The organism is Aquimarina algiphila, from assembly GCF_007489275.1.
Taxonomy (GTDB): domain Bacteria; phylum Bacteroidota; class Bacteroidia; order Flavobacteriales; family Flavobacteriaceae; genus Aquimarina; species Aquimarina algiphila.
The window spans coordinates 1-57,671 of the sequence record NZ_VLNR01000034.1 but is presented as its reverse complement, the minus strand read 5'-3'; the positions used below and the strand labels follow the sequence as shown (position 1 = coordinate 57,671).

Annotated in this window: 39 protein-coding genes and 1 pseudogene (1 of these 40 running past the window's edge); 7 read left to right on the top strand and 33 right to left on the bottom strand. The window is 32.2% G+C overall.

What is annotated here, in order from left to right; translation table 11 throughout:
* From FOF46_RS16240 to FOF46_RS16215, 6 genes are all read left to right on the top strand, one after another.
* On the top strand, positions 1 to 1,087 hold the 3' portion of the coding sequence (locus FOF46_RS16240) for an alkene reductase (protein WP_143917184.1). It extends 5 nt beyond the left edge of the window; 1,087 of the gene's 1,092 nt are visible here — the last part of the coding sequence; its start codon lies beyond the left edge, outside the window; it ends in the stop codon at positions 1,085 to 1,087.
* 755 nt (positions 1,088 to 1,842) lie between these two features.
* Positions 1,843 to 2,301 (top strand): DinB family protein, encoded by a 459-nt coding sequence (locus tag FOF46_RS16235; RefSeq protein ID WP_143917183.1) that lies wholly within the window; start codon positions 1,843 to 1,845, stop codon positions 2,299 to 2,301.
* A gap of 73 nt (positions 2,302 to 2,374) precedes the next feature.
* Positions 2,375 to 3,190: an AraC family transcriptional regulator gene (locus tag FOF46_RS16230; RefSeq protein WP_143917182.1), complete on the top strand. Its 816-nt coding sequence runs from the start codon at positions 2,375 to 2,377 to the stop codon at positions 3,188 to 3,190.
* Between the two features lie 63 nt (positions 3,191 to 3,253).
* Positions 3,254 to 3,715, top strand: a complete 462-nt coding sequence (locus FOF46_RS16225) for a carboxymuconolactone decarboxylase family protein (RefSeq protein WP_167571864.1) — start codon at positions 3,254 to 3,256, stop codon at positions 3,713 to 3,715.
* 154 nt (positions 3,716 to 3,869) lie between these two features.
* Positions 3,870 to 4,952, top strand: a complete 1,083-nt coding sequence (locus tag FOF46_RS16220) for an adenylate/guanylate cyclase domain-containing protein (RefSeq protein WP_143917181.1) — start codon at positions 3,870 to 3,872, stop codon at positions 4,950 to 4,952.
* Positions 4,953 to 4,991: 39 nt separating this feature from the next.
* Positions 4,992 to 6,377, top strand: a complete 1,386-nt coding sequence (locus tag FOF46_RS16215) for a hypothetical protein (RefSeq protein WP_143917180.1) — start codon at positions 4,992 to 4,994, stop codon at positions 6,375 to 6,377.
* 169 nt (positions 6,378 to 6,546) lie between these two features.
* Here FOF46_RS16215 and FOF46_RS32550 read toward each other — a convergent pair whose 3' ends face one another.
* Positions 6,547 to 6,834: a cyclic nucleotide-binding domain-containing protein gene (locus FOF46_RS32550; RefSeq protein WP_235010967.1), complete on the bottom strand. Its 288-nt coding sequence runs from the start codon at positions 6,832 to 6,834 to the stop codon at positions 6,547 to 6,549.
* A gap of 82 nt (positions 6,835 to 6,916) precedes the next feature.
* Complete coding sequence (locus FOF46_RS32545) at positions 6,917 to 7,102, bottom strand: hypothetical protein (RefSeq protein WP_235010968.1); 186 nt, start codon at positions 7,100 to 7,102, stop codon at positions 6,917 to 6,919.
* A gap of 681 nt (positions 7,103 to 7,783) precedes the next feature.
* On the opposite strand from FOF46_RS32545, the gene FOF46_RS16200 reads away from it, so the two are divergent.
* Positions 7,784 to 9,541, top strand: a complete 1,758-nt coding sequence (locus FOF46_RS16200) for a serine hydrolase (protein ID WP_143917179.1) — start codon at positions 7,784 to 7,786, stop codon at positions 9,539 to 9,541.
* Positions 9,542 to 10,178: 637 nt separating this feature from the next.
* Here FOF46_RS16200 and FOF46_RS16195 read toward each other — a convergent pair.
* From FOF46_RS16195 to FOF46_RS32540, 31 genes and pseudogenes are all read right to left on the bottom strand, one after another.
* Positions 10,179 to 11,024, bottom strand: a complete 846-nt coding sequence (locus FOF46_RS16195) for an NAD(P)H-binding protein (RefSeq protein ID WP_143917178.1) — start codon at positions 11,022 to 11,024, stop codon at positions 10,179 to 10,181.
* An 81-nt stretch (positions 11,025 to 11,105) separates the two neighbouring features.
* Positions 11,106 to 11,498 (bottom strand): DUF5367 family protein, encoded by a 393-nt coding sequence (locus FOF46_RS16190; RefSeq protein WP_109436724.1) that lies wholly within the window; start codon positions 11,496 to 11,498, stop codon positions 11,106 to 11,108.
* A gap of 45 nt (positions 11,499 to 11,543) precedes the next feature.
* On the bottom strand, positions 11,544 to 12,038 hold the full coding sequence (locus FOF46_RS16185) for an anthrone oxygenase family protein (RefSeq protein WP_109436725.1): 495 nt from the start codon (positions 12,036 to 12,038) through the stop codon (positions 11,544 to 11,546).
* Positions 12,028 to 12,390 carry a hypothetical protein gene (locus FOF46_RS16180; protein WP_143917177.1) on the bottom strand — a complete coding sequence of 121 codons (363 nt, stop codon included), beginning with the start codon at positions 12,388 to 12,390 and terminating at the stop codon, positions 12,028 to 12,030. Before FOF46_RS16180 ends, FOF46_RS16185 begins: the two co-directional genes overlap by 11 nt.
* Before the next feature lie 95 nt (positions 12,391 to 12,485).
* On the bottom strand, positions 12,486 to 13,340 hold the full coding sequence (locus FOF46_RS16175; RefSeq protein WP_143917176.1) for a helix-turn-helix transcriptional regulator: 855 nt from the start codon (positions 13,338 to 13,340) through the stop codon (positions 12,486 to 12,488).
* A gap of 181 nt (positions 13,341 to 13,521) precedes the next feature.
* A complete protein-coding gene (locus FOF46_RS16170) occupies positions 13,522 to 14,742 on the bottom strand; it encodes an efflux RND transporter periplasmic adaptor subunit (RefSeq protein WP_208746786.1) in 1,221 nt (406 codons plus the stop codon).
* A gap of 2 nt (positions 14,743 to 14,744) precedes the next feature.
* Entirely contained in the window at positions 14,745 to 19,082 is a 4,338-nt protein-coding gene (locus FOF46_RS16165; RefSeq protein WP_143917175.1) for a CusA/CzcA family heavy metal efflux RND transporter, read from the bottom strand.
* Between the two features lie 76 nt (positions 19,083 to 19,158).
* On the bottom strand, positions 19,159 to 19,470 hold the full coding sequence (locus tag FOF46_RS16160) for a DUF6660 family protein (RefSeq protein WP_143917174.1): 312 nt from the start codon (positions 19,468 to 19,470) through the stop codon (positions 19,159 to 19,161).
* A 172-nt stretch (positions 19,471 to 19,642) separates the two neighbouring features.
* The gene (locus FOF46_RS16155) at positions 19,643 to 20,035 is read right to left on the bottom strand and encodes a DUF983 domain-containing protein (RefSeq protein ID WP_109436731.1); all 393 of its coding nucleotides are present in this window, start codon (positions 20,033 to 20,035) and stop codon (positions 19,643 to 19,645) included.
* A 338-nt stretch (positions 20,036 to 20,373) separates the two neighbouring features.
* Positions 20,374 to 21,468, bottom strand: a complete 1,095-nt coding sequence (locus FOF46_RS16150; RefSeq protein ID WP_244299631.1) for a formylglycine-generating enzyme family protein — start codon at positions 21,466 to 21,468, stop codon at positions 20,374 to 20,376.
* A gap of 157 nt (positions 21,469 to 21,625) precedes the next feature.
* The gene (locus FOF46_RS16145) at positions 21,626 to 22,264 is read right to left on the bottom strand and encodes a copper homeostasis protein CutC (RefSeq protein WP_143917173.1); all 639 of its coding nucleotides are present in this window, start codon (positions 22,262 to 22,264) and stop codon (positions 21,626 to 21,628) included.
* 45 nt (positions 22,265 to 22,309) lie between these two features.
* Positions 22,310 to 24,244, bottom strand: a complete 1,935-nt coding sequence (gene nagB, locus FOF46_RS16140) for a glucosamine-6-phosphate deaminase (RefSeq protein WP_109436733.1) — start codon at positions 24,242 to 24,244, stop codon at positions 22,310 to 22,312.
* A gap of 233 nt (positions 24,245 to 24,477) precedes the next feature.
* A complete protein-coding gene (locus tag FOF46_RS16135; protein WP_109436734.1) occupies positions 24,478 to 25,377 on the bottom strand; it encodes an ROK family protein in 900 nt (299 codons plus the stop codon).
* A gap of 235 nt (positions 25,378 to 25,612) precedes the next feature.
* Positions 25,613 to 28,270, bottom strand: a complete 2,658-nt coding sequence (locus FOF46_RS16130) for a glycoside hydrolase family 3 N-terminal domain-containing protein (RefSeq protein WP_143917172.1) — start codon at positions 28,268 to 28,270, stop codon at positions 25,613 to 25,615.
* Positions 28,271 to 28,502: 232 nt separating this feature from the next.
* Positions 28,503 to 29,909: a sugar MFS transporter gene (locus FOF46_RS16125; RefSeq protein ID WP_143917171.1), complete on the bottom strand. Its 1,407-nt coding sequence runs from the start codon at positions 29,907 to 29,909 to the stop codon at positions 28,503 to 28,505.
* A gap of 42 nt (positions 29,910 to 29,951) precedes the next feature.
* Positions 29,952 to 33,269: a VCBS repeat-containing protein gene (locus FOF46_RS16120; RefSeq protein ID WP_143917170.1), complete on the bottom strand. Its 3,318-nt coding sequence runs from the start codon at positions 33,267 to 33,269 to the stop codon at positions 29,952 to 29,954.
* 169 nt (positions 33,270 to 33,438) lie between these two features.
* Positions 33,439 to 34,962, bottom strand: coding sequence for a SusD/RagB family nutrient-binding outer membrane lipoprotein (locus tag FOF46_RS16115; protein WP_143917169.1), 1,524 nt, complete (start codon positions 34,960 to 34,962; stop codon positions 33,439 to 33,441).
* 24 nt (positions 34,963 to 34,986) lie between these two features.
* On the bottom strand, positions 34,987 to 38,109 hold the full coding sequence (locus tag FOF46_RS16110) for a SusC/RagA family TonB-linked outer membrane protein (protein ID WP_143917168.1): 3,123 nt from the start codon (positions 38,107 to 38,109) through the stop codon (positions 34,987 to 34,989).
* A gap of 234 nt (positions 38,110 to 38,343) precedes the next feature.
* Positions 38,344 to 40,650 carry a GH92 family glycosyl hydrolase gene (locus tag FOF46_RS16105; protein ID WP_109436739.1) on the bottom strand — a complete coding sequence of 769 codons (2,307 nt, stop codon included), beginning with the start codon at positions 40,648 to 40,650 and terminating at the stop codon, positions 38,344 to 38,346.
* Between the two features lie 66 nt (positions 40,651 to 40,716).
* Positions 40,717 to 43,065, bottom strand: a complete 2,349-nt coding sequence (locus FOF46_RS16100; protein WP_143917167.1) for a GH92 family glycosyl hydrolase — start codon at positions 43,063 to 43,065, stop codon at positions 40,717 to 40,719.
* 10 nt (positions 43,066 to 43,075) lie between these two features.
* Positions 43,076 to 45,184, bottom strand: a complete 2,109-nt coding sequence (locus FOF46_RS16095; RefSeq protein WP_143917166.1) for an FN3 associated domain-containing protein — start codon at positions 45,182 to 45,184, stop codon at positions 43,076 to 43,078.
* Positions 45,184 to 46,014, bottom strand: a complete 831-nt coding sequence (locus tag FOF46_RS16090) for a chitobiase/beta-hexosaminidase C-terminal domain-containing protein (protein WP_167571863.1) — start codon at positions 46,012 to 46,014, stop codon at positions 45,184 to 45,186. The genes FOF46_RS16095 and FOF46_RS16090 overlap by 1 nt, the downstream gene beginning before the upstream one ends.
* A complete protein-coding gene (locus FOF46_RS16085; RefSeq protein ID WP_143917164.1) occupies positions 46,011 to 47,054 on the bottom strand; it encodes an NHL repeat-containing protein in 1,044 nt (347 codons plus the stop codon). Before FOF46_RS16085 ends, FOF46_RS16090 begins: the two co-directional genes overlap by 4 nt.
* A 15-nt stretch (positions 47,055 to 47,069) precedes the next feature.
* Positions 47,070 to 48,542, bottom strand: a complete 1,473-nt coding sequence (locus FOF46_RS16080) for a DUF1501 domain-containing protein (protein WP_109436744.1) — start codon at positions 48,540 to 48,542, stop codon at positions 47,070 to 47,072.
* 5 nt (positions 48,543 to 48,547) lie between these two features.
* Positions 48,548 to 50,926: a PSD1 and planctomycete cytochrome C domain-containing protein gene (locus tag FOF46_RS16075; protein ID WP_143917163.1), complete on the bottom strand. Its 2,379-nt coding sequence runs from the start codon at positions 50,924 to 50,926 to the stop codon at positions 48,548 to 48,550.
* Positions 50,927 to 50,975: 49 nt separating this feature from the next.
* Positions 50,976 to 51,983 carry an isoaspartyl peptidase/L-asparaginase family protein gene (locus tag FOF46_RS16070; RefSeq protein ID WP_407933700.1) on the bottom strand — a complete coding sequence of 336 codons (1,008 nt, stop codon included), beginning with the start codon at positions 51,981 to 51,983 and terminating at the stop codon, positions 50,976 to 50,978.
* A gap of 2 nt (positions 51,984 to 51,985) precedes the next feature.
* A complete protein-coding gene (locus FOF46_RS16065; RefSeq protein ID WP_244299633.1) occupies positions 51,986 to 54,235 on the bottom strand; it encodes a GH92 family glycosyl hydrolase in 2,250 nt (749 codons plus the stop codon).
* 47 nt (positions 54,236 to 54,282) lie between these two features.
* Entirely contained in the window at positions 54,283 to 55,389 is a 1,107-nt protein-coding gene (locus tag FOF46_RS16060) for a glycoside hydrolase family protein (RefSeq protein ID WP_143917161.1), read from the bottom strand.
* Position 55,390: 1 nt separating this feature from the next.
* Positions 55,391 to 56,488 (bottom strand): carbohydrate-binding family 9-like protein, encoded by a 1,098-nt coding sequence (locus tag FOF46_RS16055; RefSeq protein WP_244299630.1) that lies wholly within the window; start codon positions 56,486 to 56,488, stop codon positions 55,391 to 55,393.
* 1 nt (position 56,489) lies between these two features.
* Entirely contained in the window at positions 56,490 to 57,446 is a 957-nt protein-coding gene (locus FOF46_RS16050; protein ID WP_143917189.1) for a glycoside hydrolase family 130 protein, read from the bottom strand.
* Positions 57,447 to 57,559: 113 nt separating this feature from the next.
* A pseudogene (locus FOF46_RS32540) lies at positions 57,560 to 57,671 on the bottom strand (IS982 family transposase); the annotation flags it as partial.

Here is a 57,671-nt window from a genome sequence, read left to right as displayed (position 1 = left end):
ATTAGAGAGTATACTTTTTGAATCCACTGATTTAGGAGCATTAAAATTAAAAAACCGCATAGTGATGGCGCCCATGACAAGAAGTCGAGCTACCGCAGATGGAATTGCAACTCCTATAATGGCAACGTACTATGCACAGCGTGCAAGTGCAGGTTTAATAATATCAGAAGCATCTCAGGTATCATTGCAAGGAACAAGTTACCCAAATACACCAGGCATTTACACCAAAGAGCAAGTAATTGGTTGGAAAAAAGTAACAGACGCAGTACACGAAGCTGGAAGTAAAATTTTTATACAGTTGTTTCATGGGGGACGAATATCTCACCCCAATACCCAAGGAGGAGAAATACCTGTAGCCCCTTCATCTATAAAAGCAGAAGGATTAATACATACTTCTCCTCAAAATGAAATGAAGGCTTTTGTTTCTCCAAAAACATTAAAAGCTGTTGAAATTGAGGACATAATTAAACAGTTTGGTAATGCTGCAAAAAATGCACTTGATGCTGGTTTTGATGGCATTGAAATTCATGCAGCAAATGGATACTTGATTGACCAATTTTTAAGAGATAGCACCAATAAACGGATGGATGAATATGGTGACTCATTCCAGAACCGAACACGTTTATTAATCGAAATAATTAAAGAAGTCCGTAAAAATTTCAGCCTACAAAAAGTGGGAGTACGATTATCTCCACTAAGTACTTTTAATGATATAAGTGATAGTAATCCATTAGGTTTATATTCTTATTTATTACAAGAACTCAACGTTTATAATTTGGCTTATGTACATCTTATTGAAGATGCTACAGCGTATAAAAATTCTGATTTTTTAAATGGTGTAAGTGCAACCTTGGGTAAATATTATAAAGGAAAAATTGTAGGAAATGGAGGGTATACTTTAGAAAAAGCAGACTTTGAAATATTCAATAGTATTGTAGATGTTGTTGCTTTTGGTAAATTATTTATTTCCAATCCAGACTTGCCCAAACGGTTTATGTTAGAAGCAGATTTTAATGTACCGGATGAAAGTTCATACTATGTAGGAGGTGAAGAAGGATACATTGACTATGAAACATTAGAAGGATAGAACTTTTAATAGATGATAATGATTGTAATATATAATTTTGAAAACAATAAGAATTCTGAAATTTTACTGGGGATCTTTAACCAATCCATTGGAAAGTTATTATATCAAAATGATAAAATATTTTGCTATAAATGTGAATTGAAGCATATATACAATATATGCCTTAAAGTCTATGAGGTTTTCAACACTAATAAAACATTGAAAAAAGAAGATGGAATAAAAATACTACATCTAGATGAACTTGAAACTCATATGAAAGTCATTAGACTAAAAAAAGAAGGGAATAAAAGGGTAAACAAACTTTCCTTTGCACATCTGAATAATAATAAATAGGGTTAAAATTATTGAAAATGAAAATATAATGCATACCATATTAAAAGGGGAATGTTCGAGATGTCATAAAGGTAAAATGTATACAAACTCAAACCCTTTTGTTTTGTCTAAACTTTTTAGAATGCATGAAATATGTTTCCTATGTTCTACAAAATTAAAAAAACTTCATTTTTCTTTGGAGCATGGTATGTAGGTCATGGTTTAAGTGTTTTATTGGCTGTAATAACCTTTTTATTAAGTTTCTTAGTTTTTGACTTAATATTAATTAATTGCTTCAAAGTAATTGTATGCCTGCTGATGATTAGTTCCCCAATTATCGGTAGGCTATCAAGAAATATTTGGATTGTATTTTTTATTAAGTATGACCCTAAATTCAAAGCAAAGCAGTTAGGTTAGCTTAATAATTATAGATAATTATAAAAATGGAATCAATATTTAAAACTTGGAAAACAAGTAGAAATTTATTTTTAGAATACTTTGACAAGTATTCTTTGGAACAACTGAATAAAATTCCTGAAGGATTTAGTAATAATCTAATATGGAATATTGGACATATAATAGTTGCACAACAGGCCTTAATATATAAGTCATCTAATATCCAAGAATATATCTCTGGAGAATTATTTGAACTTTATAAGCCAGGTACAAAACCAACTGAACAAACTACTGCAGATGAGATTAAGGAGCTAAAAGAACTTTTAATATCCTTAATTGAAAAAACAGAAATAGATTTTTATAATAAGAGGTTTGTTACTTTTAATGAAAGAATGACAGGAACAGGGTTTCATTTAAGTTCGTTAAAAGATGCCTTTGAATTTAATAATTATCATGAAGGTTTACATTTAGGGTTTATGATGAATATACGAAAGTTCTTATCATAGGCATTACTTTTCAAAAAAGCTTAAACGATATTGGAATGCTGCTTAGGAACATATTATAAATAAAGGAACTATCATGTTAACAGAATATTCTATTTCAGATATTATCACATCAATGCCCAAAGAAAAAAGGTATTATGTTGGAACCTTTGAAGAAACAGATAATCCAAAAGTAGATTGGCCACACAGGCACAATTATTACTCCTTTGTATGGTTTACTAAAGGCTCAGGAAATAATGTTATTGATTTTGAAGACTATGAAATCAAAAACAATAGACTTTTTTTAATGCAGCCAAAACAGGTTCACAATTGGTCTTATTCAAAAGGAACAAATGGATTTATCATTATTTTAGATTCCTTTTTTGAAAATATTTTACCAGTAGAATTAATAAATATTACATGCATAGATTTAAATAAAACTACAAGTAATTTTTTTATTCCTTTTCTTAATAATTTAATTCAAGAATGGAAAAATAACGATGAATTAAGTGAAAAAATAATAATGAATGGTATACGTTTTTTACTTTATCAATTATCTAGATTCTCAACGAAATCAACAAATATTAAATCGATTAAATCGAAAACATTAGTTCAATTTTCTAAATTAATTTCAAATGATATTTCAAAAAACATTTCGGTTGAGCAATATGCAAATAATCTTCATATAACAGCAGAAAAACTAAGTGAACTCTGTAAAAAATATTACGAGCAGAGCCCAAAACAAATCATTTTAAACACTAAAATAACCGAGGCTAAACGTTTGTTATATTTTACAAATTTATCTATTAAGGAAATAGCATATGCAACAGGATTTGAAGACAGTTCTTATTTTTCTAGAGTATTTAAGCAAAAAACAAAATATTCGCCATCTAAATTTAAAAGTACCCGATAATCCATAAAAAGTCCTACTCATAATTATAACTACTTGGTAGTTTTGTCAAAAAAATAAATTTATATGAAGTATTTAACAATTTTAGTATTCGCCTTTATTACAATGAGCGGGTATAGTCAAAAACAAATAAAAATGGATAGTACAAAAACTGAACGTTTTAACAAAGGTTGGGATAAATTAAAAGAAATTGATGGAGAAGCTGGTACAAGTGTTATTGAAAGTTTAAAAGACATATCTCCTGATTTAGGGGTATATATAATTGAATATGGCTTTGGAGATGTTTATTCTAGAAACATTTTAGATAACCGAACAAAGGAAATTGCTGTTGTAGCCGCTTTGACTGCAATGGGAAACGCAGAGCCACAACTAAAAGTGCATATCAATGCTGCTCTAAATGTAGGTGTAACGTCAGAAGAAATTTCTGAGATTATGATTTTAATGTCACTATATTCAGGTTTTCCTTCTGCATTAAACGGAACTTTTGCATTGAAAGAAGTACTTAAAGAAAGAGAATCCGAAAAATAAGATTGGACAGTAATTTGAAAAACAATTAGCACTTTAGTTATCAACCCAAAGTCCAAAATACTTAAAAACAATTCGCGAAATTCTAAATTTTTCGGATTGTTTTTAAAAATATTAGAGAGTAATTTTCATAATGCTTTATTCAATTAAATAAAAAATGATTAGTACAAGATATGTGAGATACCTTTTTTTAACCGTGACGGTTTGGCTATCCTTTTTTATTACCTTCCAGATTTCTCTTTCCTATGTTTTAAATGATTTTCAAAATCCAATAGACTCCCTTTTGTTTTTAATAATTGTAAGCTTTCCTGTAGCATTAATTTCTGGAATTGTTACTGAAACTATGGATTATGTAATGTTCGATTATAATTTATTACGCGATTTTTACTTTTTAAAAATATTTTTAAAAAGTATTTTACATGTTATTGTGTTTATAATCGTCATATACAAGGTTGCATTTTTCTTTTCAAATCAAGCTGTAGAACTTGGGATTAAGACTACAAATGCATTTAAATTTGTAACCACTGAAAACGGTTTCTTATTACTATTATTATATTCTTATTTAATTAGCTTTCTAGTAAATTTTCTACGCCAAATCAATCAACATCTTGGGCATAAAACATTATTAAATTTTTTAATTGGCAAATACCGAAAACCCAAAGAAGATAATCGTATTTTTTTATTCTTAGATTTAGACAACTCAACAACTTTAGCAGAACAAATGGGACATTATAATTATAGTTCTTTAGTACAAGACTGCTTTAAAGATTTGACACAAGTGATTTATAGATATGACGCAGAAGTATATCAATATGTAGGAGATCAAGTTGTTTTACACTGGGAAAACACGCCTAGAAATAAATCATATCTAGTGGAGTTGTTTTTTAATTATGAGTCGGTTCTTCTTAAAAGAAAGGAGTATTACCAAAAAAAATATGATGTTCTTCCATCATTTAAAGCAGGTGCAGATGTTGGTCCTGTTATGGTAAGTGAAGTAGGTGAAATAAAAAAAATGATAGCCTACCATGGGGATGTTTTAAATGTTGCGGCAAGAATTGAAGGCTTATGCAAAACACTTGAAAAAAAGTTTCTAGTATCTCAACATTTTTTTGAGAGTGAATTCTCTACACCAATCAACATAGATATAGAATATATAGATACTAGAGTATTAAAAGGGAAAACAAAAAAAATTGATATATATAACGTTATTAAACAAAATAATCAACCAATATTTATTTAATATTTGCCTTTGTTTATAAAGGAATTAAAAATAGAATATATGAAAACTTATTTACTCATCTTATTTTTTGCTTTATCTACTTTGAGCTGTTTTTCTCAAAAAATGACCTTTAATGTAGATTTTTCTAAAAATTATGCAACGCTTGATTTTTTAAATAATCTTTCTCCAAATTATCCATCCAATCCATATAAAGAGGTTTTTAAAAACTCAAAATATGACACAAAAAAGTATAGAGACCTTATAGATCATTTTGCGAAAATAAATATTTTTTATCAATATGAATACCCTCAATATCCTTATGGAAATAAAATAGGAGGCAATACCTATTTTATTTTAGGAAGAAACCTTATTGAAAGTAAAGACCTTAATGAATTTAAAAGAAAGTCATTTGGCATAATTCCGAATCATGATTTAAACAAGCTATATAAGATTTTGCTGGAGTTTCAACCAATTTATGACGAGTTAGTTTTTGAACCTTGTAGATTAAAATTCAATCAACAGATAGAGAAAACCCGTGAGTTAATTTCAAAAGTAGACATAGACAAGCTATTTAAACAAACTATAAAATTTCACGAATCCAATTGGGATTTCTCAATCCCTTTTAAACTTTCTATGTACCCTATACCTAATGCACGGAAAAGAGGTTTTAATGCTACAGCTTTTTACAATATAGCAATCGCGGGAATCCCTCAAGGATTTGAAGATTTTGAAGAACTTTTAGCTGTACTATTTCATGAGTCCTCACATATTGTATATGATGAGCAATCACTTAGTGTAAAGAAGGATATTGAATCTTGGTTCAAAAATAATAGTTCAAAATCATCAAATTACGCTCAACTTCTGTTTAATGAGGCTATCACCACTTCTATTGCCAATGGATATCTTTATCAAGAATTAACCGGAAAGCTCCCTGAAGGAAATTGGTATAGAAACAAATTCATTTCTAATATGGCACAGAAAATATATCCTTTGGTTGAAAAATATTTTGATAAGAATAGAACGATTGACCAGGATTTTATAAACGAGTACATTGCTGTTTTTGACAAAGAATTTCCGAGTTGGATGGAAGACATTGACTTTGTATTAATGCAACGATTCGTGATTTCCGAAAATAAGGAAGCCTACAAAAAATTATTAAAGAATCATCGATACTCGAATATCAATGAATATGAATACAAATTAGATGCCCTTACCATTGAAAAGATGAAGACTCATCCAATAACCAAGATTATCCTTGTTACAGATAAAAACCAACATAAGTTAGATTTGATAAAAGAAAGTTTTGAAGAGTTAAAAGAATGGAAACCGGACGTAAGTTTTGAATTTACTTATATAAAATTCTTGAAGGATAAAACATATTTGATTATCATCAATTCTCATTCAGAAGACATTTCCATGTTAATGGAGAGTTTATCTTTTCAATAAATCGACAAAATCGTGGAACTAACGTAATGTGCAAAACTTAAGTAACAACCAAAAGTTATGTATACTAGAGTGATCAGATTTGACTTTTTTATCATTATTATTTTTTTAATTTTTAGAAGATTTTCTTTGCCTTAGTTTGAAAAGAGCAATTAAACTATCTGATTCTATTTCATACTATCATACTTAAAGCCTCGGGGGTAACTCCAAGATATGATGTTAACATGTATTGCGGTACTCTTTGTATTACTTGAGGCCAGTCTTTTACTAAGTTTGAATATCGTTCTTCTGAAGTATTTAGAATAAAAGAAGCTTTTATATCACACACCTTTATATATAAACTTTTTGCCAACAACTTACCAAACTCTACAAAGTTTGGTATTGTCTTATACATATGATCTACATCCTTTTTTTCAAGTACATTTACCGTACTATCCTCAATGGCTTGTAAATGAGTCAACGATTTTTTGCTTATTAAAAACTTGAATAGTCTGTACAAAATCCATCTTCAAAGAAAAATTGCTTATTATACTCTTCACCGTCTACAGAATACCACCCTTAAAAGCACGACTATTTATAAATGCGACAAAGGAACATACTTTACCTTGAGTAAGAATGAACTTATTCTTTGATTTTTTTACCGTCGTTAATTCTTCAATAAGAAGAATATCTTTTTCTTCTAACTTGATAAAGTTTTTAAAAAATGCTATAACCTGTTCATGCATCATTATTTTGTTTTTAAAATTGAAATCGGTAACCAAAATCAGAAAAAAAACCAGCTTGATTTATTTGGTCAACATTATTGGTTATTCTATTACATTTTCTGACAAAAATATTGTCTCTATTGGTAATGTACTGTAGATCAATGTAAAATTTGTGAGATGTTTTCTTCTTATTACTATTTAATGTAAAACCTAATTTTAAATCTAATCTCACATAGTCATCGTACTGTTGACTAAACGCTAAATCATCTTATAAAATTTCATAGCCAGTATTTTGGGGTGTTTCTAAATCAACAGGAGTATAATACTCTCCTTCAGATCTTCAGAAAGCGTTCTAAGCTAATTGGAATGCTTTATTTTATAATAGAAATAATTCAACGATTTCTAAAGAAAAGGTTAGAACAAAATTCATCTCCAATTCCCAAATTTATTTCACCAAATACTTCCCTTTCACTAAGATACAAATACATGTATTTTATTATAACAATACATTGGTTTTCGAATAATTCTGGTTATTGAAACAGAGTTTAAGATTTTCTTCTAAATAATAATCTCACAAAGCTTTTAACGCTCATTTTTAATACTATATAGTTCAAAAAAAGGTAAATGACATAAACATGACACTTAAATGTCGTTCTGATTACAAACCAATAATGATAGTTTTGTTCTAACAAAAAATATATTTCAATGAACAATCAATCAATAGCTAAAAACCTAATCTATCAAAGAAAATTGAAAGGTTTTACACAACAAGAATTATCAGCCAGAACAGAAGTGACAGTCCGTACTATTCAACGTATAGAGAAAGGAGATGTCAATCCACATCTACAAACTATAAATTTATTAGCAACTGCACTTGAAATTGAGGTCGATGACCTTTTGCAACTTGAAAATCCAAAAGAGGAAGCCATCCAAAAAAAATGGTTATTACTATTACACGGGACCCCCTTGTTAGGCTTTATATTGCCTTTTTGTAATGTGCTTTTTCCATTATTTTTGTGGATTCACAAAAGGGAAGACAATACACTTTATGATAGACATGGTGCTAAAATTGTTAATTTTCAGATTACAGTACTATTGCTATACGTATTATCTTTTGTAGCTTTATTGACCATAGAGAAATGGGGGTTTTTAATCTTCATTTTAGTCATTCCACTTTGCGTATTAATAGTTATAATCAACATTATATATGCAATAAAAGAGTCCAAATGTTATTACCCTTTCTCTATTCCCTTTTTGAAAGGTAGGACAAGAGGAATAGCTAAAGTAACTTTACTCTTAATTCCTCTTTTAGCTTTTATCAATTGTGCTCCTAAAAACAATAATAAAATAACTCGTCTAGATAGCACTGAAATTTCAAAAGATTCTTTGACCAATACAATCAATCAGCTAATGAATAATGCTGAAGTTCATGGGATGGCAATTACTATTTTTAATGAAAAAAAACCTGTTTATCAAAACACTTTTGGGTATAAAAATGTCCCTAAACAATTAGTTCTTACGGATACCACTAACATCTATGGAGCTTCTCTAAGCAAAGCCGTTTTTAGTGTCCTTGTGATGAAATTGGTAGAAAATAAGGTTATTGATTTAGATACACCTCTTGAATCTTATTTACCTAAGAAAATCTATGAATATGAACCACAAACACGTTGGCATGATGACTATTCTGATTTAAAATCTGATAGTTTATATCATAAAATAACAACAAGGATGTGTTTAGCACATACTTCGGGTTTTAATAACTGGAGGTTTTTTGAAGCCGATAGAAAATTAAGAGCAAATTTTGAACCAGGTTCGAAATACTTCTACAGTGGTGAAGGCCTAGTATATCTACAAGTTGTCATAGAAAAACTCACTAAAAAACCTCTTGAAGAATTAGCTCAGGAACTTATTTTTAAACCTTTGGAAATGAACAACACATCGTATCAATGGCAACCTAGATTTAAAAAAGATTTCGCTCACGGGCATACGATAAAAGGTGAAACCTATGATAAGGATATAGATAACGAACCTAGATCTGCTAGTACTTTAGAGACAACAGCAAACGATTATACAAAATTCTTAACCGCTGTCTTGAACGAGAAAATTCTTAGTAAAGCTTCTTACAATGAAATTTTTAGTCCTCAAATTAGAATAAAAACCTTGGCACATTTTGGTCCTAATTCTAAAACATCAACTAATAAATACGACGCTATTAACTTGAGTTGTGGTCTAGCTTGGTTAAATTTTGATACGCCTTACGGAAAAGCTGTAACAAAAAGTGGTCATGGAGATGGATTTCAACATTATTCAATTTTATTTCCCGAGACAGGTAAAGGAATGTTAATCATGACTAATAGTGATAACGGAGAAAGCATTTATAAAGAATTATTAGAGATAGCTTTAGCTGACACCTACACACCTTGGGAGTGGTCAAATTATATACCATATAACCATATGTAATATTTTATTTGAATAGAAGCGTATAAAACATGACATAATGAAGATTATTTTTTACATTTTGATAATTTACTTCTTCTTAAGTTGTTCGGAAAAGAAATCGAATACAGATTGTTTACATCATGGTCTTCAAAACACTTTCTTAAAAGATAAAAATACCGCTAATCCTATAATTGAAAGTATTTGGAAATCTATTAGAAACGGTTATTCTTTTCAAGCAAGAAAAGACAGTATTTTACTTTACGGTTACACCGCTAATTTTTGCTATAAAGAAAGGAGTGATTACTTAGAGGGATTATTATATTCACAAAGCCGGCTCGCGTTACTAGGAGGTACTTTAGGAATTTTATTTAACAGATTTTGGAGACAGAACTTAAACTTTATAAACAAAAAAGATTTTAATTAGAGTTGACAAACTTCCTTAAAATACTATTGGATTTCCTAAATTAATGTCGCTAAGCTCTCAAGAACTCTTTTAAGCTTTATATGCTTAATATTGATATCATTTAAAAAAGTGTTCTAATTAGATTAGAACACTTTTTTAATGAAGAAAAATACTTAATGTTTCTTATTAATATTCATTCTCAAAGTAAAAAATAAAACGATCGCTATTTTGAATACTTATCCAAAACAAAATAATCTATATGGTTTGCTTTACTCCTACATTCCATATACCTGTAGCTGCTGTTTTATTTACGTATTCACTAAAAGAAATTGGTTTTCTCTTAAGCACTTTTTCAACATCATTAGTAATTTCTGAGTTATTAGGGTTGCCAAGAACTTCTGTAAACAAATATTCAATGAGCCAAACGAAATCTTCAGATAAATTAGCTTTTCTCATTCCGTCTCCGTATTCTGATATCGAAATTGGTACAAACGTAATAATTCGATTACTCACCTGAGCAATGACATTGATTGCCTCTTTAAAGGTAATTGCCTTATCTCCTGTAAGCTGATAAATCTGACCATTATGAGCATCATCCAATAGAGCTTTTACAGCAACTTGCGCAATATCATCTACATCCACAAATGGAATTTGCACATCTGCTTGTGGAAGCGCCACAAAACCATCTAAAATAGGTTCTAACAAAAAGTTTTCGCTAAAATTTTGATTAAACCAACTGGCACGTACAATGGTATAATCCAAACCAGAATGAATAACCACTTGTTCACACAGTTCTGCTTCTCGTTCTCCTTTTCCTGAAAGCAGCACTAACTTTTTGACATGGGCTTTCTTTGATACTTTAACTAATTCTTCGATAGCTTTCAATGCACCTGGTACAGCTAAGTCAGGTTGATAAGTAATATAAACCTTATCGATCCCTTCAACAGCCTTTGTCCACTCTTCTGGTTGATGCCAGTCAAAAGATGGTGAGGCATTTCTTGACCCGACTCTTACTTGATGTCCTTGTTCTTTAAGTAGATTTACGATACGTTTCCCTGTTTTTCCTGTTCCGCCGATTACTAAAATGTTTTCTGTTTTCATCTTTAATTGTTTTTATAATTATTAATTGAGATTATACTTTTAAAAGCTTGAAACTTTTTGATTTTACTTCTTATAAAAAATTTACTTTATTTCTCTTGATAAAACTTTGGTATACCAATACAATACTGAGGTTGCGATAAATTCTATTCCTATGAGCCAAAAACCCGCAGCAGTGAAGAAATTATAATACGTTCCTCCGTTGGGTAGTATTAAAAAGGGTACAGTAATAATAACATCTAACAATGTTGCAATTAAAAAGAAAGCTAATCCTATCCAATATCCTTTTACAGTACTATCTTTTCTATAGTACAGTTTTGTTCCAAACCAAACCACAGGTACTACTCCTAAAGAAAGAAATATATTTGCCTGTAGTTCTGTGTCTTTTATAATAGAAATGTAAAAGGAGAGTGTATAAAGGCTTACTCCAATACTCCAAATAATTATTCCAATGATTATTGCTCTTACTAACTTCATAATTGTTCGTTTTTTGATCCTACCCAATCGCAGAGTGATTTAATTTTATTTTGTAAAAATGATTCCTATCAACAGTAAGGCAAATGAAATGAATGAAGTGATAGTTCGTTGGATGTGCCATCTGTTCCAAGGTTGTTCAAACTTGGTTCTCAATTCTGCCAATTCTATAGCCGAGAGATTTTCTAGTATGGTCTTGTCTAGTATTTCATTGAGTGGTACATTTTTAAATATTGTAATAAGACCTACACCCACAAAAAAGAGTATGGCTGCAAGTAGAAACGACCAAAATGTGGTAGGATTTGCATTCTTATGTAAAAAGGCATTTACTGAAAGAAATATTACAGGCGAAAAGAACACAATTAGGAAACTCGGGTTGATAATCGCACGGTTCATTGCCTGAAAGGATTGTAGAAACGTAAGATCATCTAATCTCCCAATGCCAGAAGTGACAGTGTTTGACCAGTTAAAACACAATCCAGCTGTAAGCCCTGTGAATAAAATACCAAGTAGTAATATAATGAGTTTGATTTTATATTCCATTGTTATGATTTTTTGTGGAGGTTATCCAGGTTAATAATTCTTGGTACTCTTGGTTTGTGAGTTTGATTTTCTTACCCTTTGGCATTCGCTTTTTTATGAATGTTTGCTCATATACATCAGCTGCCCAAGGGTTCATATTTTCTTTGGTGAACACCCGCCTTCTATTACGCTCAACATGACAGACATTACATTTGTTCGTAAGGATTTTGTATGCTCTTAACTCAATAGAATCTCCTGCTGCTCTATAAGTTGATTTGGTGTAAACGAAGTTTTGTCTTTGTTCTCTTTTTGAGCTCTGTGCTACCAGAAAAGAGAGTGTCAGTCCGAGGATAATTTTTACTAATGCGGTCATCACTGTTTGTTTTACTAATTAGGATGACACAAAATTGCATGTTATCAGCTCGATTTATTTATTCGAGCGGAAATATGATTTGTTCGAAAAGTGCATTACTTGAGTTGACTGGGTCTATAGCCAAATTTTTTTGCGAAAGCATTGGAAAAAGAACTAAGACTATCATAACCTACCTGCCAGGCAGCTTCTTGTACAGTAGCATTATTTTCACTAATAAGTTTGTGAGCAGAAGAAAGCCTTTCATTTTGAAGGTATTTGAATACAGGCACCCCAAAAACAGCTTTAAATTCTTTTTTGAGTTTTGTAGTATTTAACCCTATTTGTTGGGAAAGTTCATTAAGAGAAGGTGGGTTTTCTAAATCCCTCAGTAAAACTTCTCTAACTTCATTTAGTTTATCTCTATAATGGAGTTTTGAACGCGAATTATGCATTAATGCCAATTGTCCAAAAAAATGAGAAAGTAACGCCGTTATCTGACTTCGAAAAAACATCATTTTTGTCTTTCCAGAATACTGGTTAGCAAAAATTGCGTCTACTATACGTTCCATTTCAGGAGTCATGAAAAAATTAGGACCTTCGACATAATGATCTTTTGGATGAACCAATTCCTGAAGCAAATCTCTAAAAATCTCTCCTTCCTGATTTGGTAACTTATCGAGATTCTTTAAAGCAGTAGCCACCACAATACACTCCAGGTTTTTATCTGGGGAAATAGTATGTTCAAATGCTACATTTTCATCAGCATAAAAAGAAAGTGCCAGACCCTTTGTATGCTGGAATTTTTTAGTTACCTGTCCATAGTTTACAGCTAAGTCTACATTACCCGAGCCATAAAATGCAACAGCAATAAGTGGTTCTTCAAAACGGCATACATCTACTTCAATATTTGTTGCACTACCTTCTTCAAGCAAAATAACAAAGTCATTAATATGTATAAAATCTCGAGTCATAATATTCTATAAATTTAACAATTTGAAAATATTAAAGTTTTTTGATTTTACCTCTTAAGAAATTGTCATTTTTCTACCAGTTAAAAACCGATCATATAATTTAACATATTAAGCAAAATTCAGAAATGAATATCTTTACATATAAAATATTAGCCTAACACTTTTTCTTTTTTATACTAGCTTAATGTGAGTGTCCAGCTTCGCTTTTTTTCATCTCTGCCATTAAATAATATGATCCACTTTGAGCTAAGTGTATTCCTTTGCTTGTTTTTTCTTTAAAATCAAAAATTGTAAATCCATTACTTGTCGATTTTACAATGACTTCTTTAGGAACAAAATTCCAAGAATTGTTATCCTTCTTTTCTGCCACAAACACGTAAAATGTTTCATTTTCCTGAATAATAGCACCTTCTGGTAAAGCTTGCTCCAAAGTATTCTCGGTAATGATTCGTGCAGTAACATACATTCCTTGTATTAAATTTTTGTTCTTATTTTCTATCTCTGCATGTACATGTAAAGCTTTCGGTCCTTCTTCAAAAGATTTTCCTACAGAATAAATTTTTGCAGTCATCTCAGTATTACCCAGTGCTTCAATATTAATCTTTACTAATTGTCCATTCTTTACCTTGCTAATATCTTTTTCAAACACCATTAAATCTGCATGAATATGATCTGTATTCACAATTTCAAATAAAGGTGTTTGTGGCTCTACATATTGACCAGATTTCACCTTTACTTTTTCAATAAAACCATCTATTGGACTTTTTATCAAGGCTACTTGTGAGATATTTCCTTCTCTAATATTTTTTGAAGAAAGTCCTAAGAGTCTTAATTGACTTTCATACCCTTTAACCAAACCCTTGGTACTTGAAAATATAGATTTTGCTTGTTGATAATCACGTCCTGAACCTACTTGTTCATCATACAACTTTTTTTGACGATTATAATCTTGTTCTAAAAAAACAAGTTTATTATACGCTTGTAAATAATCAGTTTGCATTCCTATGATATCTGGATGGCTTATATACGTTAAAACCTGTCCTTTACTTACCTTATCCCCTTCTATCACTTTAATATTACTAATATTAGCTCCTAAAACGCTGGTTACGATTGCTTCGTTTTGAGGCGGGACTCCTAGTGTTCCATTTACCTGAACATAACCATTCATATTACGCCTGATAAGTGTATCTATTTTTATCCCCAATATATCGACCTGTTCTTGGTTTAACAATACTCCTCCTCCATGTTTATCATTATGACTACGTTTTTCATTTTTTTCTAAATTTTCTATTGCCGTATTGTTTACATTAGAATCTTTGTCTTTTTCGGATATATACTTACAACCTGACATGCACATTACAATACTCAAGATTAGTATAACATATTTATTATTATTTTTCATTTTTAAGACTTTAGGTTTAAGAAATATTCTAATTGTATTTTATTTTCTAAATAGTATTGAAGTACTTGCCAGGTATTTATTTCTAATTGAACGGCATCTTTTATACTTTGAATGAAAGTGATATAATCCATTGCTCCTTCTTTATAGGATAAAATGGCTCCATTACGTTGTTCTATTGCAAGTGGTAATGCTTTGTTTTTATAATAGTTCCATTGTTTTTGCAATTGTTCAAAGTTTGTTAGTAGTATCGAATATTTACTTTTAAGTTGTTCTTCATTTGCTTTCTTTTGCTCTTCGATAATAGATGTATTTATTTTGGCTGCCTTTGCCTTTCCTCTTATTTTATTAAAAATCAATGGAAATTGTACTCCTAACTGATAGCTCTTAAAACCTGATTGTTCATCTATTTTCTGAAATCCGTACCGTGCAAACAGTTTCGGTAAAAATTGTGACTCTGCTACTTTTTGCCTCGCTTTTACAATATTAGACTGTGTCTGCCAATATTTGAAAAGAGGGTGGTTTTCTAAATTCTCTTCTACAATAAGAATATCATTATCAAAGGTACTCAATGGTATATCTGCGACATCGAATAATTTATCGCCCAAAACCCATTGATTGAGCTCATGCAACGCCATTTGATAAGATGCATAAGCTTGCTCTTTTTGAATTTGTATTAACTTTCTTTGATTTACAGTAGCATTGTATTCTAGTTTAGAAATTGCCTCTGTTTCAAACCGTAGGTCAATTGCTTTATTTAACCCAGAAAATACGGTATCTATTTTGGCATAGGACTCATATAAACGTTTTGCTGTATAACTTTTTGCCCAAGCAATTTGAACTTTTTGTTTTAAGTCTAGCATACTTAATTCTACATTAGCTTCTGCCAGTTTGATATTCTCTTTTGTTAATCTGGTTTTTGAGACAATTCCAAAAATATCAATATTATTTTGTCCAATACCAAAGGTAGTATATACACCATCATTACTATTATTTCGTATTTCTTCACCCGAAGTAAAAATTTGTGTATTTCCAAAATCCCAAGCGGTAGTTTTCAAAGCTTTTTCTTTTTCAACAGAAAGTTGTGCAGCTTTTAATGTAGGGTAGTTTTCTATTGCCATGGTAATTGCTTCATCCATAGAAATTTTTGACTGCTGTGCATGTATTGTACTAAAAAAGAATAGTATAACAACCGTTGCAATAATCCTATTTGGTTTTATAGATTTCATTTTATCTTCTTCTCTATTTTCTATCCATTTATACAAAATGGGGATAATAAACAATGTTAATAATGTAGAGGTTAGCAGACCTCCTATTACTACTGTAGCAAGTGGTTGTTGTACCTCTGCCCCAGAGGAAGTGGATAGTGCCATTGGCAAAAACCCTAACATATCTGTAAGTGCTGTTAATAATATAGGCCGAATGCGTCTTTTTGCACCTATTCTAATTCGTTCATTAATATCGGTGATGCCTTCATCCTTTAGTTCATTAAATCCACTTATAAGTACCAATCCATTAAGAACTGCTACTCCAAATAACACAATAAACCCAACTCCTGCAGAAATACTAAAAGGCATATCACGAAGCATTAAAGAAAAGACTCCTCCTATAGTCGCTAACGGAATAGCTACATAAATCATTATCGTTTGTTTAAACGATTTTAAAGCCATAAAAATGAAAAGAAAAATCAAACCTAAAGCTATTGGAACTACAGTTTTAAGTTTGGATGTTGCTCGTTCGAAGTTTTCAAATGCTCCACCATAACGAACATAATATCCCGCTGGAAATTTAACCTGAGCTTCAATTTTTTGTTGAATTTCTTCAACTAGAGATTTAATGTCACGACCCCTTACATTAATACCAACATAAGTCCTTCTATTCGTATTATCTCGGCTTATTTGCATTGGCCCCGGTTTGTAACTTATACTGGCTACTTCTTTTAACGGAATCTGTGTCCCATTGGATAGGGGAACAAACAGATTTTTTACATTACTTAAGTCTCGACGTAATTCTTCTTTAAGGCGTACCACCAAGTCAAAACGTTTTTCTTGCTCAAAAATAGTTCCAGCTACACCTCCTGCAAAAGCAGTTTCTATTAGTTTATTGAGCTCTTTTATTTGCAAACCGTATTGAGCAATCTTCTTTCTGTTATACCGAATAGTAATTTGTGGTTGTCCCGATATCGCCTCTACTTTCATATCTGCAACACCATCTACAGAAGCTACTATTTTTCCTATTTCTTCTGCCTTTTGTGCTAGGACAATAAGATCATCCCCATATAATTTTATAGCAATATCTTCACGAACACCAGTAATGAGTTCATTAAAACGCATTTCAATTGGTTGAGTGAATTCATAATTAACTCCAGGAACCTGTTCGATTTTTGCCTTCATCTTATTTATGAGTTCTTCTTTGCTGGTAGCATTTGTCCATTCTGAAATTGGCTTCAGAATAACAAATACATCTGCAATATCCATTGGCATAGGATCTGTGGGTACATCGGCAACTCCTATTCTACTAATAATATCTTTCGCTTCAGAGAAATTCTCCTTCACGATTTTTTCAATTTTTGTAGTGGTAGAAATTGTTTCTGACAACGAACTCCCGGGCTTTAAGATCGCATGAAATGCTATATCTCCTTCATCTAATTGAGGAATAAATTCTCCTCCCATTTTGGTAAACGTAAATACTGCCAAACCAAGTAATAGAATTGATAAAACAACAATAACTTTTCCCTTTTCTAAAGCTTTTAGCAATCCCTTTTCATAGTTACGCTCTAACCAAAGAACAATCTTGTCTCCCCAGTATTTCTTTTCAACATCTGGAGTTTTTAGAAATAATGAGGTAACCATGGGAACATACGTTAAACAAAGTATCATGGCTCCAATCATAGCAAAACCAAAAGTTAAAGCCATTGGAATAAACATTTTTCCTTCAACTCCTTCTAACGCCAAAATCGGTAGGAAAACAATTAAAATAATAAATTGTCCAAAAAAAGCAGTATTCATCATTTTAGAAGAAGCCTTATAGGTTATATCATCCCGATCTTCAGATGAAATAGTTCCTTTCTTCTTAATTCTTTGATAAATAAGAAAAATAGTGCTTTCAACTATGATTACAGCTCCATCTACGATAATACCAAAATCAATTGCGCCAAGGCTCATAAGGTTTGCCCAAACATCAAAAACATTCATTAATATAAAAGCAAAAAGTAAAGAAAGAGGAATGGTAGAAGCAACAATCAAACCCCCTCTCCAATTTCCTAAAAAGAATACTAAAATAAAAATGACAATAAGTGCACCTTCTAACAAGTTATTCCTTACAGTTGAAGTAGTATTTGTAATTAATTTACTTCTATCTAAAAAAGGCTTAATAGTAACTCCTTCGGGTAATGATTTTTGAATTTTATCTATCCTACCAGTAACATTTTTAATAACATCATCACTACTAGCTCCTTTTAACATTAAGATCATACCGCCAACAGCTTCTCCTTCTCCATTTTTGGTCAATGCTCCATAACGTGTTGCTCTTCCTAATTGTACTACTCCAATATCTTTTATAGTAATAGGAATACCAACTTTGTTTACTACTACAATATTTTCAATATCTTCTAAACTTCGTGCTAACCCTTCTCCTCTAATAAAATTTGCTTGATGGTTTTTCTCAATATAAGCTCCTCCTGTATTTTGATTATTATTTTCTAATGCTTTATATACATCGTTAATTGTAATCCCAATAGCATTAAGTTCATTAGGGTCTATTGCAACTTCATATTGTTTTATGATACCTCCAAAGGCATTTACTTCAATCACACCAGGAACCATTGCCATTTGTCTGCGAATAATCCAATCTTGTATGGTACGCAATGCCATGGTATCATATTTATCTTTGTATTCTGGTGTAACCTCTAATGTATATTGATAAATTTCTCCTAACCCTGTTGATATAGGACCTATAAATGGTTCTCCAAACCCCTCTGGAATATGAGTTTTTATTTCATTTAATTTTTCTGATACCAATTGCCTTGGTAAATATGTATCTAAATCATCACTGAAAACTATAGTCACTACAGAAAGTCCAAATCTAGAAATAGAGCGAATTTCTATTACTCCAGGCAAATTAGCAACAGCGATTTCTACGGGGTATGTAACAAATTGCTCAATGTCTTCGGTACTCAAATTGGGTGCTTGAGTAATTACCTGTACCTGATTATTGGTAATATCAGGCACAGCATCTACAGGTACTTCTTTAATACTATAGATTCCGGCAACTATTAATGCAATGGTAAACAATGCAATAACTAATTTGTTATTGATTGAAAACTCAATAAGTTTATTAATCATTTAAGTATATTTAATTTAGTTAAATGTCTTTGATTAAAGACCAAAAAGGACGTATGTATCCTATTAAAAAACTAAATTAAACCTGGGGAGGGTGCAATAAAGGGATTACAACATTTTGCTTCACATCATTATGATAAGTAAATATATCTGATGATATTATTATTGATGTTATTCTATAATCATGTAAATGATATGTATCTATTTTGGTATGACAGCACTGACAGGAACAAAAAGGAGAACATAATTCCATATGTTGATGATGATCATGCTGATTTGAATCTGAAATAAACTCTGTAGTATCCGAATCACTATCAATCACACCATCCTGACAAGGAACAAATGTAATCCCCAAGAAATACATCGAGAATATGATTGTTAGTATTTTCATCTAACAAAGATAAAGATTTATTTGTGCAATAGAATTGTAAAGGAAATAACTTGTTATTTTATAGTATAAATAAACTATAATATCATTAGGGTCAACAAATTATAAATTAGTTGTTTAAACATAACGACGTAGCTTATTTTCTCAAATATTTAAATTGTTCAAATATTTAATCCTATAATTTTAAATTTGCTTTAGATTTTTTATAACTCATAAAAAAGTTAATCCATATATTTCTTGAAGTTCTTAATATTATGGGTAATGAAACTACCATAACCACTACGATTACGCAATATGTAATAATTAAATCCAAATTAAAAACAAGATATGATAACACAAATGCAGTGACTGCAAAAGCTATCCCAACCGGGTAGCTTACATACATTGCCCCATAAAAGAAAGAGGGCTCTATTTTATATTTTGTACTACAATGACCACAACGTTCTTTCATTGCTAATACATTTGTTAATTTATATGGATTTGGTTCTACATACATACTTTCGCTTTGACAAACGGGACAGCTGCCTGTTAAAATACTATATACCTTAGTTCCTTTTAAAAATTTCATAATCTTTTTTTTAATAGGTTACGATTAGATTAATTTGAAATTTGATAAAGGTGAATATTGTACTAGTTATTATTGTATTTTTTACACCTTAGTATATATTTCAAACTAAATAAACAAATAATAAAATCATTAAAATTAAAACACTTTTATAATGAAGGTCAACCTTATTTTTTATTGAAATAGGGCTTAATCTTTATTATTTAGTCATTTTTACTTTACAAAGTTAATACGTAATAATAAGTATGTATTCATAAAATTATCCCCTTTTCTTGTATTTTTCGGACATAATTCATTTTTTTTATTTGTAGAATGGTATACATTTCAAACTACTTGTCTGATTATTGTTTATTTTTTAGGACTTCCCATTGTTCTTGAGTCATTACACCTCTAAAACCTACATGGTCTTGACTTGTATCTTGGCTAGAGTGCATTCTGGCACTCGCTCTGTAACTACTACAATAGCTATTATTACACAAAAAAGATCCTCCTCTTTGTATTCTCTGGGGTGTATAAGGTTGTCTTGGGTCAAAAGGTTTATCTGCTCCTTTTGGATCTTCGATAACACCTTGATCAGCGCTCTCTTTATAATATGTTACATTATACCAGTCTGAAGTCCACTCCCATACATTACCAGCCATATCATATAATCCATATCCATTGGGTTGATAGGTCCTCACTGGAGCAGTTGTAAAGTATCCATCTTTTAAACTATTATATAGCGGGAATGTTCCCTGCCAAGTATTTCCGAAAGCACTAATATTAGTATCATTACCCCATGGATAAAGTTTATTTTGTAATCCACCTCTAGCGGCAAATTCCCATTCTGCATCTGTAGGAAATCGTTTTCCTACCCAATTCAAATATGCCTGAGCATCATCCCAGGAAACCTGAACTACAGGATGATCTTCTTTTCCTTCAATCGAACTTTCTGGTCCTTGAGGGTGCTGCCAATTGGCTCCTTTTACCCAAGACCACCATTGTGACCAATCAAACAAATTATCTGTATCTACAGGTGTAAATACCATAGATGCAGCGACCAACATAGAATCATGCGGTTTAGGAGTCCCCGGAGGAACTTGTTTTTTTAGTTCTTCCCAATCTGGTTTTTTCTCGGCAGTAGTAACATAACCTGTAGCCTCAATAAATTTTCTGAATTCTGAATTCGTTACTTCATTAATATCCATCCAAAAACCGGAAACTTTTACCTCATGTGCAGGTTTTTCATCTGTACGAGCATATGAATCATTTTCTAATGCCCCCATAGTAAATTGATCACCAGTAATCCAAACCATCCCAGGAGGGCCATCTTTAGGTGTTTCTACCTTTATTTCTTTTGATTCCTTGGTTTTGATTGACTCTTCTGTCTGTCTTTTTTGATCACAGGAAATACATAGTAAAAGAATAATGCTTAATAAAAGCGTGAATCTCATCATAAAGTTCAATTTACATCTTAAAGAATTCATATTTAATGTTAAATATAATCACTCTTTATCAGTAAAAAGAAAGAAATATATAGAAGTTTAATAAACATTATTATTGAAAGCTCTTCGGACATTATATATCAATCTTCTTCTCCAGCTATGGTTTTCTTTAATCATTAACCTCATTTAAATTTCCAACTATTCGTTTTCCGTGATACGATGGCCCTTTAATAAATTGATGTAGTTTTTGAATATTGTCATTTGTAATGGATCCTGCAGAAATGATCTCTACTTTGTTTTTTGCTAAAGCTACCATCTTTTTTAAAATAACTTTCCCTTCCTTTGCTTTGGTTTTACCTCCTGAAGTCAATATACCAGTAATACCTTCTATTTTTATGAGGTCATGCAATGCTTTGATGATATTTGGTGTTTCATCAATCGCTTTATGAAATACTATTGCCATTGGCATAGCTATTTGAGCTAATACAGTAATTCTGTCAATATCAAGAGTATTGTCTCTTTTTAAAATTCCGAATACAACGCCATCTACTTTACTCTTATGACAATCCAGGATTTGGTTTTTCATTTCTTCAAATTCATCGTCAGAATAGACAAAATCTCCTCCTCTGGGCCTTATCATTACATGAATAGGAATATGTATTTTTTCTTTTGCTTCTATTATGATCTCTAATGAAGGGGTTATCCCACCAACACTTAAGTCTCCACATAACTCTATTCTATTTGCACCTTTCTGTTCTGCCAGTTGTGCCTGGGAAATTCTTTCTACACAAGCTTCTTTTATAAACATTTTTTTCTAATCATTTTTCTACAATATTTTATTGTATTTATGTTATTAAAAATGATATCTTTTAAAAGCTTCCATTGCTGCATAATCTGCCAATCCTAATTGATGATACTTCATTGCTGTATCTTGATTTCTTTCTTCTGCTCTAACCCAAAACTCTCTTGAATCATCTCCCTGAAACATTACTCTATCCTTCTGAGATTGATGAAAAAAAATAGCTTTTCTTTTTTTAATTACTTGATCTGGACTCATGGGTACAGCCATATCAATTTCGTGTAATCCCCATTCCTGCCATGCACCTCGATATAACCACACCCAACATTCTTTCATAAAATCATTTAACTTTATTTTTTCTATTGCAGAAAATAGTGCGTCCAAACAAACCCTATGTGTTCCATGAGGATCAGCTAAATCACCAGCTGCATATATTTGATGAGGCTTTATTTCTTTGATTAAATTTGATATAATTTCTACATCTTCTTCTCCCAATGGTTTCTTTTTTATAGCTCCCGTTTCATAAAATGGCATATTTAGAAAATGTACTTTCTCATCAGAAATATTAAGATATCGAGTAGCTCCCAGAGATTCTTTTTGTCGAATAACTCCTTTTAAGAATAATAATTCTGGCGTATTAAATTCAAAATTTTCTTGTGTTTGAATGGCTTCTACTATAGTATTAAAGACGTTATTATTACAATCCATTGTGGTTACCACTTCTACAAATTTTAGTGCTTCATGATTAGAAACTGCAATATTTCCAGAAGTTTGATACGCTACATGCACATCATGACCCTGTTCTACCAATCTATCCAGAGTGCCTCCCATAGAAATCACATCGTCATCAGGATGAGGACTAAATATAAGTACTCGTTTCTTTTCGGGGATTGCTCTTTCTGGTCTTGAAGTATCATCTGCATTTGGTTTTCCTCCAGGCCATCCCGTAATCGTATGTTGAAGTTTATTAAACATCTTAATATTTAAATCATATGCATTTCCTTCTTTAGCCAACAAACTCTCCATACCATTATCATTATAATCTTTATCAGTGAGTCTAAGAATTGATTTTGAAGTTAACTCACATAACCATATAATTGCATTACTTATTGTTTCCTCGGTCCACATGCATGGGCCAACAAGCCATGGAGTTTTGTATTGTGTAAGTAAAGAAGCTGCTCCTTCATCCAAAACAAAAGTTGTATTCTTATGTAATTGAAGGTATGTTGCAGGAACTTGAGAAGTAATTTCTCCTTCTATTGTTTTTTTTATGATCTCTGCTTTATTCTCTCCCCAAGCTAATAAAACAATTCTTTTTGCCTCTTTTACAGTACCAATTCCCATCGTAATCGCTCTTTTAGGGACATTTTCAAGTCCTAAAAATGAAGATGCAGCATCTGTTCTTGTAAGATGATCTAAAGTGATAAGCCTTGTTCTTGAATTATAGTGCGACCCAGGTTCATTAAAACCTATATGCCCAGTCCTACCTATACCAAGTAATTGAAAATCTAAACCTCCATACTTCTTTATTTTATTTTCATAAGCAATACATGTTTCTAGAATTTTATCAGGATGAGTATCCCCACTAGGTATATTTATATGATCCTTAGGAATATCGATATGATTAAATAAATACTCATGCATGAAATCATAATAACTTTGTACATTATCCTTTTCCATAGGATAATACTCATCTAAATTAAAAGTAACTACGTTTTTAAAACTTAAGCCTTTTTCTTTATGAAGTCTGATTAATTCTTCATATACTTTTATCGGAGAAGAACCTGTAGCTAATCCCAAAACACAATACATCTCGTCTTTCTCCTTTTGTCGTATTAAAGCAGCGATCTCATGTGCAACTTTATAAGAAGCATTATTAGAATTGTCATAAACGACATTATGAATTTTTTCGAATCTAGTATTCTCATAAATCCCTGCCTCTTTATAACTTATATCTTCTAAATTTCTATATCGAACTTCTGCAACCATAATTCTTTGTTATTAGCTGTTTAACTAATGATAAAGATAATTGAACTATGCTTTTCTTTTGAAAGAAATTCGACGAATAACTCATTATAACCAATCAAAATAAACTTAATCAATATCTATTAATATGTTTAAGCAGACAACTTTAATGATATTGATTTTTATTTGGATATTTTTAAAGGTTGAGAAATTTTAATTAAGCTTAAAATACTAAAGATTAGATCTTAATATGCGATTTAAAGTATATTATAAAAATGATTATCTGTTAGTCTTGCGCCCCCCATTAAAGCCGCATTTTCTTGAAGTTTACTTTTATGAATTGGTATCTCTATCCGCAATACATTAAATGCAGTGTACAATTCTTTTTCAAAAAAGGACCATGCGTTACTAATATTACCCCCTATGACAATGCCTTCTGCATCAAAATCCTGTATCCAGGAAGATAAAAAAAACGCCAAATTCTGAGCAAATTCTTTAAAAATTTGCGTTGTTATTTTTAGATGTTCTTTACATGCTATCAATTCTTTTACACCTGCTATGTCCTGACCGGTAATTTCTTTATAACGCCTTTGAAACCATTGTGTAGAAAAATGAGTGTCTGCAATACCATCTCCAAAAGGTAAATGATATAACTCTCCATATAGAGGAACCCCCTTACCTTTAGTTAAAGGAACACCTTTATTCAGAAAAGTTGCTCCTAAACCTGTTCCCAAAGTAATTGCAATACTCTTTTGATAAGGAATTAATTCTCCTACCCAAGCTTCTCCTATACCAAAACATGCTGCATCATTATAAAATCTAACAAAAACAGAAGGATCCAGATTCAATTTTTCTATGATACAACTTTTAAGATTTACATTACATAAGGTATCAAATTTACTTTCTCCTTTTTTGGGAAAAATACCATTCTTATAATCAAAAGGACCTGGTATAGCTATACCAATCCCTTTAAGTTTTTCCTCTCCCAAATTATCAATTGCCAAATCTATAGTACACATCCAACTCTCTAATATAAGATTTAAGTCGTCCTTATGTCCAACTTTCATCGTATAGATTTGCTGTATTTGATTTGGTTTTTTCTCATCTATAATTGCAACAGAAATATGACTACCTCCAATATCAACACCTAACACCATTTTAATGTTTTAAATATTTGTAAAATTTATTTTTATTTATGTCTTTCTAATCTGTAGTAAACGATAAATAATCGTGATCTAAAAAATGATAAACCTTATATGTTACTACTATAATTTTTAAATTTAATCAACCACTCTAAAGTTTGTTTTAAGTAAATCGACTGAATTCCCAATATAGAAAACCCCCATTGTTGTTGCGATAATACTATATTTTTTATCTGCATTTTATTAAGGATTACTTTACCTGGAAAGAAGATTCTAGTTTAATATCATTTGATGCTGCTCCAACCATAATCTTAAATTCTCCTGACTCGACTACTCGTTTCATTTCTTTATTCCAAAGTGCTAAATCATCAGGATGTAAGATAAAGCTTACTTCTTTTTCTTCGCCCGCTTCCAATTCAACACGCTTAAATCCTCTTAATTGAATTCTTGGAGTAACCACAGAACTATACAAATCGGAAATATACAATTGAACTACTTCTGTTCCTTTTCGACCTGAGATGTTTTTTATTCTCACTTTTACGTTTTGTTTTTCGTTATTAGTTATAGAAGGTTTGTCTATATACAAATCAGAATATTCAAATTTGCTATAGTTTATTCCATGACCAAAAGCAAATAATGGCTGATTACTGCCATCTACGTATCCTCCTGTAGAAGATTTTTTGAGGTTATAATACAGAGGTAGTTGACCAGTATACCTAGGGAAAGTAATAGGCAATTTTCCCGAGGGATTAACTTTCCCTGTGATAATATCTACTGTAGCTTTTCCTCCGAATTCACCTGCATACCAGGTTTCCAAAATAGCATCTACCTTTAAACTTTCATCTTCTAATGCCAAAGGTCTACCATTCTGAAGCACTAACACTATAGGTTTACCGGATTTAGATACCTCATTTACCAAGTTTTTACTAAAACTATTAAGTTCGAGATTAATCTTATCTTTTCCTTCTCCTGACTCTTCATCTTTCTCTCCTAATACCAAAACTACTACATCTGCTTTTCGTGTAGCTTCCAGTATTTTATTGGATACAGATTGTTGACTATGATTATCTGGCATGATCTTCCAAAAAAGCTTCATACCAGCATAGTCTTCATACTCTGCAAAATCTAATTCAAAGGCATATTTTTTTCCTTTTTCCAAATGCACTTTATAATGTGACCAACTATTTGTCTGTTCTTTTTTCCAATTATCCAGAACAACATTACCATCGATAGACAACCTAGCTACATCATCAGCAATCAATGCAAATTTGTAGGTTCCGCTATATTCAGGAGATAGATATCCTTTCCAACGAATAGAAAAATTATTATCAGAAATACCAGGAACCGGACTTAAGTTATGCCAATATTTATTCAAATTAGTTTCGACCTGCGTAAATTCGGGTTCACCAGAAAGTTCAACATTATTAAAATATTCTGCTAGTAGTCCTTTGTCTCCATTTTCAGTTTCAAAATATCGCTCATCAATTTGCTCAATACTATTTGCTGGAACCCCAACTTCGACAAAATCAATATTGTAGTTTGTTTCTTTAAAAGCATTAATAATAGAAACTCCTTCTACATTTTTAGGTGAATATCCTCCAAGTAAGACTTTATTGGCAAGCTCACCTATAACAGCAATATTTTTTACTTTATCACCTAGGGGTAAAATATTATTTTTATTTTGAAGCAAGGTAATAGATTTATTCGCTGATTCTAATGCCAGTGCTTTATGGGCTGGGGAATGATATCTCTTTGCTTTTATAGTAGAATCAATGTATGGGTTCTCGAAAAGGCCTAATTTAAATTTAACATATAACACACTACCCACTGCTCTGTTCAAATCTTCGGTATTTAATGTTTTATCATTTATGGCTTCTATAATAGATTGTTGAAATAGTTCATGACTATAATCATAGAATTGCATGTCCAGACCTGCGCTAATCGATTTAGTAATAGCTTCTTTTGGAGTCGATGCTGTAAAATGAGAATTGCTTTGTTTGGCTATAGCTCCTAAATCAGAAAGTACCATTCCTTTAAACCCCCATTCTTCTCTTAAAACCTCTTTCAATAACCAAGGATCTGCAGCCGCGGGTACCCCATCCCATTCGTGATAGGCTGCCATAGCTCCCAAGGCACCTGCTTCAGTAAAAGCTTTTTCGAAAACATATAAAAAATTAGTACGAGCATCACGTTCTCCAGTAAAAACAGGAGCGGTATTTTTTCCACCCTCTGGAATACTATGAATCCCAAAATGTTTTGGTTCGGCAATAATAGCATTATCTGCAGTTAAGTCGTTTCCTTGCATTCCCTGTATTATAGCAACACCGTTTCGTGCTGCCAAATATGAATCTTCTCCAAAGGTTTCCTGAACACGCCCCCAACGTGGTTCGCGTCCAATTCCTAAAACAGGTGACAATACCATATGAACACCCACTGATCGTGCTTCTGCTCCTATCGCTCTACCTATTTTCTCCATGAGTTCTACATCCCACATGCCCCCCATTCCTATAGGAATTGGAAATGCGGTTCCTTTATTACCTTGGTAACCATGTAGCGCTTCTTCAATAAAAAGAACAGGAATTCCTAACCGTGTATTTTCTATGATATACTTTTGCAACTCATTAGAAACTTCTGCAGATTCTGGATAGTAATCATGTACAGAACCAATTGTTGTTTTTTTTAAAACCTTATCTGTTTTTTCAATAGATAACCTACCGCTATAAACCAAGTCATTTGAAGAGTACATATCTAATTGCCCTACTTTTTCTTCTAAAGTCATCCTAGATACCAAATCAGATACTCTTAATTCAATATCTGCATTTTCATTTAAGTATAAAGGTGTTTTTTGTTCATCTTTACAAGATAGTATAACAATCATAATTAAAAAACCTATTATTATTCTTTTCATATTTTCTTAAATCATCTCTAATTTATCACGGTAAGTAAAATATTCTTTTCACATAGCATTACTTTTACCTCACTCATTATTGGTAATATATTGGGTAAAAAACTATTATAGGTAGAATCCAAAAAATTAAGAATAATTCATAGTTTTTAACAAACATGTATGAATTACTTTTCATTATACAATTTCATATCGCATCGTCTTCAATTATAACATTTATATGTTTTAAATATTTCTACAGTGTATTCTTGACTTTATATCCCACTATTCCGTAAAACACTAAGTATATATAACATACCAGAGGTATAAAAAAGGATAATTGAATTCCTATAATATCTGCAACCGCTCCTTGCAACAAAGGAATTAATGCTCCACCAACAATCATCATAACTAATAATGACGATGCCTGACTAGTATATTTTCCTAAATCTTTTATTGCCAATGTAAATATATTTGACCATAAGATTGAATTAAATGCTCCAATCGCTATAGCACTCCAAAAAGCAATTTCTCCATGACTAAGTATCATGATTAAGAGTAATAGTATTATAACTCCTGCAAATAAGGTCAATACCTTTGAAGGTTTAACCCCTCCTATCATGAAGGCCAAATAGTTAATAAGTAAAAACACAATAAACAGCCATATTTTAGAAAACGGTAATAATTGTAGTGAGAACTCATCTGCTTCTACCTTTATTCCAGTAATAAAATACAAGACAAAAAAGAAAAGTATTGACAACCCAGCCATTAACAGATACTTTTTTGTCTTATCGGTAATGCTCCCCATAGAAACAGATCCTAAAAACCTGCCTATCATGGCACCTCCCCAGTAATATGATAAAAATACTCCCGCTTCTGCTTCCTCCATCCCCATAATTGATTCGAGACCAAAAAAGTTTATTAAAAAACTCCCAACAGACACTTCACCTCCTACATAAAAAAAGATGGCAAACATTCCTAAAACGACATGTCTAAATTTTAATACTCCTAATCCTTTCTCTATTTTCTCATTATTGACAAAAGAAGGTAGTTTAACGAATTTTATAATAACAGCTAGTATTAGAAAAAGTCCTCCATATATAAGGTAAGGCATTTTTAAGGAATCTACTGTAATTTCACCATTAGAAAACACTTTATATAATAATATAGCCCCAATAATAGGTGCTAAAGTTGTTCCAAAAGAGTTAAATCCCTGAGCCAAATTAAGCCTACTTGATGCCGTATCAGGGTTTCCTAGTATTGCAGCATATGGATTAGCTGTTATCTGTAAAATAGTCACCCCTGAAGCCAAGACAAATAAAGCCCCAAGAAAAATTCCATATCGTTGATAATTAGCTGCGGGATAAAAAAGACAACATCCGATACCACAAAGAATAAGGCCAATTATAATTCCATTCTTATATCCTATTTTGGAAATAGGATCTCCCTGACTAACAGAGATAATAAAATATATAAGTGAAATCACAAAAAAAGCTCCAAAAAAGGCAAACTGAATTAATGCTGCCTGAAAATAAGAAAGTTCAAATACTGCCTTCAAATGTGGAATTAAAACATCATTCATTACAGTAATGAATCCCCACATAAAAAATAAAAAGGTAATGGTAATAAAAGGTTTTCTGTAATTCATTTTTTGGTTATCCATAGTATTCAAACTTTTATCTTAATCTTTTAAGTATGTATTATGTTAATTATTGTATTTAAAAACCTGTATCTTATCATTATTATTAGCCACTAGAATTAGTTTCTGTTTTTTATCCTCTAGCATTTTCATTTTTCTAACATCTTTATTGGTAAAAAAACCACTTTCTAAAATTGTTTGTGTTGTAAAGCTACCTTTTCCATTCCCATAGAGCAATACACCAGTACCTGCATCATTACGCATAGTTTCTATTTCTGATACAAATAGATTTCCAGCTAATAAAACATCCAGATTTCCATCTGTATTAAAATCTTTTATAATCATATCATTTATATTAGAAAACTGTGTACTATTTGGTAAAACCGATATTTTAAAAGTACCATCACCGAGGTTTTCTATATAAGAACTAGCAAAAGTATGCGCTTCATAATGTAAAGCCTCCTGTAGGTGGTCATTACCATAGACATCATTTATCTCTAAAGAAGCAAAAAGGTCATATTTTTCTATTTTTTTCTTAAGACCGGGAACTTGTTGTGCAGAACATGAGAAACCTCTTAATGGATAGTGTTTTCCATAATTATAATACCCTAAAACTATATCTTTACTTCCATTATCATCAAAATCTTCATAGTATACATCAAAAGGTTTATCTGTGGTTGTTTTATACTTATAATTTAGTCCTAAATTACCTGCTATAAAATCTGTATCCCCATCATTGTCAAAATCTCCTTTCCCTATACTAAACAACCATCCAGAAGAACGGTCAAGCCCAGAAATATTTGACTTTTTAAATTTGCCTTTTTCATTTTCAAAAATTGTTATTGGCATCCATTCTCCCACAACAATCAAATCCAGATCTCCATCTGTATCAAAGTCATCCCAAACACCATCAGTAACCATTCCAATTTCTATCAATTCTGGTGCTATTTGTTGGGTAACATTCACTAATTTTCCTTTCTTATTTTCTAAAATATAACTTGAAGTAGGTTCTGGGTATGATTTTGGAGTTAATCTACCTCCCACAAATACATCAAGATCCCCGTCGTTATCAAAATCAGAAGGAACCACGGAAGATCCACTAACTGCTGGCAAGTTAACTTTAATGTTTTTTACAAAATTTCCTTCTCCATTATTTATATATAATCGATCCTTATAATATTCTGATGATGACTTGTACTCATTACCTCCACTCACTACGTATAAATCACTATCCCCATCATTATCTACATCAAAAAAAATAGCATCCACATCTTCAAACTTATAATCTTCTTTAAAAGATTTCTGATCTGCTTCTGTAAATGATCCTAGAGTATTCTGAATATATAATGAAGCAATATGATCTTTTGCAGCCCCAATATAAACATCTAACAATCCATCATTATTAACATCAGCTATTGCTAATGCCGGACCGAACTGAGACAATTTATGGGGTAACAAAATCTGATCTTTATAGTCATTAAAAGTATTTTCTTTATGCATATGCTTTAATTTCTGAAGCCTTGTCACATCTTCAAAAATAAAAGTTTGACGCTCTTTTTCTTTAGTGTTTTTTGAAATCGCCTCATCCATAAAAAGAGTAATCGTCTGATTGGTTTTTATATCTGTCATCCTGGTTTGATGATGATTTGGCCAATCTATTATCACCTCATCAATATTTTCAATATCATTTACTCCAAAATGTACGATATGTTCACTAGTAGAGTAAATCCCTCTGACCGCTGTTGTTTCAATAAATTGTTTTTCTTTTCCATAATTGATAGTAACTTTGGCGCCTAGAGTATTTCTATGTTTTTTATCTAATAGTTCGAATCTCAAAAAATTACAGGTAAAGTTTTCTCGGGCATTATTCTTATAAATAAATGCTTTTTCATTGATGTTATTTACCACAATTTCTAAATCTCCGTCATTATCCAAATCAGCATAAGCAGATCCATTAGAAAACGTTTTTTGATCTAACCCCCAATCATCCATAACCTTAGAAAAGGTATAATCCCCATTATTTTTAAAGGCATAATTTTTTAGTTTTTCCGAAGGTAAAATTTCAACGGTTTCCTTCAAATCAAGAATATCCCAAATACTAACATCTCCTGCATTGGGGTTATCTTTTACAAATGTATTGGCAACATTCATTACATAATTGGCCATTTTTTCATTAGCATCAGTATTACGTATATCTCTCAGCAATCCATTGGTTACATAAATATCTTTTAGTCCATCATTATCAAAGTCTGCAATTAAATTAGACCAACTCCAATCGGTTGAAGAAATATTGGCGAGTTCTGCAATTTCGCTATATGTTCCATTGCCATTATTAAGTTGAAGCGTATTAAACATATATTGGTAATGTCCCCCATTATGAACAACCTTCCAAAATGCTTTTGGGTTCATACCACTCATATTAGATTTTAATCTCACGTTATCTTCTGCGGCCATATCGGCCACCATAATATCTAAAAGGCCATCGTTATTAATATCAGCAGCGTCTACTCCCATACTAAAATATGACATATGGTTTAGAGCCTTATTCGCTGCATTCGTAAATGTCCCATCTTGATTATTAATATAAAAGAAATCTGGTAAGTAAAAATCATTAGCTATATACAAATCTACATACCCATCATTATTAAAATCTCCCGTAGATACACTATTTGCATTACTTGTTCTTAAGACACCTGCTTCTTCACTGACATCTACATAATGGGTATTGCCTACATTTTTATAGAGTTTTGAAGCATATTTGAGATCTTTTTTAAGATCAATACCAAAAAACTTAGAGTAGCTTCCCGGATTGGGAGGTTGATTAAGTAGAAAAAGGTCTACATAACCGTCATTGTTATAATCAAAAAAAGTAGCATGCCGGGTGCGTTCACTATTATCAACCCCAAATTTGGCTGATTCTTCAGAAAAAGTAAGGTCTCCATTATTGATATATAATTTATTTTTTCTTAATTCATCATCATCGTCATACAGCTCACGACAAACATATATATCCAAATGACCATCTCCATTTACATCTGCCAATGCAACTCCTGAAGACCATCCTCCATTATCAAAAATCCCAGCACTTTGCGTTATATTTTCAAAGGTTAAATTTCCTTTATTAAGGTACAATTGATCTCCCACAAGGTTGCCTCCAAAAAAAAGATCTTGTAATCCATCATTATTAAAATCTCCTATACCTACTCCTCCTCCTCCATAATAATTAGAATATAATAGGATATTTTTTCCCTTAAGATCGGTTACATTGTTAGAAAAAGATACTCCAGTCGTACTTGGAGGGAGTAATGTAAAAAGTGTATTCTCCTGAGCATTTACACTCACAAAAAATAAAAAGCTAATCCAATATATATGTATTACTTTCATCTGCTCTTTTAATTGTTTTCTATTTGTCAGATGGAATTCACCCTTGAAGTAAAATTGATATCAACTTTACTTCAAGGGTTCATTTCATGATTTTCAAGATAAAAAGAAGGGATTAATTTCCCTCCCTTTTTTTGATAAAATCAAGTCAAATTTATTGGCTAATATGAAATTACTCAACATCCCACCATACTCTGGTAGTAAATTGGTCGGCTCCTTGCCTTGCTACTGCAGCTTGGTAATTTTGCGGGTTTGTTGTTTGTTCTCTTTCAAAATAACGAAGTCTTCTTGGTATCTGACCATTACTTTCATTACCAGGATAGTTAACCGGAGTTAATACCGGGAACCCTGTTCTTCTCCAATTTGCAAAAGATTCTATGTCATTTAAAAAAGTAACAATCCAATATTGTGTATTTACTTGTTCTAGGCCATTAGCAGCATCAAAAGGATTTGCTGTTAGAAAATCTGTAATCTCCATATCGGTAACACTTTCTGTTCCTACATCATACATATCCATTTGTCTCATGGCCGCTCTTACTCCAGCTTCATAATGAGCTGCAGGATTACCTCCAGCAATTCCCCAACGTATATCGGCTTCTGCTAGCATAAACTCTACTTCTGCATAGGTTTGAAAAAAGTAAGGCGCATCTTCTTTAGTAATAAGGTTTCTGTTGGGTTCTGAAAAATTATTAATATTATCTCCTCCAGGAATCCCTAAAACAGTGGTAGCATCAAGTCCATTCGGAAGTCCCATTTGCATAGCTGGATCGTTACTCCCACTGGTATTTCTATCGTCATCCCCATCAGGTAATGCTGCATAAATACGAAGTCTTGGATCTCCTGTTAATGCATTGATGAATGTATCGCTTAATCTCATATCATCATCAGCGCTAAAAACTTGTCCGTTTCCATTTCTATTTATTCCTTCTGGACCATCTGTATGTTCGACAAAAGCAATATCATCATTAGATTGCATGACTCCGCCATCTATAGCTCTTTGTACCCATTGTTGGGATGCTGTAGGATCAACCTTTATTAATCTTAATCCTAAACGTAGCATTAGGGAGTTTCCAAAACGCTTCCATTTTTCCTGATCTCCTCCAAATAATATATCTGCTGCTCCAAATTGAGATGTTTCCGTACCCAAAACGGCTGTAGCTTCTGCCAATTCGTTAAGCATATCAGCATAGATTTCACTTTGCGGATCATATACTGGTCTAAAATTACCATCTATAAAACCTTTACCGGCTTCACTATAAGGTACATCTCCATATAAATCAGTTAATTTATGATAAATAAAGACACGTTGTATTCTAGCTATAGCAAGCATTTCTTCAGAATACTCATTCTCTGGATCTGTTTCTAACTGAAAAACAATATCTTCTATGATCTTTACTTGATCATTATATCCTCTTTCGAACCAAGCTCCAGACCATTGTGCATTATAAAAGTATTTATCTCCTGCCCAAACTCCTCCTGTTGCAGCCATATGCTGAATCATCATAGAAGAATAAATTAGATTTCCCCTCCAGTTCTCAAAGCGATCTCCTGCTGTTCTTAAGATAGCATTCGTAAACTTTGGTCCGGGTTCGAGTTCTGTTGCTGCATTTGGATTTTCGTTAAGTTCTTCAAAACCACTGTCACAAGAACTCACTCCGAAAAAGACTATTAAAATTACTGTGATAACTTTTTTCATTATTGAAATATCTTTTAGATTTTTTTAAAACTTTAAATTAACGGTTAGTCCGTAACTAGCGATAGAAGGCAATCCAAAATATTCTAGTCCTTGCGCGTTACCTCCATTAAATCCAGCCTCTGGGTCTATGTTCTCAGAATCTCTCTTGATAAAAAACAAGTTTCTTCCTACTAAAGAGATGTTTGCTCCTGTAAGAAATGTCTTATCTAACAATTTTGAAGGAAAGGTATATCCTAAACTTAACTGACGTAATTTAATAAAATCAGCATCCTCTACAACTTCCTCTGCTATTCCTGAAATTCTACCATAATACGCTTGTAGGGTGGTATTATCATGAGTAAACGTAAATGGATTACCGGCCTCATCTACACCTGTAACAGTAAGACCTCCTTCTCTACCTTCCAAAGTACGTTTATCTAATCCACTTGAAAGTGCAATTGCATTTGTTCCTGCATATACTTGTCCTCCAAACTTAGCATCTATCAAAAAGCTTAAATTAATATTCTTATAACTAAAGGTATTTGTGAGTCCCATTGTCCATGGAGGTACGCCTTCTCCCAAAATCTGGCGATCAGGATTCTCTGCAGGTAACCCATCTGCATCATAAACAATTTGACCTGCATCATTTCTAAGATATGCAGTACCATATATCACTCCAAATGGTTCTCCTACAATCTGGCTAATATTTGCTCTAAACGTTCGTACATTACCTACCGTTAGAATATTTTCCTGATCATCAGTAGCTATTATTTCACTTTCATTAAACCCGAGGTTATAGCTTACATCCCAACTAAAATTAGTAGATTGTATAGGTCTACCTCTAAGTAAAAGTTCTATTCCTTTATTTTCAAGCTCTCCAATATTTGACAGCACATTAGAAAAACCAGAAGTATTAGATATATCAACGGGAAGAATATCTTTTTCAGTTCTATTATTATAATAAGCAAAATCAAGACCTAATCTACTATTTAGAAAACTAAGATCTAAACCAAATTCTATTTCTTTTTTACTAAAAGGAGTTACTAATGAATTAGGCACTGTTCCTCCAGGAAGTGGTGCCAATGCTGGTGCTATTTCCCCCAATGGTTGTCCTAAATGACCTTGTCCAAAAATACGATAATACAGGCTTAATAAATATGGTGTTTCGGCACCACCTGCAACTTCAGAATATCCAGCTCTAATTCTACCAAGAGTAACCCAATCAGGCAATTCAAATGCATTAGAGAATACAAAACTACCACTTAATGATGGATAAAAATCGTTATTTGGTGTCGTTTTACCTACCGCAGAAAGTGTAGAAAACCAATCGTTACGTCCTGTAACTGTAAGATATGCATAATCCTTATACCCGACTTCTACTGAACCATAAACACCCGAAAGAGCAGTTTCTGTTAATGTTCTTTCCTGGCTAGAATTTTCAACATTCCCGATAATTTCTAAAAAAGGAATTACAAAACGTTCTCCTCTTAATCTAAGGAAATCACTTCTCTGTGTATTTTTATTCGCTCCAAAAAAGGCTTTTACTGAAATATCTTCTGTTATATTTTTATTAATTCCAAGAATTAAATCTGCATCCACCTGAGTGATATTATTTTCTCTTTCCTCAATACTCCCCAGTGGAGTAAATGCAGTACCAAAACCTTCTATTTGTGTTGTACGAGTTGTTGCATGATCAATACCAGCTCTCGCGGTAATATCCAACCAATCAAATATTTTGTATTTTACGGTTGCTGAACTTAATATTCTATTTCTACGATCAAATGTCCTAAATCGTTCTGATGCCCAATATGGGTTTTGTACAAAAGGATTTGAGGATATCCGTTGTTCTAAACCAGCATCGTTAAAACCTGGTGCCAAACTTTCTACATTTACATTGGCTGGTAACAAGCCTACAGAGAAATTTGAATTTCCTGGTGCATCAGACACCCTTGGTCTGTTTGTCACCTTTTCTACAATATATCTTGCGCTTAAATCAATTGATAGTTTTTCTGAAGCATTAGATCCTAAATTAAGAGAAAAAGACTTTCTATCTAATTCAGAATTTGGTAAGACATCTTTATTATCAAAATTAGTAGCTGCAAATCGATAATTAATTTTATCATTACTATTTGATAGCGCTATGGTATTTATAAATGTCGATCCTGTATCATAAAACTTTTTTAAGTTATCTCCAGCATTCGTATATGGTCGTGATACACCATCAAATTGAACAGAATTTGGAACACTTCCTAATCTCGGACCCCATGATGAAAAAGCTGCAGCTAAAGCTTCATCTGCTGTAGTAGGAGCTACTCCTTGAGAACCTTGACCATACGTTTCCTGAAAATCTCTTATGTTAGGATTAATCTTTTCGAATGTTATTTGACTGCTATATTCTACACCAAGTCCTTTTTGTTTTCGACCATTCTTAGTAGTAATAATAATGACTCCTCCAGAAGCTCTAGATCCATAAAGAGCTCCAGCTGCTCCTCCTTTTAAAACACTAACCGATTCAATGTCATCAGGATTAATACTAGAAATACCATCTCCAAAATCAGCTCCTCCCCACTCACTTGCTGCTCCTAACTGTGTATTATCTATGGTTACACCATCGACTACATACAAGGGTTGATTTGCTCCAGACAAACTAGATGCTCCTCGAATAACAACTCTACTAGATCCAGCTGCTCCTGTAGAAGGAGGTGTTATATTAACTCCCGCTACTTTACCTTGTAATGCATTAAGAGCATTAGGAGTTTTAACTTCTGAAATTGCTTCTCCCTGTAATTGAGTGACTGAATATCCAAGTGTTTTTCTATTCCGTTCGATTCCTAATGCTGTGACAACAACCTCATCCAACTGCTCTGTTCCTACAGATAGGGATACATTAATTGTAGTTTGCCCATTCACTGCAATTTCTTTTGTTTCGAACCCTAAAGAAGAAAACACCAAAATAGCATCTGATTTTGGTAGTTTAATAGAATAATTCCCATCAAAATCTGATAAAACTCCTACTGACGTGCCTTTAACTATAACATTCACCCCGGGTATAGGAGTGCCTCCTTTTTCATCGGAAATAGTACCCGATACCGTCGAATCTTGTGCTAGAATCGTTTGAAAACCAACAAAGGACACAAACACTAGAAATACTAGTAACTTATTATACATACTTGATTTTTTAGTTTACATTAAATTGATTTACATTCTCCCAGACTTTAATAAAAGCCAGTATAAATGTTATAATATCATTAACTTTTTGGAAAGTTTTTCGACCAATGACGATGCTGAAAAGTTAAAGAACACTATTACGAAAACGTTTGATACTGGTTTTTTTTTGTTTTTTTAACAGATAAAGCCCTATTTTATTATAACTAATGTTAAATCTAGATTAAGAAACAAACGTTATTTTAGATAAAAACTTAGCTTTTTTGAGTTTATAAGTTGTTCATGTGAAATAAAAAAACTATCTAAATTCTCATTATTTATCTTAATAGACTCTATAAATTTTTCTTTATTAGTAGTATTAGAAGTAATCACTAAAGTTTCATTTTTATAATATTCTTTATTTAAATGAATAGTTATTTTTTCAAATTTTGGTGCGCAAAATGTATATATTGGTTTTGCCGGTGTTATAGGATATATACCCATCATTGAAAATATTGCCCAAGCAGACATAGTTCCTGTATCATCATTCCCTGGTAATCCATCTGGAGTATTTTTATAATATGTTTCTAATAGATCATTTACGGTTTTTTGGGTCTTCCATTCCTTTCCTTTTACATAGTTAAACAAAAAAGGATAAGCAATATCAGGTTCGTTAGCCATATCATATTGCTTGTTATCAAAAACTTTTTGTAACTGTTGTTCGAATAACTTTTCTCCTCCCATAAGGTCTTTTAGCCCTTCCACATCATGGGACACCATAAAGGTATATTGCCATGCATTTCCTTCTATAAAGCCAAGGTTTTTTACAAAATTAGCCCCCGTTTCTGGGTTATATGGAGACAGCCAGCTTCCATCATTATTTTTTGGACGCAATAGATTGAATTCTTCATCAAAAAGTTTTCTATAGGATACTGAGCGATCTAAAAAACGTTGATAATCTTTCTCTTTACCAAGCTCTTGTGCTAATTTTGATATTGCAAAATCTGTAATGTTATATTCTTGTGTGGTTGAAACAGATCCACTATGTATTGTTTTTGTTGTTAAGTATCCTTTTTCGATATAATCTTTAATTCCCGGGCGTAATGGATTATCAATTAATTGATCTGCACTTTTTAACATTGCCTCATATGCTTTTTCTATATCAAAATCTTTGATTCCTTTAAGATATGTATCAGCAATGATTATCCCTGCTGGATCGCCAACCATAGTTGTTGTCTCTGTAGCATTTAACTCCCATTTTGGGAGCCATCCTGTTTCATCATAAATCTGTAACATACTTTTTACCATATCAGATTGTTGTTTTGGATAAACCAAACTCATCAATTGATGTAGATTTCTATACGTATCCCAAAGGGAAAAAACAGTATATCGAGTCCCCTCTGTATTTAAAGTCTCTCGGGTTCTCATTTTAGGATATTCACCATTTATATCATTAAGCGTATTTGGATGAATTCCTGTATGATATAATGCCGTATAAAATTTTATTTTATCTTCTTTTTTACCTCCTTCTACTTCGATTTTTGATAAATATTGATTCCATTCTGTTCTCGTTTCTTTTCTAATTTGTTTAAATCCTTTTTTTAAAGTTTCTTTTTCTAAATTTTCACGAGCATTTTTTATACTTACATAGGATATTCCTATTTTCATTTCTACTTTTGTAGGAGTATCAAAATGATATCTCATATATCCACCTATACTATCACCGGTTACTTCTTTTGTGAATCCTTTTTTTATTCTTGTTTTTCCATTATACTCTTTCATCCATTCGGCTTCCACTCCTTGATATGTATTTGGCTTTTCCCATACTCCAAACTCATCAGCTGGTACAGAAAATTTTGCTACAAAATAAACAGGATATGCTTCTTCTGGTTTATAGTAACAAAATGATCCTACAGAGCGTGTTCCTTCTATTTCAGTGGGAGAAACTACTTTTATTCTTCCACCTTGTTCATTTGTTAGTCCTAATCCTAAATTGAGTAAAATATTCGCAGTGCCTTTAGGGAAAGAATACATACTCACTCCTACTCTTGTCGTAGCAGTAGTTTCTACGATAATATTATATTTATCTAATATATTTGAATAGTATCCTACTTCTGAAATTTCGTTAGAATATGTAGATCCATATGTAAGATAATCGGTCTGTATATCTCCTGTAGTAGGCATGGCAGTAATCACTCCTAACTCTGGGCATCCTACACCGCTTAAATTAACATGACTAAACCCCGTCAAAAATGTGTTCTCATGGATATATGGTGTTGACAACCAACGATTATCTTTTTCTAATGGTAAGTTTTGATTTCCTGAAACATTAAAAGGAGAAACACTGGCCATTCCTCGAACGGCTATAGGCCCTGGATTGGTGGTACCAAAATTGGATGTTCCTATAAATGGATTGACATATTGAGTAAAATCTTTTTTTAAGTATTCCTGAGTTCGTTCTATCTTAGTTTTTGGTTTATTTTCTTTTTGACAAGAGGAAAAAACAATTATAATTATTGTTAATAATTTGAGTGCACAATTCTTTTTTAAAATATTAATAATCATTCTTTATATTAAATTAAAAACTTTTGAATTCATTAACCTTACATGGCCTTGGATTATTTTGGAAATTTACTTCACTTTGCTTAACGAATATGGTACAGCTTCATCTGTATTTGCCCAATCTTTATTAGGAACTTTCTCCATCATAAAATTTAATTCCCCTCCTTGTTGAATTGTATCAAAATTTAAATAGCTATTATTATAGACTACATTATTAAGTGAAGCTGATTGAACATATACATTTTGTTTAGAATTATTAGAGGCGCTAATTATAAATTCATTACCATTTTCTAGGGTAATTGTCGCTTTTTTAAACAAGGGGCTTCCTATTACATATTGATCTACTCCAGGAGTAACTGGATAAAACCCTAATGCACTAAAAACATACCAGGCAGAAGTTTGTCCATTATCTTCGTCTCCACAATATCCATCTGGTGTTGCAGAGTATAATTTGGTTAATACTTCCCGAATTTTCTCCTGTGTTTTATAAGGAACATTAGCATAATTGTATAAATAAATCATATGCTGAATGGGTTGATTACCGTGAGCATAATTCCCCATATTCACAATTTGCATTTCTCTTATTTCATGAATTGTAAATCCATAGTATGATGCATCAAACTCTGGGGGCATTTCAAATACGTTATCTAATTGCTTTTCGAATTCTGTTTTTCCTCCCATTAACTGAATCAGACCTTCTATATCATGAAAAACAGACCATGTATAATGTAAGCTATTTCCCTCTGTAAAAGCATCTCCCCATTTTAAAGGATTAAAGGGAGTTTGAAAACTACCATCTACATTTTTACCGCGCATCAATTTGGTAGATGGATCAAATAAATTCTTATAATTCTGAGATCGTTTATAGAATGTATTTGCAACCTCCTTTTTTCCTAATTTTTCTGCCATCTTAGCAATTGTAAAATCAGCATAAGCATATTCTAATGTACGTGCAGCATTTTCATTGATTTTTACATCGTATGGCACATACCCTAATTTGTTATAGTAGTCAATTCCTTCTCTCCCTACAGACCGTATTTCGTTTCCATTAGACAAAGGCCTCCCTTCTGAAGTTGTTGCATTTTTGAGTATGGCCTCGAATAAAGTTTCTGTATCTATATCTGGTATTCCTTTTAGGAATGCATCGGCAATAATTGGTGCCGAATTAGATCCTATCATACAATCTCTATGCCCTGGACTTGCCCATTCTGGAAGCCAGCCAGATTCTTTATATGTGTTTGCAAGGCCTTTCATGATTTTACCGTTTAATTCGGGGTACATCATATTAAAGAAAGGAAAAACCGCCCTAAACGTGTCCCAGAAACCATTATCTGTAAACATATATCCCGGTAACACTTTTCCATTGTATGGACTATAATGTAGTATTTCATTTTTTTCATTAAACTCATAAAACTTCCTCGGAAAAAGCAGCACCCTGTATAAGCAGGAATAAAAAGTTTTGATGTTATCTACATTATCATCTTCGATCTTAATTCTATTTAATTCCTTTTCCCACGCTTGTTTAGCCTTGATTTTAGTTTGCTCAAATGTATCAGTGCCGATCTCTCTATTTAGATTTAATTGTGCTTGTTCTGGACTAATAAAAGAAGATGCCACTTTTATATGTACTTTTTCTCCTTTTTTGGTTTTAAAACCAATAATAGCCCCTACGTGTTCTCCTTTATTTTCTAATGAATTCTCTAGTAATTTCCATTCATCTCCCCAAGTATGGTTTACTTCGAAATCTTTATCAAATTGTGCTACAAAATAGTTATGAAAATTATCTGGAACTCCACCGCTATTATTTCTACAATACCCAATAATTTTTCGTTCTTCGGGGATAATTTTCACCATTGATCCTTTAAAAAAAGCATCCAACATAATATAAGATTGCTTTGCTTCTGGAAAAGTAAATCTAAAATGTGCAGCTCGTTCTGTTGGAGAAACCTCAGCTACTATATCATAATCTGCTAAATATACTTTATAATGATTTGGTTTCACTATTTCTGCTTTATGAGAAAACCAAGAAGCTCTTTCTTCTTCTTTATATTTAAGATCTCCTGTAATTGCCATAAATGAAAATGCTGCATAATCGTTAATCCATGGACTGGGCTGATGTGTTTGTTTAATTCCTCTTATTGTATTTTCATCATATTTATATGTCCAACCATCACCCATTTTTGAAGTCATAGGTGTCCAGAAATTCATTCCCCATGGTGTTGCAATTGCCGGGTATGTATTTCCATTTGATAAATCAAACGCAGAATCTGTTCCCATTAAAGGATTTACATAATCAATCAAGCTTGTTTTACTTTCTTTATCTATATTATTTTGGCTTACAACTTCTTCATTTTTCTGGTCTGAATTACATCCTAATAACATTATAACTATAGCATATATAGTACTTTTTACTTTCATTAGTTCTGGTTTATTGTATTAATATCTCATCGACAAAAAGCCATGGGGCTTTACCTGCTCCCTGGTGCCAATCAGGAAGTTTACCTGCATTGTGTACTACTATCTTAATATATTTGGCATTAGTTTGTGGTATTTTTAAACTAAAATTCTTTTTACTGATTTCTTTAGCTTCTTCCTCATTAGTTGCGTCATAATCCATTTCTACAATTTTTTGAAAAGCTGTATTTTCATTTTTGGTATAGACTTCTATTTTTTTGGGAAATAAAATCCATGATCCGGCATCTCTTAAACAACTTACCGATACATTTTGAATCACCTTAGGCTCATCAAAATTAATTGTAGTGATCAAATTATCACCCTCATATCCTGTCCAGTTTCCATCAGAAAAAACAGAACTTCCTTTTATAAAATCAAAAACTTTTTGAGCTCCCGGATATTTGGCAGATGGTTGATGTACCATATTAAAATCTTTAATCTTATATTTTATTTTAAAAAAGTCTTCTTCCATAATTGGGCTTGGTAACCATTCGTCTTGATATAATAAAGCCTTTAACTTTATAGAATTAGTAATTTTTATAGGTGCAGTATACCTGATAGAAGTACTATCCGGATCTGTACCGTCTATCGTATAATATAATTTTGCTTTACGCAATGGATTATTAAATGTAATCATTAAACTATCAGAAAAAATAGTTTGCTCTGTAATAAGGGTAGGAGATTTTAAAGCTTTAATTTCTGCAAATCCCTCAAAAACACCATGATGGATGATGGTCGGACTACTTTTCATTAACTGTTTAGCATATTTTTTATCTACTTGTGTATTCCATACATAAATATCATCTGGAGCAATTTCCTCTACAATAGTTGTTATTCCCTCATTATCTATTTCTGTATGGTGTACATTTAAAACTTTTAGTTTTTTTAGGTTAACCAAATGATTAAGAGTTGTATTTGAAATTTTGGTGTTATCCAAACGTAATTTCTCCAATCGTTTAAGTTCCTTTAATCCTTTAGTCATATCATCTGTTAAAGTAGTATTATTTAACTCTAATTCTACTAATTGTTCTGCTATACCTTTTAATGATTTTATTGCATCTGTGGTTATAGAGTCTCTAACAAATTTAGCACTCAATTGTGGCTTATCTATCGCAATTCTATAAACCAAAAACCCTGAATTCACCACATCGTTTAATGCCGCTATAGAAGCTTCTGCTATAATTTCAACATCCTCTTCTACATAATTTTCTAAAAGATTAATTAATGTATCATTTTCTTGATATGCCAACGCCTTCACATTAAAATCGGCACCGTTATTTATCCAATGTTCTAACAGCCATAATTCATCTGTAGATATTTGATTTTTTCCGGTTGGAGGCATATGTTTTTCATCTTCTAAAGGCAATAAAATTCGCTCAATTATATGGCTATTCAAAGCATTTCCTTTCTCTATCAGCTTACCATTTTTTCCTCCTTTGAGAATCATGACTTCAGAAATAAGGGATAATTCTCCTTTTTGCTTTGTTGCATTATGACATTGTATACATTTAGCTTCTAAAATAGGATATATCACATCAGAAAAATAATGAAGACTATCAATAACCTGAGGTTTGTTTTTTTTTGTTTTTAAAGGAGAATATTGTGTAATAAAATCATCTCCATGCGTTAGCGTACTCCCATAATGTCCAGTTATACTAATCAAAATTATAGTACTTACGAATAAAGGGAAGAATAGTTTTTTTAGGCTTTCAAGAGTAGATCTCTTTAGTAAGAATAAGAAAGTAATCAAAATTGCAGTAGCAATTCCTGTCCACATATGAATATTAGTTGTATTTTCTTCATAACCACCTTCTAAGGATAAAAAATACCCCAATACACAAGCCAAAATTGCAAAAAACGCACTGAATCCTAATCCATTTTCAATAAGAGTTTCGGGGTAATTCTTGCGAATACGCCCAACGATATCAAAATAAAACACTAATAGTAACCCACCAATAGGTAAATGTAATATCAGAGGATGAAAACGACCTAAAAACAACACAAATTCTGATGTACCAGTTGTTTCAACAAGTGGTATTACACTCAGAAACATACAACATATATGAGATATTATAAGATTCATTAATTAGAGATTTTGGCGTTAAAAATCCATTCATCCATAAACAACCAGGCAGGATTACCTTTACCTTGATGCCATTTGGGGATTGATGTTACATTGGAAATTTTAATCTTTAGTTTTTTTAATTTCTTAGCAACTGGAATATGAATATTATCTAATTTGGTACTACCAGTCTTTATTTTTTCTAATGCTTCCTGAGGTTCAATATCTGTAAAATCCGCCCCATTTTCTGAAAAAGCAATAGACACATTTTGAATAGGAAAAATCCATGCATCTGTATTCACCAAATATCCTATATCTACAGAATCTAAAAATATCTTAGTTTTAAAATCGATTATTGCTATAAATGGTTCAGTAACTCCAATCCATTCTCCATCTCTAAAGTTTAAGGTTCCTTTTTTATGATTCACTAATGTACTCTCTCCTTGTCCTGGGTATTGTTTATTTAAAGGAGTAATCAAGGAAAAAATGTCAACATCAATTCCTTTTTTAAAAAAGGATACCTGTTCTGATCCACTGGATTTAAATTCAGGATGAAATGCTTTAAATGTATAGGTCCCGGATTCTGAAATTGAAATTATATCTGTATACTTTTCTGATGTTTCTGTTGGTTCATTACCATCTGTAGTATAACGAATTACTGTTTGATCTAATGGCAATGAAGCAATAATTGATGAAGAAGTGTCGATAATCACATTATTTACAATAATCTTAGGGTTGACTAACTGTATTTCTTCTTTTTGCACATAGGTTTTAGTAAATTCATTTTCTTTATTATTCTTTTTACAAGAATAAACACATACAACCAATACTATGACTACTATATATTTCATACTCTGGTTAGTTTTATAGGGTATGTTTGTCCAGAATTCCATTGTGCTACATACATATTACCTTCTTCATCTATGCATACATCATGAGGATGTTGAAATAATTTTATGGTTTGATACAATTCTTTTAATGAATTATTTTGATATATCGGTTGTGTTGCTCCTGGACAAGAAATTACTTCGTTCTTATCATCCATAATCAAAAGAAATCCTGAACCATTATGTGATGCACTTCTTGATTTTAAAACAGCAAAATAGATTTCATTACCATAAATTACCGGTCGGCAAATGAGAGCCCCGGGAACTTCTATAGATGATAAGTAATTACCATCTAAACTAAATCTCTTTAATTTGTTTTGTTCTCTTGCTGTAATTAAAAGTATTGGATTTGCCTCATCTCTTTGATCAAGACAAATACCATGAGCATTTAAAAACTGATCATTTTCTGTTCCTTTTCCTCCAAATATATTTAGAAGTTCTCCTTTGTGATTATAATGTAATATGAATTGATTTCCGTAGCCATCAGCAACATAAAACTCTCCGTTTTTTAAAACTGTAGTCTCGGTGGGTTTAAATTCTTCTTTACTTTTATACTTTCCTGTATCTGCTGGATAATCAATTGTCATTACCTCTTTACCATCAATTGTAGTCTTAATAATCTGGTGACGTTCATAGTCAGTAATGAACAAAAAATCTTCTCCATTTTCAACAGAAAGCGTTAAACCGTGACCTCCTGGATATGTAGTTCCCCAAGTTTCTAATAACTTTCCTGATTTATCATATACAATAATGTTATTTTTGATATGGTTGGTAAGCATAACAATTCTTCCTTTAGAATCCTGAATAATTTCATGACAGTCCTTTACCGGAACTTTTTCTGCATTCAAATTTCCCCAGTTCAAATCCACCTTGTAGCGATGAGAATTATGCCCAATAATCAAATCTTTATGATCATCAAAAGTATACGCTCCAGAATACATTGGTAAAGTAAGTATCCCAGCAGAAGCACATACTGATTTATGTAGAAATTTTCTTCTATTCATTACTTTTCGGTTTTATCATGCAATAAGATCTTTTACTACATTACCATGAACATCAGTTAATCGAAATCTTCTACCCTGATGTTTAAAAGTAAATTTGGTATGATCAATTCCCATCAAGTGCATTAGTGTAGCCTGAAAATCGTGTATATGTACCGGGTCTTTTACTACATTATATCCTAACTCATCAGTTTCCCCATAAGTAAACCCTGGTTTTACGCCTCCGCCAGCCATAAAAATTGTAAAACTTCTCGGGTGATGGTCCCGCCCATAATTTGTATCGGTTAGTGTACCTTGACTATAATTTGTCCTACCAAACTCTCCTCCCCAGATAACTAATGTATCCTCTAGTAAACCTCTTTGTTTTAGATCCATAATAAGAGCTGCCGATGCTTGATCTACATCTTTGGCTTGCTTTTCTATTTGAGTAGGAAGGTTGTCATGTTGATCCCAACCCATATGATACAATTGTACAAATCGAACATCCTTTTCTATCAACCTTCTCGCCAAAATACAATTCGCTGCATATGTCCCAGGGACCTGAGAATCGGGACCATACATTCTAAAAACATGTTCTGGTTCATCATCAATATTCATAGTTTCGGGAACTGAAGTTTGCATTCTGTATGCCATTTCATACTGAGAAATTCTACTATTTATTTCGGGATCTCCGAATTCTGTTTCCTGTTTATGATTTAATTCGTTTAAATAATCCAACATTTTTCTTCTATCTGCTCTTGACATTCCTTCGGGATCCTTTAAAAACAAAACAGGATCTTTACCCGAACGAAATTGTACTCCTTGATGTAAAGAACTTAAAAATCCATTTCCCCAAAGTTTTGAATATAATGGTTGAGCATTAGGTCTACCAGTTCCTCTACTTAATAAGACAGAGAAAGCTGGTAAATTATTATTAAGGCTTCCTAAACCATAACTCATCCAGGAACCAATACTAGGTCTTCCGGATTGTTGAGATCCTGTTTGAAAAAATGTAATCGCAGGATCATGATTTATTGCATCTGTCTGCATCGATTTTACAAAACACAATTCATCCACCACTTTGGATACATAAGGCATTAAACTACTTACCCAAGCTCTGGATTCACCATATTGCTTAAATGTAAAATTACTATCTGCTAATGGAAAATTAGATTGCCCAGAAGTCATCCCTGTTAATCGTTGTCCTTTTCTAACCGATTCAGGCAAGTCTTGCCCTCTCATATCTGTTAATTTAGGCTTATAATCAAATAAATCTAATTGTGAAGGTCCTCCACTTTGAAAAAGATAAATAACTTTTTTAGCCTTAGGGGCAAAGTGAGGTAGTTGTAATGAACTAGTTCCCAAATTAAGCCCTTTTGCTGTATTTGGTTGACTAAACATACCTATCGGATCAATTAGAGAACCCAGAGCGACTCCGCCAATTCCTAATCCTACTTTCTTTAAAAAATGTCTCCTGTTATTATTATTAAAATGTTTGAATAACTCGTTCATGATCTTTAACTTTTAGTGATAGTTTCATCCAAATTGAATAACAAACTAGCCAAAGCAGTATATGCTTTAAGTTCTCTAGGTTGAATATTTTCAGGAACATCTAATGTACTTGTTACCGTAGGATCAATATTTTCTGTCTTCTGTTTAACATATCCTTGTCTTTGTTCATTAAGATATTCTGATAATTTATCTAGTTCTACCTCATCAGGGCTTCTAGATGTAATTTTTTTGAAAAGAGCTCCAATTTTTTGTTTTTCATCAGATGCATCATTCTCTAGTACCCCAATAGCCATAACTGTTGCTGCTTCAATAAACTGAGGATCGTTCATTAATACTAATGCTTGGAGAGGTGTGCTTGTTTTTTGCCTTTGTACGGTGCAGAAGTCTCTGGAAGCCGCATCAAAAGTAAGCATAGACGGAGGAGGAACAGTACGTTTCCAGAACGTATACAAGCTTCTTCTGTATAATCCTTCTCCTTTATCTGCAATATATTCTGTAAGACCAACTCCAGATGTAGTTCCTGCCCATAACCCTGGAGGCTGATATGGTTTTACACTAGGTCCGCCAATCTTTTTTACCAACAATCCACTTACTGCCAAAGCATTATCTCTAATTGCTTCTGCTGGCAACTTATACCTTGATCCTCTTGCTAACAGTTGATTTTCAGGGTCTTTTTCCAATAACTCTGGTGTAATTTTAGAATTTTGTTGATAGGTCGCTGATAATGCCATTTTTTTAAGCATACTTTTTATATCCCAACCTTCCTCTTTAAAAGTGACAGATAACCAATCCAATAGTTCAGGGTGTGTTGGGAGGGCTCCCTGGTTTCCAAAATCATCGGCAGTCGCAACAATACCAGTACCAAACATTTGTTGCCATAAGCGATTAACCATCACTCTAGCAGTTAATGGATTATCATCATCAAAAAACCATTCTGCCAGTCCAAGTCTATCTTGAGAATATTGATCAGAGAAAGGCAGTACTTGTTCTGGGAGTGTATAAGGCACCTCTTCTCCAGGTGCATCATAAAGGCCCCGATTTAGTACTCTATTTTTACGTATTCCTTTCTCATCTTTCATTACCATTAATTTTACTTCACTTATAGAATCAGGAATATTAACAAAAGGTAACTTTGTTTTAATAGTCTTTTGATCTAAAGTAACATAAGGTTCCGGAATTTCTCCATAATCTATTTGTCCCTTCTCCTTTAACTGATTAAAAAAACTATACATTCCATAAAATTCTTTTTGAGACAGAGGATCATATTTATGATCATGACAACGGGCACATTCCATAGTAAGTCCCATAAAGGCTTTGGCGGTAGTATTGGTCCTATCCATTACATACTCTACACGATATTCTTCATCAATCACTCCTCCTTCTTGAGTAATCTTATGATTTCTGTTAAATCCTGAAGCTACAATTTGTTCTAAGGTTGCATTATCTATCTGATCTCCTGCTAATTGCCATTTTACAAATTGATCATAAGGTAAATTTTCATTAAAGGCATGGATTACCCAATCTCTCCAGGGCCACATTACACGTTCTAAATCATCCTGATATCCATGTGTATCTGCATATCTGGAAACTTCCATCCAATCTAAAGCCATGCGCTCTCCATAAGCTTTAGAATTTAGTAATCTGTCTATTACTTTCTCGAATGCATTGGATGAAGTATCATTTATAAAATGATCAATTTCTGCCGTGGTAGGAGGTAAACCTGTAAGGTCAAAAGAGACTCGTCTTATTAATCTTTCTTTAGTAGCTATCTTAGAAGGTGTAAGATCTTCTATCTCTAATCGTTTAAGAACAAATCTATCTATTTCATTATTGCCCCATTTTGTATTAACGACTTTTGGTAATGATGGTTTTTGAAGAATTTTAAATGACCAGTGAGAATCCCATTGTGCCCCATCCTCTATCCATTTTTTTAGAATTTCTTTTTCATATTCGCTTAACAATAAATTAGAATCAGCTGGGGGCATTAATTTATGAGTATCCTCAGCATATATTCTTTTAATCATTTCACTATTCTCAAGATCTCCTGGTTTAGCTGCAAATCTATCTTTGTTTTCTCCAAGTGGTACATACGCACCATCTTTTGTATCAAAACGAAGTCCTGCTTCTCGAGAACCTTCATCAGGACCGTGACAAGCATAACACTTATCTGATAATATAGGTTTTACATGAAAACTATAGCTAATTGTCTCTGGTAATTTTTGTTTTGTCTCCTTATCAGAATCTTTCTGCTTTGAATTAGTAGTATTACTTTTATCCTCTGATAATAATACGTATTCTTCTTTTTGACTTGAAATCATCCATTTTATAAAAACCGCTATTATAAAAGAAATCAAAAAATATAATACAACATGTTTCTTTTTCATCTGTTCAACTTTTAAATTAAGACTTATATCATATTATGGATACTAAATTCTATTTCATTTTAAATTCAGCATCCCTTAATTCATTATTTACTGTAGCATTTTTAATTGCAAAATTAAACCCTGGACGTAGGCAATAAGAGCCATATTCTCCATTTTTGTTTAGTGCAATAAATCCTACTTGTAAATATTCTAGATCTGCATGGTTTTTATGCACTTTATAAATTCGTTCTACAACTTCTTTACAAGCGTCGTAAGGAGATTTTCCTTGACGCATTAACTCAACCACCATGGCACTTCCGGCTGTTCTTATTACAGCTTCTCCTAAGCCCGTTGCCGCAGCTGCTCCTACTTCATTATCAAGAAACAATCCTGCACCAATAATGGGAGAATCTCCCACTCTACCGTGCATTTTCCAAGCCGCTCCGCTCGTGGTACATGCTCCTGATAAATTACCATCTTCATCCAACGCCAGCATACTAATTGTATCATGATTCTCAATATTAATTACTGGTTTATAATTGGTTTTTTGTAACCATTCTTCATATGCTTTTTTTGATTCTGGCGTAAGTAATTCTTCTTTTTCAAATCCTTGTTCTAAGGCAAATTGTAATGCCCCATCTCCTGTTAACATGATATGCGGAGTTTCCTCCATTACTTTACGAGCTACAGAAATTGGGTGTTTAATATGCTGTAAGAAAGAAACAGCACCACAATTACTATTATAGTCCATAATACAAGCGTCTAGAGTAACATTACCTTCTCTATCAGGAAAACCTCCTAAGCCTACAGTTTGTATTTCTGGGTTTGCTTCTGCTGTGCGTACGCCTTGCTCCACAGCATCAAGGGATTTACCACCTACACTTAATATCTTCCAAGCTTCTTCATTAGCAGGAACTCCATGATTCCAGGTAGAAATTACAACAGGTTTTATCACCTCTATAACAATCTCACTTTTCTCATTGCTTTGCTGTTCCTTAATATTGTTTTTGGTATTACAACTCCATAGGGTTATTACTAAAAACAGAATCAAGTATTGATATATGAAGGTTCTCATCATAATTAATATATTTTATTTAATTCAGGTAATTTAAAATTCATAAATACTGAGTCATTTGGGATATCACTCATTTCAAATTCTAAAAGCCCACCATTCATAATAGTCTTATGCCTAATGAATAGTTTTTTATAAGGTTCTCCATTAAGTATAATTCTATTTATATATTTATTTTTATCCGAAAGATTTTTGGCCTTAATTTTAAAAACTTTTTGTTCTGGTAATTGTATTTCTGTACTTTCAAAAAGTGGTGAAGAAAAAAGATATACTCCTTGAGCTGGATTTACAGGATATAATCCCAGAGCGCTAAAAATATACCAGGATGACATTTGTCCACAATCTTCATTTCCACAATGTCCATTGGGTTCATTCTTATATTGCTCTTCCAAAATTTTACGAGTAAGCTCTTGTGTTTTTGAAGGACGATTCACATAATTATATAAATACGCTACATGATGACTTGGTTCATTTCCATGTGCATATTGACCTATCATTCCTGTACTAAATATTGGTAGTTTATCGGTTGATTCTGGATAATAAGAAAACATAGAATCCAATTTTTGGGTAAATCTTACAGCACCACCTGTTTTTTTAATTAATCCATCTATATCCTGAGGAACAAACCAATAATATTGCCAGGCATTACTCTCGCAGAAATAAGGTGTATATTCTTTAGGGACAAAAGGTTCTATAAAATTTCCTTCAATATTTTTTGGTTGTAACCAGGATCTTTTATCATTGTATAGGTTTTTCCAATTTTCTGAGCGATTCATGAAATATTTATAATCCTCTTCTTTTCCAAGATCTTTTGCAAACATTGCGATACACCAATCATCATAAGCATATTCCATGGTCTTTGAAACTGACCAGTTTTCATGGTGTTCATCAACCGGAATATATCCTAAATCCTTGTATATATCAATTTGCCTATCATTGACCATCGCACTTTCTTTACATGCATTATATGCTTGTTCAATATCAAATGTAAATCCTTTAAAATATGCATCTACAATTACAGGAACTGCATGATATCCAATCATCATATTGGTTTCATTACCTTGCATAGACCATACAGGTAAGATTCCTGTTTCTTTATAATGTGCTAATAAAGATCGTATCATATCTGGCACACGTTTTGGCTGAATAATTGTATATAATGGATGTGCCGCTCTAAATGTGTCCCATAAAGAAAAGGTGTCATAACGATCAAATCCTTTTGCATTCACAATAGTATCGTTTGCACCTTTATAATCTCCATTAGGGTCGCTCAACAATGTTGGAGCCAGCATAGATTGATACATCATCGTATAAAAAATACTTTTCTTGTCTTTATCAGATGTCGTAATCTTTATTTTATTTAACTCGTTTTCCCAAATTGCTTTTGCTTTTTTCTTATAAGTATCAAAATCAAAATTGGAGGTCTCTTTTGATATTGATTGTTGTGCTCCTTCAAAACTTGCCGTGGAGATTCCTGTTTTTAGAACTATTTGCTCTCCTTCTGTAGTAGTATATTGCAATACTATTCTAGTTTTTTTGCCTCGTACAGGAAGGGTTGTGGGATTATCATCCTTAAATACAGAATATCTCCTAAATGGTTTTGAAAACTGTATTACAAAGTATATTCTCTGATCTTTTGCCCAACCTGTCGACATACGATATCCTTGTAAGGTCGAATCATTTACTTTTTCAATATAGGTATCTGTAGGATCGTCCCAATTTATCGCATACCCAAGATCTACATGTATTGCAGTAGCTGCATCTTCTGGAAATGTATATCGATGTATCCCTACCCTATTTGTTGCTGTCAATTCTGCTTTGATATCATAATCTAATAAATCTACGGTGTAATACCCTGGGGATGCATCTTCTTTATTATGATTGTATTTGGAAAATGGTTTGTAGTTATTCTCTTTTATTCGTTCTGAAAATCTACTATTCGTAGGCATTACCAGGATATCATATAAATCTCCTGCTCCTGTACCAGTGAGATGTGTGTGAGAAAAACCACTAATAATAGCATCTTTATAATAATATCCTGCTATTCTATCCCAGCCAGGGATTCCAATATCTGGACTCAATTGTACCATCCCAAATGGAAGTGTTGCACCAGGATAAGTATTCCCTGGTCCGTCTGTACCGATAAATGGATTTACATAATCGACTACTGATGATTCTTCAGGGAAATCAATCTTTTCTTTAGCCTCTTCTTTACAGGACCAAAGGAGCAGTATTAAAACGATATATGTAAAATCCATTTTTCTCATTCTGACAATGAATTAGACCATACTTAGTCTATGTAAAATTATTGCTTAGAAGCTTTTATCACTTCGAATTGTTCTTCGGTAATTGCATTTCCATCAAAAAATGATATTCCTGAAGCTCCATTATCTTTAGCTAATTGAATTGCTTCGGCAACATCTTCTGCACTCATAGGAGGTAAATATATCCCAGTATGTAGTTTAGTTTCTTTTCCTTCAAGATCCTTAACACCTTGTCTTGTTGCAAAACCAATCCAATCTACTTCTTCATTATAAAAATTATGATATATCATGGGTAACACTTCATCTACATGCCATTTATCCCAACGTTGTCTTACCATATGGTCTGCCATTTCTGGATATGGAAATACAGCTGAGGTTAATTTTTTATTGTATTTATGAGCAATTTCATATGCCTCATCAACTACTCTTTTTACTTGATTAAGTCTAAACTGTTTCCATTCAATATCTATAGCTATATTACTAGCATCTTTAGGGTTTTTATGATGCTCTTTCTGGAATGTATCAATACACACATCACAATAGCAAAAGTCAAATTCTGGTAATTCTTCATCTTGAACTAAATCATATTTTGGCAGTAACCCTATAGGTAAAAATATATCTGGATACCTAATATAATCTATATGTACACTTGTAACTCCCTCTACTTTAGCCAAACCTTCTACAAGACTTAAAACATGATCTCTGGATTCTTTTCTGGTAGGACATAACCACTGATAATAATCGACATAAGGCCGTGTATCATAACACGATTTTCCTTCTCTACTTACTGCATACCATTCGGGGTGTTGAAGTGCTATTTTATCTCCAGGTCTATTCATTGTAAACATCCAGGCATGAACTTCTAATCCTTCTTTTGTGGCCAATGGAGTAATTTTTCTCAACACTTCTGCATCAGTCTCGGTATTAATCAGAACTGCGTCTATTCCATTTTCTTTATACTTTTTAAATTCAGTCTTATACTCTTCTTCAGATTTTTCAGCATTAGCAGTAATCCAAGTCCAATATTTAAAAGGTGTTATATCAACCTTAGTTTCTAATTCATTAACAGTTTCTTCTTTTTTCTCTTCTGATACACAGCTTAAAAGAATAAGTGCAATACACATTGAAATATTTTTGATCATTCGCATATCAATCTAATTTTTGAATAATTCTCCCATCTTCTCTTATAATAAACAAGCGCTTTGTAAAAGGACTAATCACAGTAATATTAAAACCAGTTTGATGGTTTTCTATTGTTCGGATAACTCTATTCCCTTCTATTTTAGAATCATCATCAGATAATTCAGAAAATTTAGTTGCCCAGCGATTATTTTTTTTATGATACTCTTTTTGTTTTCTATACAAGCGATATAAGATTTGTTTTACTTTTTCATCTTCAGGTATTTTAAACTTATCTTCTTCTCCTGCTTTTTTTGAAGAAAAATATACATATCCCCAATCTTCTGGACGATGCATATTAATCACTCCCATAGGTGACCATACCCAGTTATATTCATGTTCGATTTTTCCTTTATCATTCTCTTTTCGAGAATATTTATTATTCTGAAGTTGAAAATTCCAATTTACTCTTGAAAAATTCACTCTCCAGAATTGATCCTTAGGAACATTTTTATGAAAATATGATGTTTTAAATGCATCAAAAGGAATTGCTATTTCAATAGACCAACCTTTATCAGTATCATTAGCATTATTGATCGTACCATGAACTTTTACTGAGGATTTAAATCCATTGGCATCCCAATCATTAAGTACAGGACTACCCTCTCTATATGGTTTTGTTATAAACAAATCCCAAAGTGTATTTAATGCATTTATCTCAAACTCATAATAATTATGTGTGTCATTATCTGGATCTATAAAAATTTCAAAATCATTATTATGGAAAATAATAGTGTCTTTTTGCTTTAAGTTTCCCCATACATGAGGCTCTTCCATTTCTGCAAAAAAGTATACATGAGTATCATCCCATAACATTTTTACAGATGTATTGTATTTAGGCACCTTATTTCCTTCAATATCGATAAATAGGTCCGTTGGCTTTACTTTTTTCCATGATTCTTCTGACGCTACTCCATCAATAATAATTGATTCTGTTATATGGTATGCAGTATATGTCTTTGGTAATGTTTGAGCACTGCCGACAATTGCAATAAAAAAGATCAATAAAATGCTTAATCCTTTATGCATTACCTCTAATATAAAATACTGATCACCGTTCTTAATCACTTTATAATGTATTTTCTTTAGTAAACTTAATAATTTCACTTATTCTTCCAAATGCTAATGCTACAACTGTATCTGCCGCACCGTAATAAATTGCTACTTTATCTTGTTCTATATCTTGTATTGTGGCACAAGGGAATATTACATTAGGAACATCTCCTACCTGTTCATAAGAAACAGAGGGAGTTAAAAGGTATGGTTTTGTTCTATATTTTACGATATCAGGATTGTCTTTATCCAAAATAGCTGCTCCCATAGCATATCTAAACCCATTACACGTATTAATAACACCATGATAAAACATTAACCATCCTTCTTCTGTTAAAAAAGGTACAGATCCTGCTCCTATCTTTGTACATTGCCACGCACTATCTTCAAAAGGAGTTGCCTGCATCACATTTCTATGTTCTCCCCAATATTTCATATCTGGGCTATAGCTAATAAAAATATCTCCAAAAGGCGTGTGTCCATTATCACTTGGGCGGCTTAACATTGCATATTTGTTATTAATTTTCTTAGGAAATAATACTCCGTTTCGATTAAATGGTAAAAATGCATTTTCACATTGAAAAAATTCCTTAAAATCAAAGGTATATGCGATCCCTATAGTTGGTCCATAATATCCATTACACCATGTAATCCAATATCTATCTTCTATAAAAGTCACACGAGGATCATACTTATAATCAGAATCAATCATTTTGGTATTTCCTTCTTCCATAATAATAGGATCATGGTTTATTTCCCAATCGATTCCGTTTTTACTAAATCCTGCAAAAATATTCATCTGCACCGCCTTATTATCACATCTAAAAACTCCAGCAAATCCATTATTAAAAGGAACAACAGCGCTATTAAAAACACTATTGGATACAGGTATTGCATCTCTTTGTATTATTGGGTTTTTGGTATATCTCCAAATAACATCATTACTTCCTATAGGTCTATCCTGCCAGGGCATTTGATTTTTCACACTTTTGTTTTTTATAGTTAGTACTACCGTTGTTTAAGATACATTTCAAACAACAGTAGTACAATAGGTTTAATTTTTAATTAATTTAACCCGTTGTGCATTTAGTTAATATTAATTTTTAGGTTGTTTATATTTCTGTTGAATTCAAACCTATTGATATATTGAATAATGGTCATTGCTGTGATCTTTGATAAGATTCTATTTTTAAATCCC

What these genes read in the sequence shown, in the direction of transcription:
- FOF46_RS16235 (WP_143917183.1), top strand. Translation starts at nt 1,843, where the DNA reads ATGGAATCAATATTTAAAACTTGGAAAACAAGTAGAAATTTATTTTTA.
- FOF46_RS16230 (WP_143917182.1), top strand. Translation starts at nt 2,375, where the DNA reads ATGTTAACAGAATATTCTATTTCAGATATTATCACATCAATGCCCAAA.
- FOF46_RS16225 (WP_167571864.1), top strand. Translation starts at nt 3,254, where the DNA reads ATGAAGTATTTAACAATTTTAGTATTCGCCTTTATTACAATGAGCGGG.
- FOF46_RS16220 (WP_143917181.1), top strand. Translation starts at nt 3,870, where the DNA reads ATGATTAGTACAAGATATGTGAGATACCTTTTTTTAACCGTGACGGTT.
- FOF46_RS16215 (WP_143917180.1), top strand. Translation starts at nt 4,992, where the DNA reads ATGAAAACTTATTTACTCATCTTATTTTTTGCTTTATCTACTTTGAGC.
- FOF46_RS32545 (WP_235010968.1), bottom strand. Translation starts at nt 7,102, where the DNA reads ATGATGCATGAACAGGTTATAGCATTTTTTAAAAACTTTATCAAGTTA.
- FOF46_RS16200 (WP_143917179.1), top strand. Translation starts at nt 7,784, where the DNA reads ATGAACAATCAATCAATAGCTAAAAACCTAATCTATCAAAGAAAATTG.
- FOF46_RS16195 (WP_143917178.1), bottom strand. Translation starts at nt 11,024, where the DNA reads ATGAAAACAGAAAACATTTTAGTAATCGGCGGAACAGGAAAAACAGGG.
- FOF46_RS16190 (WP_109436724.1), bottom strand. Translation starts at nt 11,498, where the DNA reads ATGAAGTTAGTAAGAGCAATAATCATTGGAATAATTATTTGGAGTATT.
- FOF46_RS16185 (WP_109436725.1), bottom strand. Translation starts at nt 12,038, where the DNA reads ATGGAATATAAAATCAAACTCATTATATTACTACTTGGTATTTTATTC.
- FOF46_RS16180 (WP_143917177.1), bottom strand. Translation starts at nt 12,390, where the DNA reads ATGACCGCATTAGTAAAAATTATCCTCGGACTGACACTCTCTTTTCTG.
- FOF46_RS16175 (WP_143917176.1), bottom strand. Translation starts at nt 13,340, where the DNA reads ATGACTCGAGATTTTATACATATTAATGACTTTGTTATTTTGCTTGAA.
- FOF46_RS16170 (WP_208746786.1), bottom strand. Translation starts at nt 14,742, where the DNA reads ATGAAAAATAATAATAAATATGTTATACTAATCTTGAGTATTGTAATG.
- FOF46_RS16165 (WP_143917175.1), bottom strand. Translation starts at nt 19,082, where the DNA reads ATGATTAATAAACTTATTGAGTTTTCAATCAATAACAAATTAGTTATT.
- FOF46_RS16160 (WP_143917174.1), bottom strand. Translation starts at nt 19,470, where the DNA reads ATGAAAATACTAACAATCATATTCTCGATGTATTTCTTGGGGATTACA.
- FOF46_RS16155 (WP_109436731.1), bottom strand. Translation starts at nt 20,035, where the DNA reads ATGAAATTTTTAAAAGGAACTAAGGTATATAGTATTTTAACAGGCAGC.
- FOF46_RS16150 (WP_244299631.1), bottom strand. Translation starts at nt 21,468, where the DNA reads ATGATGAGATTCACGCTTTTATTAAGCATTATTCTTTTACTATGTATT.
- FOF46_RS16145 (WP_143917173.1), bottom strand. Translation starts at nt 22,264, where the DNA reads ATGTTTATAAAAGAAGCTTGTGTAGAAAGAATTTCCCAGGCACAACTG.
- nagB (WP_109436733.1), bottom strand. Translation starts at nt 24,244, where the DNA reads ATGGTTGCAGAAGTTCGATATAGAAATTTAGAAGATATAAGTTATAAA.
- FOF46_RS16135 (WP_109436734.1), bottom strand. Translation starts at nt 25,377, where the DNA reads ATGGTGTTAGGTGTTGATATTGGAGGTAGTCATATTTCTGTTGCAATT.
- FOF46_RS16130 (WP_143917172.1), bottom strand. Translation starts at nt 28,270, where the DNA reads ATGAAAAGAATAATAATAGGTTTTTTAATTATGATTGTTATACTATCT.
- FOF46_RS16125 (WP_143917171.1), bottom strand. Translation starts at nt 29,909, where the DNA reads ATGGATAACCAAAAAATGAATTACAGAAAACCTTTTATTACCATTACC.
- FOF46_RS16120 (WP_143917170.1), bottom strand. Translation starts at nt 33,269, where the DNA reads ATGAAAGTAATACATATATATTGGATTAGCTTTTTATTTTTTGTGAGT.
- FOF46_RS16115 (WP_143917169.1), bottom strand. Translation starts at nt 34,962, where the DNA reads ATGAAAAAAGTTATCACAGTAATTTTAATAGTCTTTTTCGGAGTGAGT.
- FOF46_RS16110 (WP_143917168.1), bottom strand. Translation starts at nt 38,109, where the DNA reads ATGTATAATAAGTTACTAGTATTTCTAGTGTTTGTGTCCTTTGTTGGT.
- FOF46_RS16105 (WP_109436739.1), bottom strand. Translation starts at nt 40,650, where the DNA reads ATGATTATTAATATTTTAAAAAAGAATTGTGCACTCAAATTATTAACA.
- FOF46_RS16100 (WP_143917167.1), bottom strand. Translation starts at nt 43,065, where the DNA reads ATGAAAGTAAAAAGTACTATATATGCTATAGTTATAATGTTATTAGGA.
- FOF46_RS16095 (WP_143917166.1), bottom strand. Translation starts at nt 45,184, where the DNA reads ATGAATCTTATAATATCTCATATATGTTGTATGTTTCTGAGTGTAATA.
- FOF46_RS16090 (WP_167571863.1), bottom strand. Translation starts at nt 46,014, where the DNA reads ATGAAATATATAGTAGTCATAGTATTGGTTGTATGTGTTTATTCTTGT.
- FOF46_RS16085 (WP_143917164.1), bottom strand. Translation starts at nt 47,054, where the DNA reads ATGAATAGAAGAAAATTTCTACATAAATCAGTATGTGCTTCTGCTGGG.
- FOF46_RS16080 (WP_109436744.1), bottom strand. Translation starts at nt 48,542, where the DNA reads ATGAACGAGTTATTCAAACATTTTAATAATAATAACAGGAGACATTTT.
- FOF46_RS16075 (WP_143917163.1), bottom strand. Translation starts at nt 50,926, where the DNA reads ATGAAAAAGAAACATGTTGTATTATATTTTTTGATTTCTTTTATAATA.
- FOF46_RS16070 (WP_407933700.1), bottom strand. Translation starts at nt 51,983, where the DNA reads ATGATGAGAACCTTCATATATCAATACTTGATTCTGTTTTTAGTAATA.
- FOF46_RS16065 (WP_244299633.1), bottom strand. Translation starts at nt 54,235, where the DNA reads ATGGATTTTACATATATCGTTTTAATACTGCTCCTTTGGTCCTGTAAA.
- FOF46_RS16060 (WP_143917161.1), bottom strand. Translation starts at nt 55,389, where the DNA reads ATGCGAATGATCAAAAATATTTCAATGTGTATTGCACTTATTCTTTTA.
- FOF46_RS16050 (WP_143917189.1), bottom strand. Translation starts at nt 57,446, where the DNA reads ATGCCCTGGCAGGATAGACCTATAGGAAGTAATGATGTTATTTGGAGA.